The organism is Streptomyces inusitatus (assembly GCF_014651115.1).
Taxonomy (GTDB): Bacteria; Actinomycetota; Actinomycetes; order Streptomycetales; family Streptomycetaceae; genus Streptomyces; species Streptomyces amakusaensis.
Genome location: NZ_BMWG01000004.1, coordinates 57672 through 115342 on the forward strand (window position 1 = coordinate 57672; position 57671 = coordinate 115342).

At 72.1% G+C, this 57671-nt stretch carries 51 protein-coding genes and 1 tRNA gene (2 of these 52 cut by a window edge); 28 read left to right on the forward strand and 24 right to left on the reverse strand.

Annotated features, from left to right (window positions below; genetic code table 11):
• The 13 genes from gntD to IE247_RS09815 all read left to right on the forward strand — a co-directional run.
• Nucleotides 1-820, forward strand: the 3' portion of a protein-coding gene (gntD, locus tag IE247_RS09755) for a guanitoxin biosynthesis L-enduracididine beta-hydroxylase GntD (RefSeq protein WP_190122592.1). The gene continues 206 nt to the left of window position 1, outside the view; 820 of the gene's 1026 nt are visible here — the last part of the coding sequence; its start codon lies off the left edge, out of view; it ends in the stop codon at nucleotides 818-820.
• A 188-nt stretch (nucleotides 821-1008) separates the two neighbouring features.
• Nucleotides 1009-2139 carry an enduracididine biosynthesis enzyme MppP gene (gene mppP / locus IE247_RS09760; RefSeq protein WP_229868970.1) on the forward strand — a complete coding sequence of 377 codons (1131 nt, stop codon included), beginning with the start codon at nucleotides 1009-1011 and terminating at the stop codon, nucleotides 2137-2139.
• On the forward strand, nucleotides 2136-3389 hold the full coding sequence (mppQ, locus tag IE247_RS09765; RefSeq protein ID WP_268247187.1) for an enduracididine biosynthesis enzyme MppQ: 1254 nt from the start codon (nucleotides 2136-2138) through the stop codon (nucleotides 3387-3389). Before mppP ends, mppQ begins: the two co-directional genes overlap by 4 nt.
• Nucleotides 3389-4225, forward strand: coding sequence for an enduracididine biosynthesis enzyme MppR (gene mppR, locus IE247_RS09770; protein WP_190122595.1), 837 nt, complete (start codon nucleotides 3389-3391; stop codon nucleotides 4223-4225). Before mppQ ends, mppR begins: the two co-directional genes overlap by 1 nt.
• 85 nt (nucleotides 4226-4310) lie before the next feature.
• On the forward strand, nucleotides 4311-5288 hold the full coding sequence (locus IE247_RS09775) for an ArsR/SmtB family transcription factor (protein ID WP_190122596.1): 978 nt from the start codon (nucleotides 4311-4313) through the stop codon (nucleotides 5286-5288).
• A gap of 41 nt (nucleotides 5289-5329) precedes the next feature.
• Nucleotides 5330-5545, forward strand: coding sequence for an MbtH family protein (locus IE247_RS09780; protein WP_190122597.1), 216 nt, complete (start codon nucleotides 5330-5332; stop codon nucleotides 5543-5545).
• A gap of 131 nt (nucleotides 5546-5676) precedes the next feature.
• A complete protein-coding gene (locus IE247_RS09785; RefSeq protein WP_190122598.1) occupies nucleotides 5677-6345 on the forward strand; it encodes a response regulator in 669 nt (222 codons plus the stop codon).
• Nucleotides 6346-6487: 142 nt separating this feature from the next.
• Nucleotides 6488-7711: a sensor histidine kinase gene (locus IE247_RS09790; RefSeq protein WP_229868974.1), complete on the forward strand. Its 1224-nt coding sequence runs from the start codon at nucleotides 6488-6490 to the stop codon at nucleotides 7709-7711.
• 88 nt (nucleotides 7712-7799) lie between these two features.
• Complete coding sequence (locus IE247_RS09795) at nucleotides 7800-8195, forward strand: hypothetical protein (RefSeq protein ID WP_190122599.1); 396 nt, start codon at nucleotides 7800-7802, stop codon at nucleotides 8193-8195.
• Nucleotides 8196-8197: 2 nt separating this feature from the next.
• The gene (locus tag IE247_RS09800) at nucleotides 8198-9118 is read left to right on the forward strand and encodes an ABC transporter ATP-binding protein (protein WP_190122600.1); all 921 of its coding nucleotides are present in this window, start codon (nucleotides 8198-8200) and stop codon (nucleotides 9116-9118) included.
• Between the two features lie 7 nt (nucleotides 9119-9125).
• Nucleotides 9126-10730, forward strand: coding sequence for an ABC transporter permease (locus IE247_RS09805; RefSeq protein WP_229868976.1), 1605 nt, complete (start codon nucleotides 9126-9128; stop codon nucleotides 10728-10730).
• 87 nt (nucleotides 10731-10817) lie between these two features.
• Nucleotides 10818-11012 (forward strand): hypothetical protein, encoded by a 195-nt coding sequence (locus IE247_RS09810; RefSeq protein WP_190122602.1) that lies wholly within the window; start codon nucleotides 10818-10820, stop codon nucleotides 11010-11012.
• 138 nt (nucleotides 11013-11150) lie between these two features.
• A complete protein-coding gene (locus tag IE247_RS09815) occupies nucleotides 11151-12419 on the forward strand; it encodes an SGNH/GDSL hydrolase family protein (RefSeq protein ID WP_190122603.1) in 1269 nt (422 codons plus the stop codon).
• A gap of 284 nt (nucleotides 12420-12703) precedes the next feature.
• Here IE247_RS09815 and IE247_RS09820 read toward each other — a convergent pair.
• A tRNA-Arg gene (locus IE247_RS09820) sits at nucleotides 12704-12779 on the reverse strand.
• A gap of 306 nt (nucleotides 12780-13085) precedes the next feature.
• Here IE247_RS09820 and IE247_RS09825 point away from each other — a divergent pair.
• The 9 genes from IE247_RS09825 (at nucleotide 13086) to solA (ending at nucleotide 24018) form a co-directional block, all read left to right on the forward strand.
• Nucleotides 13086-14690, forward strand: coding sequence for a dynamin family protein (locus IE247_RS09825; protein WP_190122849.1), 1605 nt, complete (start codon nucleotides 13086-13088; stop codon nucleotides 14688-14690).
• A gap of 5 nt (nucleotides 14691-14695) precedes the next feature.
• The gene (locus IE247_RS09830) at nucleotides 14696-16600 is read left to right on the forward strand and encodes a GTPase (protein ID WP_190122604.1); all 1905 of its coding nucleotides are present in this window, start codon (nucleotides 14696-14698) and stop codon (nucleotides 16598-16600) included.
• 224 nt (nucleotides 16601-16824) lie between these two features.
• Entirely contained in the window at nucleotides 16825-17388 is a 564-nt protein-coding gene (locus tag IE247_RS09835; RefSeq protein WP_190122605.1) for a single-stranded DNA-binding protein, read from the forward strand.
• A gap of 253 nt (nucleotides 17389-17641) precedes the next feature.
• Entirely contained in the window at nucleotides 17642-19135 is a 1494-nt protein-coding gene (locus tag IE247_RS09840) for a Cys-Gln thioester bond-forming surface protein (RefSeq protein ID WP_190122606.1), read from the forward strand.
• Between the two features lie 49 nt (nucleotides 19136-19184).
• Entirely contained in the window at nucleotides 19185-19856 is a 672-nt protein-coding gene (locus IE247_RS09845) for a histone deacetylase (RefSeq protein ID WP_190122607.1), read from the forward strand.
• A gap of 85 nt (nucleotides 19857-19941) precedes the next feature.
• Nucleotides 19942-21606 carry an energy-dependent translational throttle protein EttA gene (gene ettA / locus IE247_RS09850; protein WP_190122608.1) on the forward strand — a complete coding sequence of 555 codons (1665 nt, stop codon included), beginning with the start codon at nucleotides 19942-19944 and terminating at the stop codon, nucleotides 21604-21606.
• Nucleotides 21607-21622: 16 nt separating this feature from the next.
• The gene (locus IE247_RS09855; protein WP_190122609.1) at nucleotides 21623-22075 is read left to right on the forward strand and encodes an acyl-CoA thioesterase; all 453 of its coding nucleotides are present in this window, start codon (nucleotides 21623-21625) and stop codon (nucleotides 22073-22075) included.
• On the forward strand, nucleotides 22072-22752 hold the full coding sequence (locus IE247_RS09860) for a DUF8010 domain-containing protein (protein WP_190122610.1): 681 nt from the start codon (nucleotides 22072-22074) through the stop codon (nucleotides 22750-22752). Before IE247_RS09855 ends, IE247_RS09860 begins: the two co-directional genes overlap by 4 nt.
• Before the next feature lie 102 nt (nucleotides 22753-22854).
• Nucleotides 22855-24018: an N-methyl-L-tryptophan oxidase gene (solA, locus tag IE247_RS09865; protein WP_190122611.1), complete on the forward strand. Its 1164-nt coding sequence runs from the start codon at nucleotides 22855-22857 to the stop codon at nucleotides 24016-24018.
• Here solA and IE247_RS09870 read toward each other — a convergent pair.
• Nucleotides 24015-24563: a hypothetical protein gene (locus IE247_RS09870; RefSeq protein WP_229868980.1), complete on the reverse strand. Its 549-nt coding sequence runs from the start codon at nucleotides 24561-24563 to the stop codon at nucleotides 24015-24017. The two genes, solA and IE247_RS09870, sit on opposite strands and share 4 nt — an antisense overlap.
• A 74-nt stretch (nucleotides 24564-24637) precedes the next feature.
• Nucleotides 24638-25042 (reverse strand): globin, encoded by a 405-nt coding sequence (locus tag IE247_RS09875; protein ID WP_190122612.1) that lies wholly within the window; start codon nucleotides 25040-25042, stop codon nucleotides 24638-24640.
• A gap of 97 nt (nucleotides 25043-25139) precedes the next feature.
• Between IE247_RS09875 and IE247_RS09880 the strand changes: the two genes are divergently transcribed.
• Nucleotides 25140-26129: a methyltransferase domain-containing protein gene (locus tag IE247_RS09880; protein WP_190122613.1), complete on the forward strand. Its 990-nt coding sequence runs from the start codon at nucleotides 25140-25142 to the stop codon at nucleotides 26127-26129.
• Between the two features lie 15 nt (nucleotides 26130-26144).
• On the opposite strand, the gene IE247_RS09885 is transcribed toward IE247_RS09880, so the two are convergent.
• From IE247_RS09885 to IE247_RS09950, 14 genes are all read right to left on the reverse strand, one after another.
• A complete protein-coding gene (locus tag IE247_RS09885; protein ID WP_190122614.1) occupies nucleotides 26145-27380 on the reverse strand; it encodes an FHA domain-containing protein in 1236 nt (411 codons plus the stop codon).
• A gap of 103 nt (nucleotides 27381-27483) precedes the next feature.
• A complete protein-coding gene (locus IE247_RS09890; RefSeq protein ID WP_190122615.1) occupies nucleotides 27484-28839 on the reverse strand; it encodes a vWA domain-containing protein in 1356 nt (451 codons plus the stop codon).
• A gap of 86 nt (nucleotides 28840-28925) precedes the next feature.
• Nucleotides 28926-30245 carry a PP2C family protein-serine/threonine phosphatase gene (locus tag IE247_RS09895; protein WP_190122616.1) on the reverse strand — a complete coding sequence of 440 codons (1320 nt, stop codon included), beginning with the start codon at nucleotides 30243-30245 and terminating at the stop codon, nucleotides 28926-28928.
• Nucleotides 30246-30248: 3 nt separating this feature from the next.
• The gene (locus IE247_RS09900; RefSeq protein ID WP_190122851.1) at nucleotides 30249-32747 is read right to left on the reverse strand and encodes a serine/threonine-protein kinase; all 2499 of its coding nucleotides are present in this window, start codon (nucleotides 32745-32747) and stop codon (nucleotides 30249-30251) included.
• 50 nt (nucleotides 32748-32797) lie between these two features.
• Nucleotides 32798-34129: a coiled-coil domain-containing protein gene (locus tag IE247_RS09905; RefSeq protein ID WP_190122617.1), complete on the reverse strand. Its 1332-nt coding sequence runs from the start codon at nucleotides 34127-34129 to the stop codon at nucleotides 32798-32800.
• A 19-nt stretch (nucleotides 34130-34148) separates the two neighbouring features.
• A complete protein-coding gene (locus IE247_RS09910; RefSeq protein ID WP_506005036.1) occupies nucleotides 34149-35120 on the reverse strand; it encodes a glutamate ABC transporter substrate-binding protein in 972 nt (323 codons plus the stop codon).
• Between the two features lie 146 nt (nucleotides 35121-35266).
• Nucleotides 35267-36649 (reverse strand): GlnX family signal transduction membrane protein, encoded by a 1383-nt coding sequence (locus tag IE247_RS09915; protein ID WP_190122619.1) that lies wholly within the window; start codon nucleotides 36647-36649, stop codon nucleotides 35267-35269.
• Between the two features lie 283 nt (nucleotides 36650-36932).
• The gene (locus IE247_RS09920) at nucleotides 36933-37922 is read right to left on the reverse strand and encodes an N-acetylglucosamine kinase (protein WP_190122620.1); all 990 of its coding nucleotides are present in this window, start codon (nucleotides 37920-37922) and stop codon (nucleotides 36933-36935) included.
• The gene (locus IE247_RS09925; RefSeq protein ID WP_190122621.1) at nucleotides 37913-39178 is read right to left on the reverse strand and encodes a 6-phospho-beta-glucosidase; all 1266 of its coding nucleotides are present in this window, start codon (nucleotides 39176-39178) and stop codon (nucleotides 37913-37915) included. Before IE247_RS09925 ends, IE247_RS09920 begins: the two co-directional genes overlap by 10 nt.
• 8 nt (nucleotides 39179-39186) lie before the next feature.
• A complete protein-coding gene (locus tag IE247_RS09930) occupies nucleotides 39187-40086 on the reverse strand; it encodes a carbohydrate ABC transporter permease (protein ID WP_190122622.1) in 900 nt (299 codons plus the stop codon).
• 3 nt (nucleotides 40087-40089) lie between these two features.
• Complete coding sequence (locus IE247_RS09935; RefSeq protein WP_190122623.1) at nucleotides 40090-41031, reverse strand: carbohydrate ABC transporter permease; 942 nt, start codon at nucleotides 41029-41031, stop codon at nucleotides 40090-40092.
• A 14-nt stretch (nucleotides 41032-41045) separates the two neighbouring features.
• The gene (locus tag IE247_RS09940) at nucleotides 41046-42383 is read right to left on the reverse strand and encodes an ABC transporter substrate-binding protein (protein ID WP_190122624.1); all 1338 of its coding nucleotides are present in this window, start codon (nucleotides 42381-42383) and stop codon (nucleotides 41046-41048) included.
• A 137-nt stretch (nucleotides 42384-42520) separates the two neighbouring features.
• Nucleotides 42521-43741 (reverse strand): ROK family transcriptional regulator, encoded by a 1221-nt coding sequence (locus tag IE247_RS09945; protein WP_373305536.1) that lies wholly within the window; start codon nucleotides 43739-43741, stop codon nucleotides 42521-42523.
• 248 nt (nucleotides 43742-43989) lie between these two features.
• Nucleotides 43990-45084: a mechanosensitive ion channel family protein gene (locus IE247_RS09950; protein ID WP_190122625.1), complete on the reverse strand. Its 1095-nt coding sequence runs from the start codon at nucleotides 45082-45084 to the stop codon at nucleotides 43990-43992.
• Between the two features lie 268 nt (nucleotides 45085-45352).
• Between IE247_RS09950 and IE247_RS09955 the strand changes: the two genes are divergently transcribed.
• Nucleotides 45353-45889: an HNH endonuclease gene (locus IE247_RS09955; RefSeq protein ID WP_190122626.1), complete on the forward strand. Its 537-nt coding sequence runs from the start codon at nucleotides 45353-45355 to the stop codon at nucleotides 45887-45889.
• A gap of 67 nt (nucleotides 45890-45956) precedes the next feature.
• On the opposite strand, the gene IE247_RS09960 is transcribed toward IE247_RS09955, so the two are convergent.
• Complete coding sequence (locus IE247_RS09960; RefSeq protein ID WP_190122627.1) at nucleotides 45957-48887, reverse strand: glycoside hydrolase family 84 protein; 2931 nt, start codon at nucleotides 48885-48887, stop codon at nucleotides 45957-45959.
• Nucleotides 48888-49221: 334 nt separating this feature from the next.
• Between IE247_RS09960 and IE247_RS09965 the strand changes: the two genes are divergently transcribed.
• The 3 genes from IE247_RS09965 to IE247_RS09975 all read left to right on the forward strand — a co-directional run bounded on the left by IE247_RS09965 (nucleotide 49222) and on the right by IE247_RS09975 (nucleotide 52037).
• Entirely contained in the window at nucleotides 49222-49632 is a 411-nt protein-coding gene (locus tag IE247_RS09965) for a hypothetical protein (protein ID WP_190122877.1), read from the forward strand.
• 11 nt (nucleotides 49633-49643) lie between these two features.
• Nucleotides 49644-51698 (forward strand): 4-alpha-glucanotransferase, encoded by a 2055-nt coding sequence (gene malQ / locus IE247_RS09970; RefSeq protein WP_190122628.1) that lies wholly within the window; start codon nucleotides 49644-49646, stop codon nucleotides 51696-51698.
• Between the two features lie 96 nt (nucleotides 51699-51794).
• Nucleotides 51795-52037, forward strand: coding sequence for a hypothetical protein (locus IE247_RS09975; RefSeq protein ID WP_190122629.1), 243 nt, complete (start codon nucleotides 51795-51797; stop codon nucleotides 52035-52037).
• A gap of 139 nt (nucleotides 52038-52176) precedes the next feature.
• Here IE247_RS09975 and IE247_RS09980 read toward each other — a convergent pair whose 3' ends face one another.
• Complete coding sequence (locus tag IE247_RS09980) at nucleotides 52177-52707, reverse strand: MarR family winged helix-turn-helix transcriptional regulator (protein WP_190122630.1); 531 nt, start codon at nucleotides 52705-52707, stop codon at nucleotides 52177-52179.
• A 112-nt stretch (nucleotides 52708-52819) separates the two neighbouring features.
• Here IE247_RS09980 and IE247_RS09985 point away from each other — a divergent pair, with 112 nt between their 5' ends.
• Nucleotides 52820-53734 carry an EamA family transporter gene (locus IE247_RS09985; RefSeq protein WP_190122631.1) on the forward strand — a complete coding sequence of 305 codons (915 nt, stop codon included), beginning with the start codon at nucleotides 52820-52822 and terminating at the stop codon, nucleotides 53732-53734.
• A gap of 13 nt (nucleotides 53735-53747) precedes the next feature.
• On the opposite strand, the gene IE247_RS09990 is transcribed toward IE247_RS09985, so the two are convergent.
• From IE247_RS09990 to pepN, 5 genes are all read right to left on the reverse strand, one after another.
• Nucleotides 53748-54371, reverse strand: a complete 624-nt coding sequence (locus tag IE247_RS09990; RefSeq protein WP_190122632.1) for a GTP-binding protein — start codon at nucleotides 54369-54371, stop codon at nucleotides 53748-53750.
• Entirely contained in the window at nucleotides 54352-54708 is a 357-nt protein-coding gene (locus tag IE247_RS09995) for a DUF742 domain-containing protein (RefSeq protein ID WP_190122633.1), read from the reverse strand. The genes IE247_RS09990 and IE247_RS09995 overlap by 20 nt, the downstream gene beginning before the upstream one ends.
• Nucleotides 54705-55121, reverse strand: coding sequence for a roadblock/LC7 domain-containing protein (locus IE247_RS10000; protein WP_190122634.1), 417 nt, complete (start codon nucleotides 55119-55121; stop codon nucleotides 54705-54707). The genes IE247_RS09995 and IE247_RS10000 overlap by 4 nt, the downstream gene beginning before the upstream one ends.
• Nucleotides 55118-56557, reverse strand: coding sequence for a sensor histidine kinase (locus IE247_RS10005; protein WP_190122635.1), 1440 nt, complete (start codon nucleotides 56555-56557; stop codon nucleotides 55118-55120). Before IE247_RS10005 ends, IE247_RS10000 begins: the two co-directional genes overlap by 4 nt.
• Nucleotides 56558-56792: 235 nt before the next feature.
• On the reverse strand, nucleotides 56793-57671 hold the end of the coding sequence (gene pepN, locus IE247_RS10010; RefSeq protein ID WP_190122636.1) for an aminopeptidase N. Its footprint extends 1695 nt past the window's final position; 879 of the gene's 2574 nt are visible here — the last part of the coding sequence; its start codon lies off the right edge, out of view — the gene reads right to left on this strand; its stop codon occupies nucleotides 56793-56795.

The following is a 57671-nucleotide window of genomic DNA, read 5'->3' on the forward strand; positions in this document are numbered from 1 at the left end:
GGCCGTGGACGACTCGGCCCTCGGGGCGACCCCGGCGGACCGCGGGCACCAGCCCGTGCCGTCCACCTCGCTGCGCCAGGACATCGCCTTCTACCTCATGGCCAATCTGCTGGGCGACCCGATCGGCTGGGCGACTCAGCAGGACGGCCTCATCATGCACGACGTCTACCCCGTCCAGCGCTTCGAGCACGAACAGATCGGCTGGGGCAGCGCGGAGACGCTCACCTGGCACACGGAGGACGCCTTCCATCCGCTGCGCACCGACTATCTCGGACTGATGTGTCTGCGCAACCCGGACGGCGTCGAGACCACCGCCTGCGACATCGCCGATGTCCAGATCGACGACGCGACACGCGAGATCCTCTCGCAGGAGCGGTTCCGCATCCTGCCGGACGACGCCCACCGCATCCACGCCGAACCCCCGCGGGGCGAGAGCGCCCGCGCCGCCCGGCTGCGCGAGCACAGCCGGCGGCGCGTGGCCTCGGCCCTGGAGTCGCCCGACCCGGTCGCCGTGCTCTTCGGGGACCGCGAGGACCCCTATCTGCGGATCGATCCGCACTACATGCGGGGCGTCCAGGGCGGGGCGGAGCAGCGGGCGCTGGACACCATCGGAGCCGCGATCGACGACGCCATGTCCGGCGTCGTCCTCACCCCCGGTGACCTGCTCTTCATCGACAACTACCGTGTCGTCCACGGACGCAAGCCATTCCGTGCCCGCTTCGACGGGACGGATCGCTGGTTGCGGCGGCTCAACATCGCCCGGGATCTGCGCAAGTCGCGCGAGGCCAGGCTGGCCGCCACCACCCGCGTCATCTACTGACCGGCTGACGCCGTCCCCGTACGCGGGACGCCGGCAGCCCGACCGGTGCCCCGCACCGCTCGTACATCACACGGCACCACGGGGTTTCCCCGCGGTCGGCCGCTCTGTGCCCATGTCCTCCCACATATGGGGAAACCAGACGCATCTGCGAGGTACCTGTGTCCGGAACGCAGCATGTAGAAGCCGCTTTGGGGGAGTCCGAAGGTGACACCGGAAACCTCACCCAACTGGAGTTCCTGGCCCTGAACAGCGAGTTCAATATCGCTGACGGCCACGCCCGGCAGTCGCTGACGCCGGGCCAAAGCAAGATCATCGATGATCTGCCGCTGCTCTTCGCCGAGGGCGAGAAGCGCCTCGTCGAAGAGCTCGAACACGAGGCGCACCACGCCTTCTTCAGCGCGCTCGGCCAGCACAGCTACCCCTCGGCCCCCGGCCGGGTGCTGAGCTGCTACTCCTCCTCCGTCGCCATGGAGATCCTCTCCCGCGCGCTGTCGGAGACGGTCGCATCGGTGGCCCTGGTCCACCCGACCTTCGACAACATCGCCGACCTGCTCCGCGGCAACGGCCTGGAGCTCGTGCCGCTGGCGGAGGGCCCGCTCCACGGCGACGATCTTGACGCGGGCCTGCTGGCATCGGTCGGCTGTGTCTTCGTCACCACCCCCAACAACCCCACCGGCCTGGTCGTCTCCCGGGAGCGGCTGACCCGGCTGGCCGCGCAGTGCGCCGCACACGGCGTCGTCCTCGCGCTGGACACCTCGTTCCGCGGCTTCGACACCCGGGCCCACTACGACCACTACGAGGTGCTCAACGCCAGCGGTGCGCGCTGGGTGGTGATCGAGGACACCGGCAAGCTGTGGCCGACGCTCGACCTGAAGGTCGGCATGCTCGTCCACTCCGAGAACCTCGGGCTGCCGGTGGAGAAGATCTACTCGGACATCCTGCTCGGCGTCTCCCCGCTGATCCTCGCGATGGTCCGCCGCTTCTCCGAGGACGCCGCCGCCGGGGGGCTCGAAGATCTGCACCGCTTCATCGCCGCCAACCGCGCCATGGTCCGGGCGGAACTCACCGGTCTGCCGGGCGTGACCTTTCCCGACCCCGACAGCCGGGCCAGCGTCGAGCGGATCGGCATCGAGGACCTGACCGGCACACAGGTATGGGCACAGCTGCGGAAGCACAACGTCTACGCGCTGCCGTGCCGCCCGTTCCACTGGGCCGACCCCTCCCAGGGCGACCACACCCTGCGTCTGGCGCTGGCCAGGTCCACGGACCCGCTCACCCAGTCCGTGCGCGCCCTGCGCCACGTGCTGAGTCAGCGTTGACGGCGTCCGCCCCAGAGGAGGGGCTTCCGCACGGCTCCGCCCCCGTCCTGCCGCACACCCGGCGGTGGCGGGCCGGAGTCGTGCAGGAAGTCGCCCCGCCCGGTGTCCTCGATCTGGGCCCCGGCTACATCGAGCCCGCTCTCCTGCCCGTACGCCTGATGGCCGGCGCGTACCAGAACGCGCTGGCGGAGTACGGCGCCGCCGCGCTGAGCTACGGTCACGACCCGGGCGCGCTGCCGCTGCGCTCCCGGCTGGCCGCCCGGGCCACCGCGGCGGACGGCCGACTCTGCGAGCCGGAACAGATACTGCTGACCTCCGGCACCTCCCAGGCCCTCTATCTGCTCGCGACGGCGCTCGCTGCCCCCGGGGACACCGTGCTGACCGAGGAGTTCTGCTACGACCTGGGGCAGCGGATATTCCTGGACTGCGCGCTGCGCCTCCGCCAGGTCGCCATGGACGCGTCGGGGATGCTGCCCGAGGCACTGGACCAGGCCCTGACCGAAGGGGCCCAAGCGGGTACGACCACGGCCTTCGTCTACCTCACCCCCACTCACCACAACCCCCTGGGCCACACGATGCCGTCGGTCCGCCGCCGGCAGCTGATCGAAGTGGCGGCCCATCACGGCGTGATGATGGTGGAGGACGACGCCTACGCCGAACTGTCCCTGTCCCCCGAGCCCCCTCCGCCCTCGCTGGCCGCCCTGGCCGGCTACCGGCGTGTGGTGCGGCTGTGCAGCTTCTCCAAGACTCTCGGCCCGGGGCTGCGGCTCGGCTGGCTGCTCGCCGACCGGGAGACGGCCGGCCGGCTGTCCGGACACGGCCTGTTCGCCAGCGGGGGCTCCCTCAACCACACCACTTCGCTCGCCGTCGACAGCCTGCTCGCCGACGGCGCGTACGACCGCCATCTCGGTGTGCTGCGTGAACAGCTTCGTATCCGCCGGGACGCGCTCGAAGGCGCTCTGCGCGCCGCACTGGGCGACCGATGGGCCCTTCGCACCCCCTCCGGCGGGTTCTTTCTGTGGCTGAGGGGCGAGCGGGGGACCGGAGAGGCCGAGCTGCTGGCCGGCGCCGCCGGGGCGGGCGTCAGGATCGCCGCCGGTTCGCGCTTCGGCGTACCGCGGCCCGGGGCCGCCGCCGTACGGCTGGCCTTCAGCTTCAACCCGCCCGAGTCGCTGGAGAGGGCCGCCGTACGGCTGGCCGCCGCATGGTCCGGCAGTGAGCCGGCCCCTGAGATCGGAGTGAGATCGTGATGCCCAGGACCGGTACCGACGGACAGCACACGGTGGTCGGCCCAGGCGGCGCCGGTCCCGTCGGATACAGCTTGCCGCTCTCGCCGACGGGGAGGTCCGCGATGCTCACACCGCCTCCGTGGCACTTCTCCGGAGAGGTCGTCATGGTCGACTACCGCGTCGACCCGGAAGCGGCCCGGCGCTTCCTCCCGCCGGGCCTGGAACCGGGGGCCGACCCGGGTGCGGCGGCGGCGGTCTTCGCCACCTGGCAGTGGTGCTCACAGGACCGGGCGGAGCTGACCGACCCGGGTCACTGCCAGTTCGGGGAGTTCCTGATTCTGCTCAGCTGCGAGTTCGAGGGCCGCCCCATGGCACGCTGCCCCTATGCCTGGGTGGACCAAGCCGTGCCCATGATGCGCGGCTGGGTGCAGGGAATGCCCAAGCAGCTCGGCGTGGTGCATCAGAGCCGGCCCGTCACGGTCGGCAGGGCGGGCTCCCGGCTGGCGCCCGGCGGGCGTTTCGACGGTGCGCTGTCGGTGCGGGGACGGCGTGTGGTGGAGGCCTCGGTCACCGTGGAAAGGTCGACCGACCGGCCGCCCGCGCTGCACGACGTCCCACTGGCGCACACCCTGGTGTTCCCGGAGTGGACGTCCTCCGGCGGCGGTCCGCGTCCGCGGCTGGTCGCCTCCCAGGTCAGCGATGTGGAATTCTCCCGAATCTGGACAGGGTCCGCGGATCTGAAAATATTTCAAGATCTGGAGGAAGATTTCGGGACCCTCGCGCCGTTGGAGATAGGCGAAGGCCACGTATTCTCGTACGGAGAGACCTTGCACGGAGGGCGGCTGCTCAGCGATTAATCAGTATCGAACAGCATGACAAGTGATCACGGGGGATCAAGTGCTGAGGATTCATTTTACAGTTGAGGACATAGCGAATACCCGTATGCTGGCGACGATCGGACCGCTGGCCGAGAGCGCCTTTGCGCTGTACCTGTTCGGCCGTAACGGTGATGTCGCGTTCCACGAGTGGCGCCGCAGCGTCCGGGCCGACCTCGGGAGGGACGCGGCCCGTTTCACCGCCCTGTCACAGCAGTTCCGTACCCTGGAGGAATTACCCGTCGCCTTCGCCGACGCCTTCACCGCGGGTGCGGACCCCGACCAGGCCCCGGCCGCCGAAGACCGCCGCGGGACCAGACTCCTGACCGAGCTGTGCCGGGTGGCCGTGCTTCCGCACTGGAGCCTGATCCGCAGTCACCTCGACGGCGTTCGCGAGGGTTGGGGCCGGGTGGCGATATCCCATGGTGTCGAGCGGCTCATGGGCTCCGTGCACCCCAAGGTCCGCTGGCGGGCACCGGTCCTCGAACTCCAGCAAGGGCCTCACCGCGATCTCCGTCTGGACGGCCGCGGGCTGCTGCTCTGCCCGTCCTTCTTCCTGTCGGAACAGTCGTGCGCGTTCGTTCCGGCGGTCGGCAAGGACGCCATGCCCGCCCTGGTCTTTCCCGTGAAGGTCTTGTCCAGGGCGGGTGTCTGGGGAACCTCGGAACACGATGACCAGGCGCTGGGCGCACTGGTCGGCCACACCAGGGCAGCCGCTCTCGAAGCGCTCGCCGAAGGCTGCTCCACGGGTGAACTCGCCGACCGGCTGGGGATTTCGCTGGCAGGCGCCAGCAAGCATGCCGCGGTGCTGAGGAGATCCGGGCTGGTGACCACGTCCCGCAACCGCAATACCGCGTTGCACGCGCTCACCCCTCTCGGCACCGCCCTCCTCCGGAGCGGCGAATGCTCCGTCCCGGCGCATCCCGGTGCGCTACCGCGCGTGCCGACGCAGCGCACGGGTTCTTCCCGGCTCAACGGCGACGGCCGGGCAGCGGTCCGCCCGCCCCGCGGACGGACGCCGCCACCACCGCTCGCGGCGCTCTGACGTTCTGACGCTCTGACGCTCTGACAGGAGAGGACACGACAGTGGGCACAAACCCTTTCGACGATCCCGACGGCGGCTATCTGGTGCTGATCGACGAAGAGGGCCGGCATTCGCTCTGGCCGGCCTTCGCCGAGGTGCCCCCGGGCTGGACGGTGGCCCTGGCGGAGACCGAGCGCCGGGCGGCGCTCGACTACATCACCGAGCACTGGACCGACATGCGACCGCGCAGCCTGGTCCAGGCGATGGAACGAGCTTAGAAGCAGGTCCCGGCCGCGCCCCGGAGCACCTCGCGGATTTCCCGGGGCCCTGCGGTTCTTTCTCGAAGTTCACCCGGCGGCCCCGGGAAACAAACCCCGCTCACCGCCGCCGTACGGCATAATTCCCGACCGTGACCATTCGCTTGCTGATCGCCGACGACCAGGAGATGGTCCGCCGCGGATTACGCCGCATCGTGGAGAGCCAGCCCGACATGGAAGTGGTCGGTGAGGCGGCGGACGGCGTGAACGCGGTGGAGATGGGGCGCACACTCAAGCCGGACGTGGCCCTGGTGGACATCCGGATGCCGCGGATGGACGGGCTGGAAGTGACTCGGCTGCTGGCCGGACCCAACGCGGTCGATCCGGTCCGGGTCGTCGTGGTGACGACCTTCGACCTCGACGAGTATGTCTATCCCGCCCTGCGCTTCGGGGCCTCGGGGTTCCTGCTGAAGCGCTCGGGGCCGACGCTGCTGGTCGAGGCGGTCCGGGCGGCCATGGCCGGTGACAGCCTGATCAGCCCGTCGATCACCGTACGGCTGCTCCAGCATGTCACCGGCCCCCCGGCCGGCCGCCGGCCCCCGCGCCGTGACTCGGTGCTGACCGGGCGGGAGGTGGAGATCGCCGGGAAGGTCGCCGAGGGCAAGACCAATTCCGATATCGCCCGTGAGCTTTTCATCTCCGCCGGCACGGTCAAAACCCATGTCGCGAGCATTCAGCGGAAACTACAGGTCCGCAATCGGGTCGGTGTCGCCGTGCGGGCATGGGAGCTGGGGTACGCCACCGGGCAGACCCCTGGCTGAAAGCGATACGCGCGAGCGAGTGGAACGCCAACAGCGGAATTCCTGATTCCGCTCCACCGAAATCTGCCGTCCGGCAGATGCGGCGATTTCCGTGCTGTGCTTGTCCCCGCGCACCCCGGGGAATGTGCGTAGCCTCGCCCTCATGGATTACGACGTTCCTCCCCGGCGAAAGCGCCGCTGGTGGTGCGGTGTCGCCGCGGCGATGATGATCGCCCCCGCCGTCGTGGCACCGCCGAGCTCCTACCCGCTGGCGGTCATGGCCGCGCTGACGCTGGCCGTATCGATTCTCGCCCGGCCGTCCGGCCGGGTGACGCTGGACCGGGCGGCCGGTGGTGTCGCGGTGCTCTCCCTCGCCGCGGACATCGGCTACTTCGGGCCGCCCGGCCTGGTGATCCTCTGGTACCCGTTCGAGACGGCCGCGCTGATCGTCCTCCTGGCACGGGCAGTACGCCATGTGCCCGTCCCCCGGGTGGGCGTCATCGGCCCGCTGACCGGCGCCGCCGCCACCCTGTTGCCGCTGCGCTTCACCCTGCACGCCCCCGACACCGGACTCCAGGAGTCGGTCTTCGTGTGCTCGCTCGCGCTGATCCCGGCCGGCTGCGCGGTGGGCGTCGGGCTCTATCTGCGGTCGCTCGACAACCGCCGCGCCCACGCCGTGGCGCTGGCCCGGCGCGAACAGCGACTCGAAGTCGCCCGCGATCTGCACGACTTCGTGGCCCACGAGGTGACCGGAATCGTGCTGGAGGCCCAGGCCGCCCAGCTCAGCGAAGACACCGGCAGCGCGGGCGGCGAGGAACACCGCGCCCTGCTGCAACGCATAGAGAAGGCCGGGCTGCGGGCGCTGGACTCCATGGACCAGACCGTGACGGCGCTGCGCGAGGCGGAGGGCCGCAGATGGGACGAGCCGCCGCCCACCCGGCTCTACGGCCTGGCGGATCTGCCCGAACTCGTCGATCGCTTCTCGTCCATGGGCGCCGCCGAGGTGGCGCTCTCCCTGGAGGCGGAGACGGCCGGCATTCTTTCGCGGGAAGCCGAGGACACCGCGTACCGCGTGGTGCTGGAATCGCTGACCAACATCCGTCGGCACGCGCCGCGGGCCGACCGGGTCCAGGTGCTCGCCGGCCGCACCGCCGACCGGTCCGTGGAAGTCTCGGTCGCCGATCACTCCGATCACTCCGACCACTCCAGCCGGCAGACCCCCGCCGCCCCCCGGCCCCCCGTCGGGACGGGGCGGCGTTCACACGGCGGTACGGGCCTGGCGGGCCTCACCGAACGGGTCAGCGCGCTGGGCGGCACGCTGGAAGCGGGCCCGTCCCAGCACGGGTGGCGGGTCAGATGCCTGCTGCCCGTGCCCGCGATTCGCTGAACGGATATCTGCCGATCGGCAGATGTGCCGATCGGCGGAGCCCGCGATCCTCTGATGAGTGCACCACCCGGTAACTCTGGAGGAACCGATGTTCTCAGGCACCATCTCGAAGCGGCCCATGACCCTCGTGGTGGTGGCGGCCGTCGCCGCCACCCTCGGCCTCAGCGGCTGCTCCGTGGATGCCTCGAAGGCCGAACCCGAGTCGAAGACCTTCGCGTACGACGGCAAGGAGCTGAAGCTCAAGACGAACGAGGTCGCCACCAAGGTGGTCGCCGTCGATCGCGAGGACATCAAAGTCACCCGCTGGTTCGACGCGGCCGTGGGGTCCGAGCGGCTGAAGTGGACTCTTGAGGGTGACACTCTGGACATCGACGCGGGCTGCAGCGGCATCGCCATCTGCGACGCCAAGTTCAAGGTCGAGATTCCCCAGGGCATCGCGTTGATCAAGGACGGCAAGAAGACCGACCTGAGCGGGAAGAACTGACCATGCTCGACCTCGTGAACCTCACCAAGGTCTACAAGGGCGGCAAACAGGCCGTCACCGATCTGACCATGCGTCTGGAGCCGGGCATGATCGGCCTGCTGGGCCCGAACGGAGCCGGCAAATCATCCTTGATGCGCATCGCCTCCACGGTCACCCGGCCCACCAGCGGACAGGTCCTCTTCCACGGCGAGGACGCGGTGGCCAAGCCCAACGCGCTGCGGCGGTCCCTCGGCTACCTCCCGCAGGACTTCGGCGTCTACCCGAATCTGACCTCCCGCGAGTTCCTGCGCTACCTGGCAGCCGCCAAGGGCGTCTCGGCCAAGTCCGCCAAGGCCCGTATCGATGAACTCCTGGAACTCGTCAATCTCACCGAAGCGGTCAAACGCCCCCTGGGCAAGTACTCCGGCGGCATGCTGCGCCGGGTCGGCATCGCCCAGGTGCTGCTCGCCGACCCACAGGTGATCATCGTGGACGAGCCGACCGCGGGCCTGGACCCCGAGGAGCGGGTCAGATTCCGCAATCTGCTGAGCGATCTGGCCGCCGACAAGGTCGTGATGCTCTCCACCCACATCGTCTCCGACGTCGAGTCGGTCGCCTCCGACATCGCGGTGATGGCCGGCGGCCGGCTGCGCCGCCGCGGCACCCCGGAGGACCTGCTGCGCTCGGTGAGCGGCCAGGTGTGGGAGATGCTGGTCGACCCCGCCTCCGTACCGACGGTGCAGGCGCGGTACACCGTCAGCCGTCTGGTCCGCACGACCGAGGGCGTCCGCGTCCGGCTGCTGTCGCCGCAGTCGCCGCACCAGGACGCCGTACAGCTGACGCCGGACCTCGAAGACGCCTATCTGGCCATCATCCGCGGGTCCGCGGAAGGCCCCGACCCCCGGGGCTTCGGCGAGCGGCCGTTCCCGGCACGGGCGGTGTGAGGCGATGATGCGCATGCTCACCGGACTCGCGGTCGCCGACTTCCGCGACCGGGTACGCCGCCCCGCGTATGCCGTCATCCTGGCCTCGGCCGTCGCTCTCGGGTACGTGGCGGTGCCCGACTCGGACGCCAAATGGATGATCATGCAGATCGGCGATCATCGGGGCACCTACAACAGCGCCTATGTCGGCATGGTGACGGCCCTGGCCAGCGGCCTGTGGATCACCCTCGGCGGCTTCTACGTCGTCCGCAACTCCATCGAACGCGACCGCAGCACCCGCGTCGGCCAGCTGCTCGCCGCGACCCCGCTGCGCACCTCCGCGTACATGGTCGGCAAGTTCCTCAGCAACCTCATGCTGCTGTCCTCCATGCTCGCGGTGCTCGCGGTCACCGCCCTGGTCATGCAGCTGGCCCGCGGCGAGTCGCACGACATCGACCTGATCGCGCTCTGGCAGCCGTTCGTCCTGATCGCGCTTCCCCTCGTCGCGCTGACCGCCGCCTTCGCCCTGCTCTTCGAATCGCTGCCGCTGCTGCGCACCGGCCTCGGCAACATCCTGTGGTTCTGCGTCTGGATGGTCGTCTCCACGGCCGGACAGGGCCCCGGGCTGCCGCTCGACGGCATCGGCGTCAACAGCGTCGTACGGTCGATGTACGCGGACATGGTCGCCCAGGGCATTGATGTCGGCGGGTCGTTCAGCCTCGGTCTGACCTACCTCGACAAGCCCCTCGGGCTGTTCACCTGGGACGGCTTCACACCGACCGCCGACTATGCCCTCGGCCGGGCGGCACTGCTGCTGATCGCCGTCGTCATCGCCGTGCTCCCCGCACTCTGGTTCCACCGCTTCGACCCCGCGCGGGGCCGCCCGTCCCTGGCGCGTGTCCCCGCGCAGAGCCAGACCGAAGACCTCGTCCAGCCGGCCTTCATCGACGAGGTGGGCCCCCACCAGGGCTCGCCCAGGCCCACCGTCGCGACCCTGCTGCGCACCCGGCCGGATCCCGGCGCGGTGACCCTGCGGCTCTGGGCCGGCGAGGTCCGCATCCTGCTGCAAGGGGTGCGCTGGTGGTGGTGGACAGGCGCCGCCTTCCTCACTTTCAGCGCGCTCGCCTCGCCGGAAATCCACGGCATCGTCCGCGTCATGCTGCCGCTGTCCTGGATCTGGCCGATTCTGATCTGGTCCCGGCTGGGTACCCAGCGCCACGAGTACCACGTCGACGGCATGCTCGGGGCCTACCCCTCGGTCCGCCGCCGGATTCTCGCCGAATGGGCCGCGGGCCTGACCGTCACCGTCGTGGCCGGCATCGGCCCGTTCATCCGGCTGGTGGCCGCCGCGGACTGGCTCGGCCTGGCGGGCTGGGCGGGCGGCGCGCTGTTCATCCCGTCCCTGGCCCTCGCCCTGGGCACCCTCAGCCGTACCCACCGTCTCTTCCAGGCGGTCTATCTGCCGCTCTGGTACAGCGTCGCCAACGGTCTGCCCATCTTCGACTTCATGGGAGCGCTGCGCGACAGCAGCGAACTGGCCGCGGCACAGCCGTCGGTGACCCTCGCGGTCTCCGCCGCCCTCATGGCCGTCGTCTTCATGACCGGCGCGCTCCGCCGCTTCAGTCGCGACTGACCCACCGACCTGTCGGCACCGCGGTGTCTTGGTCCGGGCGGCCCGGAACCGAACACGAAGCCGGTGCCCACCAGAGAGGAACAGACCATGACCGACGACGACATGCGCCAGTCCCGGCATGCGCCGGCCGAGCACCGGATCGCCGAGTTGGAGGACGAGGTGGACGAGTTGCGCAGCGCCAACGAGATCCTCCTGTCGGTGGCCGCCTATTTCAGCAACACCGGCGTTCCACCCACTCCGCCGGGGACATCCGGAACACTCGCCGCGAGCGCTGACGACTGACAGCGGCGCTTCGGCAACGGGGGTGATCTATATACACGATTCGAGCGGAACCAAGGAATACCTATGCGACTGTGGCCCCGGCGCGAAGCCGGCCGAACCGCCGAGCCGAGCTCGCGCGCGCTTCCCACCACCATCGTCATGACACTGGCCGTGGCATTGGCGGCGGTGCTGATCGGAGCCTTCACCACCGCCGGCCCCGCCCTCAAGAACGAGGAGGCAGCCGCCCCCGCCCCCGTCTGGTCGGCCACCTGGGGGGCCGCCATGCAGCAGGCGACGGACGATCCGACGGACGAGATCCCCAACTGGTCCCGGAACGGCTTCGAGAACGAGACCCTGCGCCAGGTGATCCGGCTCAGCGTCGGAGGCCCCAAGCTCCGCATCCGTCTCTCCAACGCCTACGGCACCACCCCCCTGCGCATCGCCGGCGCGACCGTCGCCAGGTCCGACGGCGGGGCCAAGGCACGCCCGGGCACCGTACGCGCCCTCACCTTCCGGAACTCGCCCACCCTGACGGTCCCCGCCGGCCGTGACACCGTCAGCGACGCGGTGGCCATGCCCACCGCCAACTTCGAGAAACTCGCCGTCACCCTGCGTTTTACCGCCTCCACAGGCCCGGCGACCATGCACCGCTTCACCACGGCCACGTCCTACCGGGCCCCCGGCGACCAGCTCCGCAGCCCCACCGCCAAAGCCTTCGACCACCACACCTCGCAAGCCTGGTACTACCTGAACGCCGTCGAGGTGACCGCGGGGACCCCGGCCTCGGACGGCTCCCTCATGGTCTTCGGCGATTCCCTCATGGACGGCGTCGGCGCCAGCCCCGACACCGACAGCCGCTTCTCCGACAAACTCGCCGAACGTCTCATCGCCTCCGGCCGCCCCCAGGGGATGACCAACGCCGGCCTGGCGGGCGACCATCTGCTGCACGACTCCCCCTGCTTCGGCGAGAAGGGCGTAGCCCGCTTCGCCAAGGAGCTGCGAGACCGTGCCGCCCTGCGCACCGTCTTCATCCACCTCGGCGCCAATGACCTCGCCCTGGCCCAGCCCGGCAACCCCTGCGTCGAGCGCCCCTCCCCGGTGACCGCCCGGGAGCTCATCGACGGCCATCGCGCCCTTGTACGGGAAGCCCACGCCCACGGTGTCAAGGCCATCGGCGTGACGATCCTCCCCCTCAGGAACGCCGTCTTCCCCTTCACCACCCCCGCCGGTGACAAGATCCGCCGGGAGCTCAACCACTGGATCCGCACCAGCGACACCTACGACGCCGTCCTCGACGCCGACCTCGTCCTGACCGACCCCTCCCGCCCCGGCCGCCCCCGCCCCGGCTACGTCTCCCAGGACGGCCTCCACCCCAGCGACGCCGGCTACCTTGCCCTGGCCTCAGCCGTCGACCTGACCGCCCTCTGACCCCGTCCCCGCTCCCCACCCAGCAGACCGCCCCGACCAGGAGCCCCCGTCCCTGGTCGGGGCTCCGCACGTCCGCCACCGGGGGGAGAGAGAAGCGGGCACAGAGGCGGAGGCCCCGGAATCCGCCCCAGACCCGTCCGGGACCCGCCCCGGAGGCTGACCCGGTGACCATCCGGTTGACCGGAGAACGCCCGATCGTGGCGCTGGAGTCCCTCACCCGCGAACCGAACCGCGCACGGCGGGGCCCGACCTGGGGGAACGCGAGATGGCGGCGAGGTGGTCAGTGGTGCCCCCGGCAGGACTCGAACCTGCGGCCAAGCGCTTAGAAGGCGCCTGCTCTATCCACTGAGCTACGGGGGCCGGTGGTGGCCGCGGCTACCGGAGTCCGCGGGTCGGTGACCTGCCGGGACAAGGATAGGGCTCCGATCGCCTTGACCTTGTTGCTTCACCTGCGTGACACGATGTGGAGGTTCGGTGAAGCGAACCGATAATCGCAGGCGAGTGCGATTTATGCATCGCTTTTGGCGTCCCGCGTCGCGGGTGTTGTGCACTCGTTATGCCTGCGCCCCACTCATCCCCTCTGCCCCTTGTGTCCGACCGGCGCGCAGACAAGCTCATACGCTTCAAAAAGCCGCCAAAGTTAGGCATTCTTCGCATGTGGTGACCTTGGATGCACGGCCTCAGCTCATCGACGCACTAACCGCCCTGCGCGACCGTGTCGCCGCCGTGCGTCTCCCACTGCCGCTCCCCGGCGCGCCCCGGGCCCGCCAGACGCGGGTCGAGCTGCTCGCGCAGCTCGACGACTACCTCGTACCCCGGCTCACGGACCCCGCGGCCCCGCTTCTCGCCGTGGTCGGGGGATCGACCGGGGCGGGGAAGTCCACGCTGGTGAATTCGCTGGTGGGGCGGCGGGTGAGCGAGGCGGGGGTGCTGCGGCCGACCACGCGTACCCCGGTGCTCGTCTGTCATCCCGACGATCACCACTGGTTCGCCGAGATGAGGGTGCTGCCCCATCTCACCCGGGTGTGGCTGCCGCGCCAGGACGATACGGAGGACGCGGACGAAGGCGAGGAAAACACCCCCGAAGGAGCGAACCGGCTACGGATCGAAAGGGCGTCATCCCTGCCCCGGGGGCTCGCGCTGCTCGACGCGCCCGACATTGACTCGCTGATCGTGGAGAACCGGCTGCTGGCCGCCGAGTTGATCTGCGCGGCGGATGTGTGGGTGATGGTGACGACGGCCTCGCGGTACGCCGACGCCGTGCCGTGGCATCTGCTGCGCACCGCCAAGCAGTACGACGCGACACTGGTCACCGTCCTCGACCGGGTGCCCCACCAGGTGGTCTCCGATGTGTCGCGGCAGTACGCGGCCCTCCTCACCAAGGCCGGTCTCGGCGAGGTGCCCCGCTTCACCATCCCGGAGCTGCCCGAGTCCGCGGGCGGCGGCAGCGGGCTGCTCCCCACCACCGCGGTCGCCCCCCTCTTCGCCTGGCTCGCCCACCGGGTGCAAGACCCCGCCGCACGGCAGCAGGCGCTGGGGCGCACGGCCACCGGGGTGATCAATTCGCTGAACGCGCGGATGCCGGAGCTGGCCGCCGCCGTCGCCGGGCAGTACGCCGCCGCCGTACGGCTGATGGGGGTGGTGGAAGAGGCGTACGAGGGCGAGCGGGAACGGGTGAACCAGCAGCTCGGGGCCGGTGCGGTGCTGGCCGGGGACGCCCGTACGCGCTGGCGCGGCTTTCCGCGCGACAGTTCGGCGGGTGAGTTGCTGGACTCGCTGGTCGGCAGCCTGTGCGCGCTGGTGCAGTGCGCCGTCGCCGCCGCCGACGAACATGTCCACGACGCATGGCGGCGGGAGCCGGGGGCCGCCGCGATCGTGTTCCGGGGGCGGCTGGACCTGGAGGCCGCCGAACGGATCGGGATCGCGGTCCGCCGCTGGCGGCGTGAGCTGGAGGAACTGGCCGACGACGAGATCCGCGCGCTGGAGCTGCACGCCGCGCCCGACCCCGAGACCGTCGCGGCGCTGGTCGCCGCGGCCCTGCTCGGCGGACGGCGGGCCCGGGGCGCGGGGGAGCAGCTCGCCGAGCGGATCGGGGCGCAGGGGGCGCTGAGGCTGCGCGACCGGGGCGGCGAGGTGCTGACCGCGTACATCGACGGCGTACTGAACAGCGAACGCGACCGCCGCCTCGCCCCCCTCGACGCGCTCGACGTCTCCCCGGAACCCCAGGCCGAGCTGATCGCCGCCCTGTCCGTACTACAGAAGGTGAGGTGACGCCGGTGACCGCCATCACGGGCGACGAGAACCGGCCGGGGGACGGGACCGGACCCGCCCCCGGGACCGACGCCGCCATCGGCGACGGCACCACCGGCACCGGCACCGGCACCGGCACCGGCACCGGCACCGCCACCGGCTCGGAACCCCCCTGCGAGCAGGCGCCGGGCCAGCCCCGGGAGTCCGGCGAGGGCCGCTCCGGCGGCTGCTGGGACGACGGGCTCATCGCCCGCCGCTCGGGCGGCCGCCGACGCGGGGACGGGCCCGCGGAACCCGCCGAGGCCGAGGAGCACGTACCCATCGGCGGCGCGTACGGCGGACCGCTGCGCACCCGGCTCGACGCCCTGAGGGAACTCGTCGGCCTCTCCAGCACCCGGGTCGAGAGCGAGACACTCGCCGAGGCCGGACGGGTGCTCGACGAGGCGTCCGCCCGGCAGCGGCTCTCCGCCCGGCACACCGTCGTCGCCATCGCGGGCGCGACCGGAAGCGGGAAGTCCACCCTCTTCAACGCCCTCGCGCAGGTCCCCCTCTCCGAGACGGGCCTCCGCAGGCCCACCACCTCGGCACCGATCGCGTGCAGCTGGTCGGAGGGGTCCGCCGGGCTGCTCGACCGGCTCGCCATCCCCCCTCGGCTGCGCCGCAGACCCCTCGCGGGCGGGGCCGACGAACTCTCCGGGCTGGTGCTCGTCGATCTGCCCGACCACGACTCCGCGCTGGTCAAACACCGTGAACAGGTGGACCGGGTGCTCGCGCTGGTGGACGCGGTGATCTGGGTGGTCGATCCGGAGAAGTACGCGGACGCCGCCCTGCACGAGCGCTATCTGCGGCCCCTCGCGGGCCACGCCGAGATCACCTTCGTGGTGCTCAACCAGGTCGACCGGCTGCCGGGCGAGGCCGCCGACCAGGTCCTGGACGATCTGCGCAGACTCCTGGACGAGGACGGCATGCCACTCGGCGAGCACGGCGAACCGGGCGCGACCGTGCTGGCGCTCTCCGCGCTCAGCGGGGACGGCGTCGACGAGCTGCGCGATGTCCTCGGCACCTTCGTCCAGGAGCGGACCGCCCCGGCGCGCCGGCTCGCCGCCGATGTCGACGCGGCGGCGGCCGGGCTGCGCGCGGCGTACGTCGCCGAGGGCCTCACCGGCCTCGACGAGCGGGCGCGCGAGGACTTCGCCGACCGGCTGGCGGAGGCCGTCGGGGCGAAGGCGGCGGGCGAGGCCGCCGAGCGCGAGTGGCGCAGACACGCCATCCGGGCGTGCGGTACGCCCTGGCTGCGGCTGTGGCGCTGGTACGAGCGCAAGCGGCTGCCCGGGAACGGGAGCGGTCCGCCGTCGGCCACCGCGCCGGTGGAGGAGGAGCTGACCGCCCGGCAGCGGGTCGAGCAGGCGGTGCGCACGGTCGCGGACGCGGCGGCGGCCGGGCTGCCCGCGCCCTGGGCGCAGGCCGTGCGGGAGGCGGCGGTCAGAGGGGCCGACGGGCTGCCGGAGGCTTTGGACGACCTGGCCGCGCGCGAGGCGGCGGCGACGGGCAAACGGCCGCTGCGGCCCGCCTGGTGGCCCGCCGCCGTGCTCGCGCAGATGTCGATGACACTGCTCCAGGTGTACGGGGGGCTCTGGCTGGTGGGACAGATCGTCGATCTGCTGGAACCCGGTCTGGTGGTGCCTGCGCTGCTGATGGCGGCGGGGATCGTGGGCGGCCCGCTGGTGGAGTGGGCGTGCACGGCGGCGGTACGGGGGCCCGCGCGGCGGTACGGGCAGGACGCCCGGCGGCGGCTTCGGGAGGCGGCGGCGGGGTGCGGCCGGGCGAGGGTGCTCGATCCGATCGCGGGGGAGCTGATGCGGTACCGGGAGGTGCGGGAGCAGTACGCGACGGTGGCGGGGCGGGGTGGGGCACGGGCGGCGGGGCGGTGAGGCGGGTCCGGGTCCGGTCCGGTCCGGGGGCGGACGGCGGGTCCGGTGCGGTCCGGCGGGTTCGCGGGGTCCGGCGGGTTCGCGGGGTGATGGCGCGGGGGTGACGGGGTTTTCCACAGGGGGGTGGCCGTCCACAGGCCCGGGCGGGATCGCGCGGTCCGTTCCAGCATGGAGACCGGCCGGCAGAGCGCCGGCGGGAGCGGAGCGGACGGGAGATGGCCGCCATGAACGACACCCTGGTCACGGTGGTGGGCAATGTCGCCACACAGGTGGAGTACCGGGACACGGCGACCGGCGGGATGGCGCGATTCCGTATCGCGGTGACACCGAGGCGCTGGGACCGGCAGCGGGAGGTCTGGGCGGACGGCCGGACCAGTTTCTACACGGTCCTCGCCTGGCGGACTCTCGCCGCGAATATGGCCGGATCTGTTTCGGTCGGGGATCCGCTCCTCGTTCACGGGCGGTTGAGAGTGCGGGAGGAAGAGCGTGACGCGTCCCGCGACTTCGCGGGGGACCCGTCCGCCGACACGCGCGAAGTCGCTCTTCGGCGAAGGACCTTTGTGGACATCGAGGCCGTGGCGGTGGGCCACGATCTGGCACGGGGGACCTCGGCATTCCGGCGAGTGGTCAGGTCCGCACCGAATGTGACGGAGCGGCAGTCGCAAGAGCCGCCGGGGGCGGGAAATCCTTTGGCGGCGGGGGAGTGGCCGGGTAATCCCGTGATGGATGCCGAGGGCTCTCCCGCACCCTCGGCGGTGGCCGAGCGGATGGCCGTTCCACCCTTCTGAGCAGGCCGTCTTCACTCGCCATGCTGTGGAGATTTGTCGACTCGGGAATGGTGAAACAGGGTTGTCGGCACCGTCGGCGATAACGATTACGAGTCGGAATGGTTGTGCGGAGGTATGACGGGGGACTGGGCCGCGCCGCCTCTCTAGGATTTCCCCTATTCACGGGGCACTTGAGTCTGCTGGCGAGGCACTCCCCCAATGCGTCACACGTGAACGCGCACCGCACATGAGCAGCACGGGCCGCATGGGCCGCATGAGCATCCGCGTACATGAGCACGCGGCTCACGCGAATGAGCCTCGCCCGGAGGGGAATTCTGTGTTTTCCAAGTTCGCCGCGCCGACCGGACGCGGACGGGGGATCGCGCGCCGTATCGCGGCCGCGGCCCTCACATCGGGGCTCGTCGCGACGAGTGCCGCGGCCGGCGCGGGTGCGGCCGCCGCCGACGACGGCGCGCACCGTCAGGTCGGCGCGGTAGCCACCCTCGACGGGCTCAAGACCTTCGACCGCGCGACGCTCCGTGCGAACGGCGAGAGCCACCCCATCCCCGCGGGACTCTTCGAGATGACCGTCGACGGCGGCGGCCGGCTGAAGACCTACTGCGTGGACCTCCACAACCCGACCCAGGTCCAGGCGAAGTATCTGGAGGCCCCCGCCGCGCAGACCTCGCTCGCCGCCAACCGGGACGCGGGCAGGATCCGCTGGATCCTGCGGAACTCCTTCCCCCAGGTCGACGATCTCGCCGCGCTGGCCAAGGCGGCGGGCAGCGGGCCGCTCACCCAGCGGACGGCCGCCGCCGGCACCCAGGTCGCCATCTGGCGCTACTCGGACGGGGCGGACGTCGAAGCGCTCGACCCCGCCGCCGAGAAGCTCGCGGACTGGCTCCACAAGAGGGCCCGCGACATCGCCGAGCCGAGGGCCTCGCTCAGCCTGGAGCCGAGCACGGTCTCCGGCCGCCCCGGCGGCCGGCTCGGCCCGGTGACCGTGCGGACGGACGCGGACCGTGTCTCCCTCGCCCCGCCGGCCGACGCGGCGGCCAGCGGCGTCAGGGTCACCGACGCTGCGGGCAAGCCCGTCACCTCGGCGGTGAACGGCACCAAGGTGTACCTCGACGTCCCGGCCGACGCCCCGGACGGCTCGGCGACGCTCACCGCCCAGGCGATGACCTCCGTACCGGTGGGCCGGGCGTTCATCTCCACGACCCGGAGCCAGGCCCAGATACTCGCGGGCTCCAGCGAGTCCACGGTCTCCGCGACCGCCGGGGCCACCTGGGCCGCCAAGGGCGCGATACCCGCCTTCTCCGCGAAGCGGAACTGCGCCGAGGGCGGTCTCGACGTCACGGCGGCCAACACCGGCGACGCGCCGTTCACCTTCGAGCTGGGGGGCGTCGAGCACACGATCGCCGCCGGCCGGTCGCGGACGGTGACCGTCCCGGTCGCCGAGGACCAGTCGTACGACGTCACCGTCTCCGCGCCGGGAGGCTTCAGCGAGAGCTTCAAGGGCGTCCTGGACTGCGCCACCACCGGTCTCGCGGCCCCCGCCTCCGCCGCCTCGCCCGCCGCGGAGACCCCCGTCTCCCAGCTCGCCCCCGCCTCGGCGGGCGGCTCGTCCGCCGGACTGGAGGGAGACCTCGCGGCCACCGGCGGCTCCGACGCCACACCGATGATCACGGGAATCGCGATCACCCTCGTCGTCATCGGCGGCGGCGCGATCTTCTTCCTGCGTGAGAAGCCCGCCCCCGAGGAGTGACCCGGCCGGGGCCCCGGCCCCACGACGCCACCCTGGAGTGATCTTGAGGATGGTCCACCGCCTCACAGCCGCGCCCCCCGGGCCGCCGCACCGCCCCGAGCGGGTCTGGTACGCCTCCTACGGGTCCAACACGGACCGGAGCAGGCTCCGCAGCTACCTCGCCGGGGGCACGGCCCCGGGCGGGCGCGGGGTCCACCCCGGCTGCCGGGACCAGAGCGACCCGGTCCGCTCGGTCCCGGTCGAGCTGCCCGGGATCCTCTACTTCGCCACCGAGTCGCCCGTCTGGACCGGCGGCCGGGCCTTCTACGACCCCGCCGCCGACGGCCGGGTACGGGCCCGCGCCCACCTCGTCACCGCACAGCAGTTCTCCGACATCGCCGCCCAGGAGATGCACCGCCCCCCGGGCCACGACCTCGACCTGACCAGGGCCATCGCCGAAGGCAGGGACACCCTGGGACCGGGCCACTACGAAACCCTCGTCCGCCCGGGCTTCCTGGACGGCCTGCCCGTCCTGACCTTCACCGCCCCCTGGCGGGCCGACGAGGTGGCGTGCACCACCCCGTCCGGCCCCTATCTGCGGTGCATCGCCTCCGGCCTGCTCGCCACCGGAGCCTGGGACGCCCCCACCGTCGCCCGCTACCTCTCCGCGGCCCCGGGCGCGTCCGGCGCCTGGACCCCGGACGAGATCATCCGGCTCACCGAGCCCGCCCCGGAGCCCTGAGCGGGCTACTCGTTTCCGTCCAGGGGTGGCGGTACGGCAAGATGGGGTGTATCTGCCCACTCACTCATCTGCCGGACGGTTTCTCTTGGCTGAGTACATCTACACGATGCGCAAGACGCGCAAGGCGCACGGCGACAAGGTCATCCTCGATGACGTGACGCTGAGCTTCCTGCCCGGTGCGAAGATCGGTGTGGTCGGCCCCAACGGCGCCGGTAAGTCCACCGTGCTGAAGATCATGGCCGGACTGGAGCAGCCCTCCAACGGCGACGCGTTCCTGTCCCCCGGCTACACGGTCGGCATCCTGCTCCAGGAGCCGCCGCTGGACGAGGCCAAGACCGTTCTCCAGAACGTCGAGGACGGCGTCGCCGAGATCAAGGGCAAGCTCAACCGGTTCAACGAGATCGCCGAGCAGATGGCGACCGAGTACACCGACGAGCTGATGACGGAGATGGGCAAGCTCCAGGAAGACCTCGACCACGCCAACGCCTGGGACCTCGACGCCCAGCTGGAGCAGGCGATGGACGCGCTCGGCTGCCCCCCCGGGGACTGGCCGGTCACCAATCTCTCCGGTGGTGAGAAGCGCCGCGTCGCCCTGTGCAAGCTGCTGCTCGAAGCCCCCGACCTGCTCCTCCTCGACGAGCCCACCAACCACCTGGACGCCGAGTCCGTGCAGTGGCTGGAGGCGCACCTCGCCAAGTACGCCGGCACCGTCGTCGCCATCACCCACGACCGGTACTTCCTCGACAATGTCGCGGGCTGGATCCTGGAGCTCGACCGCGGCCGAGCCATCGGCTACGAGGGCAACTACTCCACCTACCTGGAGTCCAAGCAGGCCCGTCTCAAGGTCGAGGGCCAGAAGGACGTCAAGCGCGCCAAGCGGCTCAAGGAAGAGCTGGAGTGGGTCCGCTCCAACGCGAAGGGACGCCAGGCCAAGTCCAAGGCCCGTCTCGCGCGTTACGAGGAGATGGCCGCCGAGGCCGACAAGATGCGGAAGCTGGACTTCGAGGAGATCCAGATTCCCCCGGGCCCGCGCCTGGGCAGCATCGTGGTCGACGTGGAGAACCTCTCCAAGGGCTTCGGCGAGAAGCTGCTGATCGACAACCTCAGCTTCACCCTGCCGCGCAACGGCATCGTGGGCGTCATCGGCCCCAACGGCGCCGGCAAGACCACGCTGTTCAAGATGATCCAGGGCCTGGAGGAGCCGGACTCCGGCTCGATCAAGGTCGGCGAGACCGTCAAGATCTCCTACGTCGACCAGAGCCGCGCCAACATCGACCCCAAGAAGTCCCTGTGGGCCGTGGTCTCCGACGAGCTGGACTACATCAACGTCGGCCAGGTCGAGATGCCGTCCCGCGCCTATGTCTCGGCGTTCGGCTTCAAGGGCCCGGACCAGCAGAAGCCCGCGGGCGTGCTCTCCGGCGGCGAGCGCAACCGGCTGAACCTGGCGCTCACCCTCAAGCAGGGCGGAAACCTCCTGCTCCTCGACGAGCCCACCAACGACCTCGACGTCGAGACGCTCTCCTCCCTGGAGAACGCCCTGCTCGAATTCCCCGGCGCCGCGGTGGTCGTCTCCCACGACCGCTGGTTCCTGGACCGGGTCGCCACCCACATCCTCGCCTACGAGGGCGACTCCAAGTGGTTCTGGTTCGAGGGCAACTTCGAGTCGTACGAGAAGAACAAGATCGAGCGCCTCGGAGCGGACGCGGCCCGTCCGCACCGCGCCACCTACAAGAAGCTCACCCGAGGCTGAGGGGCTGACGAGACCCATGGCCCGGCACATCTACCGCTGCCCCCTCCGCTGGTCCGACATGGACGCCTTCGGCCATGTCAACAACGTGGTCTTCCTGCGTTACCTGGAAGAGGCGCGGATCGACTTCATGTTCCGGCTCCAGCCGGGGGACGGCTCACCGTCGTTCTCCGGCGGGTCCGTCGTCGCCCGGCACGAGATCGACTACATCCGCCCGCTGGTCCACCGCCATGAGCCGGTGACCGTCGAGTCATGGGTGACCAGGATCGGCGCCGCCTCCCTGACCATCGCCTACGAGATCAAGGACGCCCCCGACGACACCGGCGACTCCGCGCAGATCTATGTGCGGGCCTCGACCGTCGTGGTCCCCTACGACCTGGAGGCGGGCCGCCCGCGCCGGATCAGCGCCGAGGAGAAGTCCTACCTCCAGCGCTATCTGCCCGCGCTGGAAGAGGACGCCCTCGTCGCATGAGCGTGCCCGTGCGAAGCCTGTACTTCGCCGACGCGAGGGAGGCGGAGGATCTCACCGCCTTCCTCGCCCGGCTGCTCCACTACGACCGCGCCGCCGCCGTACGCCTCCAGGCGGGCTCCCCGGACGGCGCGCAGGCCGGCCTCGCCGTCTTCGGCCGCCCGCCCTCCTTCGAGGTGCTCGCGATCCGCACGGCGCGCCTCGGCGCGCCCGCCCGGCTCGACATCACCGTCTCCGCCGGTGAGCTGCTCGAAAACCTCGCCGGTGAGGAGTTCCTCCTGCCCGGCCCCGTCACCGGACCGCCCTGGACCGGGGTGCTGCCGCCCCGCGGCGGCTGGCGCGAGCTGCCCGGACTGCCGGGCGTCGACGAGATGCGCGAGGCCGTCGCCGCCGCCGTCGCCGAGTTCCGCGGCCGCGACGAACAGCTCCCCGCCGAACGCAGCACCCGCGCCGAGCGGGACGCCATCGGCCGCGAGATCTGGTCCCGCACCCTCGCCGCCACCCCACTGCCGCTGCGCGCCGTGCACGCCGCCCACTCCCTCGGCTTCCTGCGTCCCGAAGTCCCCGTCGCGCTGCTCTCCACCGGCTCCTGGCTCAGACTGCGCACCCCCTTCGGCTCCACAGCCGTCCGCGGCAACGGACTGGGCGGGCTCAACGTCATCCCCACCCGGACCCGCTGACAGCGTCCACCGAGCCCCCCGGACGCCTCCGCCACACCCCTCGATGAGAAGGTGGCGCCACCGCTCGGCACGCCACCGCTCGGCACGGCGAAGGGAAACCCCATGGCACCCGCGTACGACGTGATCGTCCTCGGACTCGGAGGCATGGGCAGCGCCGCGGCCGCCCATCTCGCCGCCCGAGGCGTCAAGGTCCTCGGCCTGGAGAAGTTCGGCCCGGTGCACAACAGGGGCTCCAGCCACGGCGGCTCCCGCATCACCCGGCAGTCCTACTTCGAGGACCCCGCCTACGTCCCCCTCCTGCTCCGCGCCTACGAGCTGTACGAGGAGCTGGAGCGCGAGACCGGGCGCGACATAGCCACCCTCTGCGGCGGACTGATGATCGGCCGCCCCGACAGCCGCACGGTCGCGGGCGCACGGCGCTCCGCCGAACAGTGGGACCTCCCCCACGAGATGCTCGACGCGGAGCAACTGCGCCGCCGCTTCCCGACGCTGACCCCCGCCGACGACGAAGTCGCCCTCTACGAGGCGCGGGCCGGACTGCTGCGCCCCGAGAACACCGTCGCCGCCCACCTCCAGCTCGCCGTCCGCCACGGCGCGAGCCTCCACTACGAGGAGCCGGTCACCCGCTGGGAGCCGTACCGCGACGGGGTACGCGTCCACACCCGCGAGGACGTCTACACCGCGAGCCGTCTGATCATCTGCCCGGGAGCCTGGGCCCCCGAGCTGCTCGCCGACGTGGGGGTGCCGATCACCGTCGAGCGGAAGATCATGTACTGGTTCCAGCCCCGGGGCGGCACCGGCCCGTACCGCCCCGAGCGGCACCCCGTCTATGTGTGGGAGGACCGGGAGGGAATCCAGGTCTACGGCTTCCCCGCGATCGACGGGCCGGACCGGGGCGCGAAGGTCGCCTTCTTCCGCGACGGCGGGGTCTGCACCCCGGAGACCATCGACCGGACCGTCCACGACCACGAGATACGGGCGATCGCCGACTATCTCGGCCCCCGGCTGCCCACCCTGCCCGGCACCTTCATCAAGGGGGTGACCTGCATGTACTCCACCACCCCCGACGAACACTTCGTGATCGCCCGGCACCCGGAGCACCCCGAAGCCGTCACCGTGGCCTGCGGATTCTCCGGGCACGGCTTCAAATTCGTCCCCGTGGTCGGCGAGATCCTGGCCGATCTCGCGCTGGAGGGCGGCACCCCCCACCCCATCTCGCTCTTCGACCCGGCCCGCTTCGCCGGGAAGCTCAACGGCGGGTCCTAGGGAGTGTTTTCAAAGACGTGAGCCTCGGCGTCGCGGAGCAGTCCCGGGGTCAGCCGCCGGTGGACGGCGGACAGCGGGGTCCATATCGTGCGGCCGAAGCCGCTGCGGTAGTGCAGAAAGGTGCTCAGCGACACCTGGCCCCGGGGCGACCGCACAATCAGCTCGCCGGCCAGCAGCGGGGAGACGGCCGCGAGCCGGATCCAGTCCTCGCCGCGCGCGGCGATACGCCAGCCCGCGACGGTGTCCGGCGACCGGCCCCGGCTGAGCCGGAGACCCAGCAGACCGCGCCAGATGAACCGCTCGGCAGGGCTGGGGAGGTCGCCGAACATGGCCCGGGCCCATCGCTCCGGCGTGGCGGCGGTCTCCGTGTTCAGTGTGAAGTGATCGGCGTAGTGGAGTGCGGGCAGTGCGCTGAGGGCCCGGAAGGGCTCAGGAATCCGGTGCGCACCCACCACGGCTTCCACGCCGCCGCCCGCCCGCGAACCGTCGCGTCCGGGCACCCGGCGCGCGGTTTCCGGCTTCCGGTGGAAAAGAGGCATGGACATCCCCCCGGTCGTTCCTACGGTGAAGTGCGGAACGACATCAGCCTAGCCACCGCGCCCGCCGGGGCCGACAGGCCCTAGCCCGCCGTGTTCACCATGGACGCGGCGGCGTAGACCAGGTAGTCCCACAGCTGCCGCTCGTGCTCCGGAGCCAGCTCCAGTTCGTCCACGGCGTCCCGCATGTGCTTCAGCCAGGCGTCGTGCGCCGCCCGGTCGACCGCGAACGGCGCGTGCCGCATCCGCAGCCGGGGGTGGCCCCGGGCCTCGCTGTAGATGCGCGGGCCGCCCCAGTACTGCATCAGGAAGGTGGCGAATCGGTCCTCGGCGGGGCCGAGATCCTCCTCCGGGTACATCGGCCGCAGCAGCGGGTCCCCGGCGACGCCCTGGTAGAAGCGGTGAACCAGACGGCGGAAGGTCTCCTCGCCGCCGACCTGCTCGTAGAAGGTCTGCTCCTGGACGGTGCCGCGCGGAATCTCAGTCACCCCTCCATCGTCTCAGACGCCCCGGCGGAGGACCGATGGCCTAGGACCACCGGCCCCCACCCCCTCATGGGCCCCGGCGGGGTGCCACAGTGGAGGCATGGGCACGTACCTGGAGCGGTACGCCGAGCCCGCGGCCGAGGCGCGCCGGGCGATGGTGCGCCTGATCGCGGCCGAGGGCGCGCTGACCGATCCGGCCTGGCGGGCGGCGTTCGAGGAGGTGCCCCGGCATCTGTTCGTCCCGTACTACTTCACCGGGGGGCCCGGCGGACATGAGCGGCTCTGGTGCGAGGACCCCGACCCGGTGCGGCGGGAGCGCTGGCTGCGCGGGGCCTACTACGACGGGCCGCTGGCGACCAGGATCCGCGACGGGGAGCTGATCTCCTCCAGCAGCCAGCCCTCGCTGATGGCCCGGATGCTTCAGGCGCTCCAGGTGCGGTACGGGGACGCCGTGCTGGAGATCGGCGCGGGCACCGGGTACAACGCGGCGCTGCTCTGCCACCGGCTCGGCGAGGAGCGGATCACCACCGTCGACATGGAGCCGGAGATCACCGAGTCGGCGCGGGCGCATCTGGCCGCCGCCGGCTACCGCCCGGCCGTGGTCACCGGCGACGGGGCGCGCGGCTGTCCGGAGCGGGCCCCCTTCGACCGGATCATCGCGACCTGCGCGCTGCCGTTCGTCCCGTACGACTGGGCGGCGCAGTGCCGCCCGGACGCCCGGATCCTCGCTCCGCTGTCGACCGGGCTGATCGCGCTCCGGGTCCGGGACGACGCCCGCCACGGGCGGATCGCGGAGGGGCGCTTCCTGCGGACCTCGGCGTACTTCGTGCCGCTGCGGGGCAGCGGCCCCGCAGCGGAGCGGCGGCCGGGCGCGCTGCCTCGCCGAGTACTGGAGAACGATCTCTTCCGGTTCATGCTGTCGCTGACCGGCCGGAGCCTCGATCCGCGTGAGGCGCTCTCGCTGTGGGAGCGCGAGCGCCGTCCGCTCCGGGACCGCTTCGGGGTGACCGTCGTCGGCGGACGCCAGTGGGCCTGGCTGGACGATCCCGAGGGGCCGTACGTCTGGCCCCTCGGCCGGCGGGACGGGTGAGCCCGCCCCGCGCGGTCAGCCCCGGCGTACGGTGATGGTCGTCCAGGCTCCGACATGGACCCGGTCGCCGTCGCTCAGCGGCACCGGGACATAGGGCTGTATCGGCTCCTCCGCGCCGTTGAGCGTGGTGCCGTTGGTGGAGTTCTGGTCGACGACCGCCCAGGATCCGTCGGGCTGCCGCACCAGCACGGCGTGCTTGTGCGAGACGCCCGGGTCCTCCGGGGGCACGGACAGATCGATGTCGGGGGACTCGCCGGTCGACTGGCGGCGGCGGCCGATGGTGATCTGGGTGCCGTCGAGCTGGAGATGCTGCTCGGGGGAGTACGCGGGCAGGTTGAGGCCGCTGGCGTCGGGGCCGCTGCGCTGCATCATCGCCAGGAAGTACTCGCGGTCGGGCGCGATGACGGCCGACCAGCCCTCGGGCGACTGGTAGGACGGCGGCGACTGGTGCTGTCCGGGCGCGGAGACGGACTGCTGCTGTCCGGGTCCCTGGGGGAAGGGGGAGTCCTGCCCGCCGGCCTGCGGGAAGGAGGGCCGGTCCTGGGACGGCGGGGAGAGCATCCAGTCGTCCGCCGCGGCCGGCTGCTGCGGCTGGTGCTGCGGTGGTGGCGGTGCGGGGTGCTGGTGGAAGCCCTGCGGGGGACCCGGCGGCCTGCCGGGACCGGGACCGGGACCTGGGCCAGGGCCGGGGCCGCCCGGCTGCCCGGGGCCCTGCGGGAACGGCGAGGCCGGGCCCTGCGGGAACGGCCGTCGCTGCCCCGGACCGTCGCCGAGCGACTCGGCGGGCCGGTTCAGCTGCGAGGGCCGGGAGCCCTGGTAGTCGAACGGATCGTGCCCCTGCTGCCGGCCGGGATGCCCCTGCGGCCCCTGCTGGCCGGGGTGTCCCGGGTGCCCGTGCGGGCCGGGCGGCGGCGGGGGCGGCTGGTTGGTGAAGCCCGACGGCAGATTCAGCCCGGGGGACGGGGCCTGCGGCGCGGGGGCGATCGGGGTGTACGAGGTCGCCGTGTGCGTCAGGAAGTTGTACCGGCACTCCTCGCAGAACGGGGCCATGGCCTCGCGCGGGGTGCGGCACTGCGGGCAGAGCTCCGCGTGCGCGGTGGCGTGCGGATCGCCCGCCGGGCCCGGGTAGCCGTACGAGGGCGCGGGCGGCGGGGCGGCTCCGGTGGGAGCGCCGGGACCGGCCATACGGTGGCCACAGACCTCGCACCAGTCGTCGGAACCCGACTGGTGTCCGTTGGGGCAGGTCGGCATGTCGGCGCTTCCCCCTCTCCTCGTCCGGCCCGGGGGCCGTCACCTCTGTCGTACGTCTCTCGTACGACGATGCTCGAACGGCCTCGGTCGCGGCGGAGAACGACTATTTCTTCACCCGGACCGTTCTGACGGACCGGGTTTCGAGCGTCATCTCATCGGCCTCCGCGACCTTGGCCTTCAGTCGCACAGTACCTGTCGCCGCGTCGACCACGTCCACCACCTTCGAAAGCAGTTTCGCGGTGCCCTCGTTACCGGAGACCTGCGCCAGCTGCACCGCGCGGCCCAGTTTCGCCGTCGCTCCATCGTAATCACCCATTTTGCGGGCATCCAGCCCCTGTTGGATGACTTGTGCGAGTTCTGCCTGGCCCGTGTAGTGCGCCACCTGTGGGTTGATCGAGGTGGAGGCGGCCATGTCATCCGTCCACACGGCCCGGATCAGCCCCTGGGAGAGCACCTCGGGAGCCCCGCCGTCGGGGGCCGGAATGATCAGCGAGGCGCGGGCCGCCAGCATCTCCTGCCCGATGTTCGCCTGGGGCACCCGCACACAGACGTGATAGTCGCGGGACTCGTCGCCCCAGGAGCCGGTCGGATAGTCCCCGGCCCGGGGACCCGCCTCGGTCCGCCGCCCGGTCAGCTCCGCGACGGTGGGGGCCACCTGCTTGACGAACATGATCTCGACCCCGACGGGCGTCCACAGCCGCAGCGCGACATCGGCGACCTCCTTGCCCATCGCGTTCTCCATCATGGCTGTGAAGTCGGCGGCCAGATGCGCGGGATCGGCGACGATGTCCGCGGTCCCCAGCAGCGCGGCGGCGATCCCGGTGACCTCCTTCACCTCCCAGTCGGTGCCCACGCCCCGGGCGTCACAGGTGAACCGGCCCGCCACGGCGGTCAGCGCGAAGCGCAGCGCCTCGGGGGACTCGTGCTCATTGCGCCCGTCGGTCAGCAGGATGCCGTGCCGGATGTCCCCGGCCGAGGAGGCGAGCAGCCGGTCCGCGAGCCCGAGCCAGGTGCCGATCGCGGTGCCGCCGCCCGCGGTGAGCCGCCGCAGGGCCTCCTTGGCCTGGGCGCGGGTGTGCGGGTCGGCGATCGCCAGCCGCTCGCCACCGGGATAGATGTCGGAGGCCTTGTGCGTACCGGCGACCACGGCGAACTCCACACCGTCGCGCAGGGTGTCGATCGCAGCCGCCGTGGCGTCCCGGGCGTTGCGCATCTTGGTCGGCGGATAGTCCATGGAACCGGAGCAGTCCACCATGATCACCACGGCCGCGCCGGGGGAGGACGGGATCCCGGCGGGAGACGCCGTCACCCCCCGCAGCGGAGCACCGCCGGTGGTGCCGCCGCCCGTGGAGGTCACGGTCACGATCGCGTTCACCTCGCGACCGCCCTCGGGCAGATACTCGTTCTGATACACGTCGACCGAGAACGCGGGCACCTGGGACTTGGAGAAATTGGCCATCTGCTGGACTCCTTGAGGGCTCCACCCGGGAGATCTCACGACTCGTCGCGGACGCCTCCCCCGTCACGGGCGCCCGGTCGCTTACATCAGACCCGGCGGTCGTAGCCCGATCCTGCCCCCGGCCGCGCCACCGCGAACGGCAGCACCGCCACTGTTACGTTGTCGTGGCCCCCGCCGTCGAGTGCGTGGCCGACCAGCACCTGGGCGCTGTGCAGGGGCCGTTCGGCGGCGTCCGCCGGGATCGCGCGGGCCATCTCGTCGGGGCCCTCCGCGTAGTTCCACAGACCGTCGGTGCAGACCACCACCACACCGGAGCGGTCCGGTTTGAAGGCGGCGGTGTGCGGCTCCAGTTCGTACGCGTCGGCGCCCAGCCAGCCGGTGATGGCGTGGGCGCGCTCGTCCGCGTACGCCTCGCGTTCGTTCATCAGACCGGCGGCCACCATCTGCGCGGCCCAGGAGTCGTCCTCGGTGAGCCGGGCGGCGGGGCCCTCGCGGTCGTCGGGCACCCAGTAGACGCGGCTGTCGCCGACCCAGCCGACGATGAGCAGACCGCCGGCGGAGATCGCCGCGACGATCGTGCAGGCGGGCGCGTTCAGCTGGTGGTGCGAGCCGTGGCCGTGCTCCGCGAGATCGCCGGCGGGCGCCTGCCCGGCCAGGGAGTTGACGGCGGTCGCGGCGGCCACGATCGCCTCCCGCATGGCCTGCTCCGGGTGGATCCCCCGCGGCAGCGCCGTCAGCAGCAGCTCATTGGCGGCCCCCGCGGCGGCGAGTGACGCCTCGTCGGGCCGGGTGGCCGAGGAGACCCCGTCGCAGACGACCGCGACCACGGCCGGGGAGCCGTCGGGCAGCGCGGTGGTGGAGATCGCGAACGCGTCCTCGTTGCGATGGTGGCGCAGGCCCCGGTCGCTGACGGCGGCGACCGGGCCCAGCTCCCGCTCCATGTGGTCGCGCTCCCGGGGCTGGGCGTGGCCGCAGTTCTCGCAGTAGCCGTCGGGGTCGACATGGCCCGAGCGGCAGGCCACGCACACCTTGGCGACGGCCTGCGGTACGGATGCCTGCGGTACGGCCTGCGGTACGGCTGCCGGGGGCGCGGCGGGCGGCGCGATACGCGGGTCGGCGACGGGCGGCGGCGGTGTCTGCGGCGTCTGTGGCGGGGGCAGCTCGAAGTCCCCTGAAGACGAAGGCGAAGACGAAGGCTCGGCCGGTACGGAGGCCTCCGCACCCGGTCCGGTCCGCCACTCGGGCGGCACGGAGACGGCCAGCGTCGGGCGGTCACCGCCGGGCGGCGGCGAGAGCGCCGACAACTCCTGTCCGCACGCGCCGCAGAAGCGGTCGTCCTCCTCCAGCGGCTCCGCGCAAGCGGGGCACAACGAGCCGGCGGCCGGCCGGTGCATCTGCGGCGACATCAATCACACCCACGTCCGGGGGCGGTAGCGGTTGGCACGCTCCACCAGTTCCATCCGCTCCTCGCCCCGCTGGGCGAGCCGGGCGAGCACCCGGTAGGAGCGTTCCAGTCCGAAGCGCAGACCGCGTTCGTCCAACTCACTGCCGAGCAGCGCGGCGGGGGCGGCGGCGACGGTGCCGCCGGGCCGGGGCGCGCCCGACGGAGCCGGTGCGGACGGCTGAACTCCGGGACTACCGGAGAGTACCCAGTCCAGGGCCGTGCCGAGTACCTCGGTGGACAGCCTCTCCCGGCGCACCGCGTCCAGACCGAACCCCTCCAGCGCCTCCACCTGCGCCGCCGCGGCGAGCAGATCGTCCAACAGCGGTTCCTGGGCGGCCCGTCGGCGCAGCCGGGCCCGCACGGCGGCGACCCGCGCGGCCGTGTAGTGGATCGAGGCCTCCGGCACCGACTCCAGGGTGCGTACGGCTCCGGCCCGGTCCCCGGCCGCGAGCTGCACCCGGGCCAGTCCGAACGCGGCGCTGACATAGCTGGGGTCGGTCGTCCACACCAGCCGGTAGTACTCCGCCGCGTTGTCCAGCTGGCCGAGCACCTCGGCGCACACCCCCAGCGCCAGCTTGGGCGCGGGCTCGCCGGGGAACGCGTCGTAGATCGCGTCGAAGGAGAGCGCCGCCACCTCGTCGTCCCCGGTGACCAGGGCCGCGAGGCCCCGGTACCAGACCACCCGCCAGTCGTCCGAGCGCCCGTTCTCCAGCGTCTCCAGCACGGCGGTGGCGGCGGCGCTCTCGCCCAGCTCCAGCCGGGCGCGCAGCTCACGCAGCCGGGTCTCGGTGGACGGCGGGGGCCCGGCGGCGAGGGCCGCGATCAGCTCGGCGGGGGCGGGGGCGGGCAGACCGGCGAGGAAACCGGCGTTGGCGTCCCCCGGGTCGACCCGGGGGACGGGCAGGGCGAGCGCGACGGCGCGGCTGTCGAGGGCGGCGAGATGCGGGGCGAGCCGGGCCGCCCCCACGCCGCCGGGGGCCCCGGCGACGGCGGGCGCTCCGGGGCCGAGGGCCTTCCGGCCGCCCCGCCGCCCGCCGGCCGGACGAGCGCCGAGCGCCGAGGCCTCGGCGGCCAACTCGGCGAACAGCTCCGCGTCGGTGACCCGCAGCTCGGGGCCGAAGAGCGTGGACAGCGAGGCGCGGGGGCGGCCCGTCTGGAGCGAGACCACCTCCCTGAGCACCCCCGTCAGCTGCTCCGCCATCTCCTGCGCGGAGGAGAACCGCCGGGCCGGGTCGGGGTCCGTGGCGCGCACCAGCAGCCGGTAGAAGGACTCGTAGGTGCGGAAGACCGGCACATGCTCCGGGTCGGGCAGCGAGTCGACGAAGACATTGGTGTAGCCCTGGAAGTCGAAGGTCAGCACGGCCAGTGTGCGCGCCACGGTGTAGAGGTCGGAGGCGACCGAGGGGCCGGTGTCGGCGACCTCCGGGGCCTGGTAGCCGACCGTCCCGTAGATCGCGGACTCCTCGTCGTCCATCCGCCGGACCGCGCCCATGTCTATCAGCTTGAGCTGGTCCTGCTGCTGGATGGCGTTGTCGACCTTGAAGTCGCAGTAGAGCAGATTGCGGCTGTGCAGATGCCCCAGCGCCTCCAGCGCCTCGATGCCGTACGCGCAGGCCTGCTCCACCGGCAGCGGATCCCGCCGCCCGGAGGCGTCCCGGCGGTCGTTCGCCAGCTCCTTGAGCGATTTGCCGCCCACGTACTCCATGACGATGTAGCCGTCGAGCGAGCCGGTGCGCTGGTCGAGGTGTTCGACGAAGTTGTAGATGCGCACGATGTTGGAGTGCTCGATCTCGGCGAGGAACCGGCGCTCGGATATCGCCGCCGCCATCGCGTCCTGGTCGCCCGTGTCCAGCAGGCCCTTGAGCACCACCCAGCGGTCGGAGACGGCGCGGTCCACCGCCAGATAGACCCAGCCCAGACCGCCGTGGGCCAGACAGCCCGCGACCTCGTACTGGCCGTGGACGATGTCGCCGCCGGTGAGCTTGGGCACGAAGGAGTACGGATGGCCGCACGAGGTGCAGAAGCCCTCCGTGCGCCCGGTGCTCTCGCCGCGCGAACGCCCCACCGGAGCGCCGCACTCGGAGCGGGAGCAGAACCGCTTCCGCTCGGGCACCTCCGGGTTCTCCATCACCGCCGAGCGCGGGTCGGGGCGCGGCACCTCGGGCACGGTGACCAGGCCCGCGCCCAGCCGGTTGCGGCCCGATACGCCGGTGGACGAGCCGGAGCTGCGCACCGAGACCGACCGGCCGGAGGATGCCGATCCGGCGGTGGCGCGCGACAGCCGCCCCGACACCGACCGGCGCGAGGTGGAGGAGCGCGAGGAGGCCCGGGAGGAGGCCAGCGAGGTGCGGGCGCTGCCCAGCGCGCCGGATCCGCCGCCGCCGATCCGGCCGGAGCCGGCCGGTCCGTTCGCGACGACCGGGGCGAGGCCGCAGGTGTCGCAGTACAGCTCGCCGCCGCCCATGTCCTCGTAGCCGCCCTCGCAGCCGGGCCGCTGACAGCTCTGGTCCTCGCTCACGCGTCCCCCCTGCGGTCTTCGGTCCGGGTCTGCCCCGGCTCCCTCGGGGCCAGCGCCTCGGCGGCGGCCCGCTGATAGCGCAGCACCGCCTGCTCGGCCACCCGCAGATCGCACGGGGCGCTCCACAGGGTGCGGCGGGCCACGTCGTAACGCTCGATCAGCAGCGGGTCCTCCGCGTGGCCGAGCCGGGCCATCTTCGCCTTGTACGCGTCGAGTCTGCCGCGCAGCTCGGCCCGTACGGCGAGCGGGGCGGTCACCGCGGTCAGCGACTCCCTGGCCCGCAGCAGCTCGTCCTCGGCCTCCCGCTCCAGGGACTCCAGCAGCGGGGAGAGCCGGTGCCACCGCGAGTGTCTGCGGTACTCGGCGGCGATGGAGAGCCGCTCCTGAAGGGCGGTGGGCGGGCCGCTGACGGCGGGCACCTCGGTGGCGGCGATCTTCGCCAGCACCTCGCCGCGCGCCGCCCGGGCCTCGGCCAGGGTGCGGTCGGCGCGGGAGAGGACGTCGCGCAGCCGCATCAGCCGCTCCTCGGAGTCCTGGCGGACCCCGAGGACGGCCTCGATCTCCCGGCGTACGTCCTCCAGGGCCCGGGCGGCCCGGTCGTAGCGGTCGGTGTCGGGCCGTCCGCCGCCGGGGGCCGAGCTGCCCGGCGCGGGACGCCAGAAGGCGAGCGGGTCGGAGATCACCTGGGCGCGCAGCGCGGACAGCTCGTGGGTGATCTCCTCCAGCTCGTCCCCGGAGGGGTGTTCGCCCGGGCGCACGCCCACCGAGTGGGCGAGCGAGCGGGTGCGCTGGAGTTCGGCGGAGAGCAGATCGATCCGGGCGGGCAGCGCGGACCACACCGCGTCCGCCGTGACCACCATGTCGAGGGAGCTCGCGTACAGCTCGTTCATCCGCTCGACCAGGCCCTCCAGGGTGAACCGCTCGGCGAGCCGGGCGGGCGCGCCGGGCTGGGGCGCGGCGGGGTTCGCCAGGGTCACCCCGGGGCCGCGGAGCCGCTCGGTCAGCTCGGCGAGATCCTCGCGGCTCGGCCAGCGGCGGCGCGATCGCAGCTCACGGATGCCGGTGAGGGCGGCGGTGTAGGCGTCGAAGCAGCTCCAGAGCAGGGTTATCGCCTGCTCGGCGGTGGCCCAGCGGTCCTTGGTGACACCGGTCAGCCCGGCTCCTTCGAGGAGCCTTCGGCCGGCGTGGTCCTGGAGGGCGAGCAGCGAGGACTCGATGGCCTCGTGCTCGGCTTCGAGGCGCGTCAGCGCCCGGTCCACCTCGTCCCGGTCCATGGTCGGCCCGGGGGTCTGCCCGCCGGAGCCGGAGACCGCTCCCGCGACGCCCATCGATCACCTCTTTCGTTGGTCAGGGCTGGCGGTACTTGGGGGCCGGCGGCCCGGATATGCCCGGCAGATCGTCGGCGAGCCAGTGCCGGTACGCCTTCTTCCAGGCGGCCTCGCGGTACTCCTCCAGCACATGGTTGACCCGGCGCACCAGGTCGTCCTTGCCGAGTTTGGCGGCGACGCCGTAGTACTCGCTGGTGAAGCGCCTGCCCTTGAGCTCGACCGCCGGGTCCTGGGCGGCCTGGCCCGCGGCGAGCGCGTTGTCCGTGACGACCGCGTCGGCGAGGCCCTCCTGGAGCCGCACCAGGCAGTCGAGCTGGTTGGGCACGGTGAGGATGTCCTCGTCGGCGGGGCCGCCGTCGTGCGCGTCCCTGAAGACCGCGCCGAACGCGTTCTTCTCCAGGGCCTCGTAGGCGGTGGAGCCCTCGGCCGAGCAGACCCGCTTGCCCTTCAGCGAGGCGTCGTACCCGGTGATGTCCGAGCCCTTGGAGGCGAGCACCTGCTGTCCGACCTCGAAGTACGCGGTGGAGAAGGCGACCTGCTCGGCCCGGGCGCAGTTGATCGTCATGGTGCGGACGACCAGGTCCACGGTGTCGCTGTTGAGCGCGGGGATGCGCTGGTTGGTGGGGATCGCGCGGAAGATGACGGCGTCCCGGCTGCCGAGGATGTTCTCGGCGATGGCGCGGGCGAGGTCGATGTCGAAGCCCTTGAGGTCGTCGGAGACCGGATCGCGGTAGCCCCAGCGGTAGCTGTTCTGGTCGACGCCGACGATGAGCTTGCCGCGCTTCTCGATCTCCGCGATGTTCGGTCCTCCGGCGGTGGAGGGCGGCAGCGAGGTCTCCGGCGCGGTGCAGGACTCCCCGGCCGCCGCGGGGGAGGCGAGCGCGGCGCTCCGGGCGGAGCCGGAACCGGGGCCGGGGCCGGTGACGGCGTTGCCCGCGCCCCGGGAGAGCGGCAGCAGGGTGACGGCGGTCAGCGCGCAGACGGCGGCCATGCCCCCGACCCCGCCCCAGCCCCGGAGGCTGATCCGGTCCCGGAAACGGTCCCGGAAACGGCCTCGGGAACGCTCCCGCGCGCCGGGCCCGGCCGCGGAGCCGGAGCCCGCGGCGGCGGTGGTGGTGTCCGTCATCTCTCCCCCTCTCACCGGTACTCCGACAGTCTGCGGTTGATCCCGAGGATCGCTCCCACCGCGCCGAGCAGCCCGAGCACCGCCGCCCCGGCGGGCAGACCGCCCAGCGCGTCGCGCCCGTCCCGGGCGGCCCGGGTGAATTCGCTCTGCTCATGGGCGAGGGCCTTCTCCAGCGCCTTGTCCACGGTGTCGAACGACTCCCCGGTGGAGCCCTCCGCGCCGATGACCTTCCGCACCGCGCCCTCGTAATTCCCGGCCCGGTCGGTGGAGCTGACCTCTTGGTGGCGGTCCCGCCACTCGCGCACGCCCGCCCCGGCGGCGGCCACGAGCGCGCGGGCCCCGTCGTCGTCGGCGAGCTTCCCGGCCCGGTCGAGCCCCTTGCCCAGCTCGGCCATGCCCGCGCCGTACTCCGTCTCGTACTTGTCGCTCTTGCCGTCGTCGGTGAGGACCGCGCCCCGCGCGACGAGGACGAGGTTCTCATTGGCGCGGGCCTTGAGCGAGCTGATCCGGGAGTCGTTGAGGACCTCCAGGGAGCGCTGTCCGTGCTCCCTGGCCTCGGTGAGACCGTCCCTGGCCAGGGTGTGTCCGACCGTCAGCCAGAGCAGCGCGGCGGTGGTGGCGGCGGTGGTGGCGAGCAGTCCGTGGTTGAACACCCGGTTGGTCCGCAGATAGGTGCGGCGCTGGGCCCAGAGCAGCGCGCCGAGCGCCGCCAGGCCCACGGCGACCGAGAGGACGGGCCAGCGGCTCGCCTCCTCGTCGTCCTGGTGGAGCCGGGCGGTCTCGGCGTCGTAGAGCTTCTGCGCGGCGGGCAGCAGCACCTTGGTCATCTGCTCGTTGGCGAAGCGCAGATACGCGCCGCCGAGAGGCAGCCCCTGGCGGTTGTGGGCGCGGGCCGCCTCGATCCGGCCGGTGTAGACCGGCAACTCCTTGTTGAGCGTGGCGATCTGACGCCCGGACTCGCTGGAGCCCTCCGTGTTCGTCGCGGCCTTGATCAGCAGCTCGGAGGCGAGGGCGATGTCCTTCTCGTACCGCTCGCGGACGCTGGCGGGCTCCTTGACGGCCCCGGCGAGGAAGCCGCTGGAGGCGGCGGTGTCCGCGTCGGCCAGCGAGCGGTAGACCGACGCGGCGTCGGCGCTCAGCGGCTGGCTGCCGCTCACCACGTCCTCGGCGGCGGCGGCCCGGTCGGAGACCTCCAGCGCGGTCACCGCGCCGAACGCGACCACCAGCGCCGCCAGCACCGCGCCGATGAGCCGGAGCCTGCCGGGCTCGGTCGTCACGGCCGCGCGCAGCCGGGAGCCGGCCTCGGCGACGGGGCCGCCGGGAGGCCGTGCGGGCGCGGGGGCGGGCCCCGGGGCCGGATGCGGTGCGGAGCGCACCTGCGGCGGGTGTGTCATATGACCTCCCCCTCGGTCGCTGACGGCGGCCCGCCGCCCGGCGGGTCAGAGGGAAGCCCCCTTGGCCAGTCAGTATGGCCGCGATGACTGACAAGCACAGCGGGATTGACTGGATCTTGTGGCTGGAGCGGTCAAGTCGGCTGTCGTGTCCCCCTGCTGAATACGCTTCGGACGCCTGATCGGTTCCCTCCGCCGCCCGGCCGTACGCCGGGTGCGGGAGGGAGGAAAGGGAACTGTCCCGTCCGGGGCGGAGGGGGAAGGGCACCCGGACGGGACAGTGGCATCAGCCCGCGTAGTGGGCCCGCAGCCGGGCGCGGGCCCCGGGCGGGGCATCGGTGTGGTCGAGGCCGAGGAGGGCGGCTCCCAGCACGGGCGGGGCCGTCACCACGGAGAGCGCGGCCTTGGGCGCCTTCTCCGCCATCATCGCGGCCATGTGGGCGTCCAGTTCGGGATGGCGGGCCGCCAGGACCCCCCCGCCCAGCACGACCGAGGCCTCCTGGCCGATGAGACCGAGCCGCTCCAGCACCACGGTGGACATCACGACCACCTCCCGCGCGAGCCGGCGCACCAGATGACGGGCCACCGGGTCGCCCGCCGTGCTGGTCGTGAAGAGGACCGGGGTCAGCTCATGGGTGCGCCCGTACGGAATGGTCCCCCGGTGCAGCGCCTCGATCAGCGCGTACATGGAGTCCAGACCGAAGTGCTCGGGGAGCGTACGGGCCAGGGCCGTCGGCTCGCCCCGGCCGTCCTCGGCGCGCGCCGCGTACCAGAGGGCCTCCTCGGCGAGACCCTGTCCGCCGCCCCAGTCCCCGGAGATCTTGCCGATCGCCGGATAGCGCGCGGTCCGGCCGTCCGGCAGCATCCCCACGCAGTTGATGCCCGCGCCGCACACCACCGCCACCCCCCGGGGCTCGTCGACCCCGGCCCGCAGGATGGCGAAGGTGTCGTTGCGCACCTGGGTCGTACGCCCCCAGCCCCGCGCGTGCAGGGCGGCGCTCAGCTCGACCTCCTCCACCGGCAGATCGGCGTTGGCGAGACAGGCCGACACCTGCTCGATCGCGTCGGTGGACGCGCCCCGGGCACGGGCCCGCTCCAGCGCCTCGCCGACGGTGCCGGCGAGCAGGTCGACGGCCCGCTCGATGCCGACCTTCGGCGGCGAGAAGCCGTGGTGCCCCCGCGCGGACGCGAGGACCGAGCCGTCGGGGCCGACGACGGCCACGTCGGTCTTGCTGTTGCCCGCGTCGATGGCGAGAACGGAAGCGGTCACGCCCACGCGAGGTGCTCCCGGTTGTGAGCGACGAGCTGGTCGGTGAGCGCCTCGGCGTACTCGTACTGACCGATCAGCGGGTGCGAGAGCAGCGCCCGGAAGACCCGGTCGCGGCCGCCCCGCAGCGCCGCGTCCAGAGCCAGGTCCTCGTACGCCGTGACATTGGCGATCAGCCCCGCGTACAGCGGATCGACCGGGGCCACGGCCAGCGGCGAGGCGCCCCGGGCGTCCACCGAGGCCTGGGTCTCGATGACGGCGTCGTCGGGGAGGAAGGGGAGCGTGCCGTTGTTGAGGGTGTTGACGACCTGGTACGGGCTGCCCCCGCCGCCCAGCAGCGAGGCGGCGAGATCCACCGCGGCCTCCGAGTAGAAGGCCCCGCCCCGCTTCGCCAGCAGCTCCGGCTTGGAGTCCAGGGCGGGGTCCCCGTACATCTCCAGGAGCTGCCGCTCCATCGCCGCCACCTCGGAGGCCCGGGAGGGCTTGGTGCGCAGCTCGCGCACGACCTCGTCGTGCGCGTAGAAGTAGCGCAGATAGTACGAGGGGACCACGCCGAGCCGCTCGATCAGCGGGTGCGGCAGGGAGAGGCTCTCCGCGATCGACGCGCCGTGCTCGGCGAGCAGGGCGGGCAGCCGGTCCTCGCCCTCGGGGCCGCCGACGCGTACCCCGGTCTCCCAGGTCAGATGGTTGAGCCCGACATGGTCGAGATGGACCTCGGAGGGGGCCACATCGAGGAGCGCGGCGAATCTGCGCTGGAAGCCGATGGCCACATTGCACAGCCCGACGGCCTTGTGGCCCGCCTGGAGCAGCGCCCGGGTCACGATGCCCACCGGGTTGGTGAAGTCGATGATCCAGGCGTTGGGGTTGGTGCGCCGGACGCGTTCGGCGATGTCGAGGACGACCGGCACGGTGCGCAGGGCCTTGGCGAGGCCGCCCGCGCCCGTCGTCTCCTGGCCGACGCAGCCGCACTCCAGCGGCCAGGTCTCGTCCTGGAGCCTGGCGGCCTGGCCGCCGACGCGCAGCTGGAGCAGTACGGCGTCGGCGTCGGCGACGCCCGCGTCCACGTCGGAGGTGGTGGTGATGGTTCCGCCGTGGCCCTGCTTGGCGAAGATCCGCCGGGCCAGGCCGCCGATCAGCTCCAGCCGGTCGGCGGCCGGGTCGATGAGCACCAGCTCGCTGATCGGGAGCGTGTCCCTCAGCCTGGCGAAGCCGTCGATCAGCTCAGGGGTATAGGTGGACCCGCCACCCACGACTGCGAGCTTCATTTCGTTTATCAGCCCTTCACTCCGGTCAGTGTGATTCCCTCGACGAACGCCTTCTGGGCGAAGAAGAAGACGAGGATCACGGGGGCCATGACCAGAACGGTCGCGGCCATGGTCAGATTCCAGTCGGTGTGGTGCGCGCCCTTGAAGGACTCCAGGCCGTAACTGAGCGTCCACGCCGCCGGGTTCTCGGAGGCGTAGATCTGTGGGCCGAAGTAGTCGTTCCAGGCGTAGAAGAACTGGAACAGCGCCACGGCCGCGATGCCCGGTTTGGCCATCGGGAGGACGACCTTGAGCAGGGTGCGCACTTCGCCGCAGCCGTCCACCTTCGCCGCGTCGATGTATTCGTTGGGGATGGTGAGCAGGAACTGCCGCAGCAGGAAGATGGCGAAGGCGTCGCCGAACGCCATCGGAATGATCAGGGGCCAGAGCGTGCCGGTGAGATCGAGCTGCTTCGCCCAGAAAAGATACATCGGGACGATGATCACCTGGGGAGGCAGCATCATCATCGAGATCACCAGCATCATCGTCATCCGTTGGCCGCGGAATCGGAATTTGGCGAGCGCGTAGGCCACCGGGATCGAGGAGAGGACGGTCAGCGTGGTGCCCAGGACCGCGTAGAGCAGGGTGTTGCGCCACCAGGTGAGAAAGCCGGGGGTGTCGAGCACCCTGCCGTAGTTGCCCCACTCCCAGGTCGTCGGGATGAGATCGCGGGTGAGCGTCTGCTGATTGCTCATCAGCGAGGTCAGCACCACGAAGACGAAGGGCAGGACGAAGAAGAGCGCGACGGCCACTCCCAGCGAGTGCACCGCTATCCAGTGCAGCACCGCCTTGCGGCGGGCGGTGCGCGCGGCCGGGGTGCGGGGCGCGGATTCCTGGACGGCGGGCGTCCGGTCGAGGATCTGGGTCATGGCTCAGTCACCCATCTGAATGAGGCCGCCGCGCCGCCGCATCAGAAGTGCGGTGAAGGCCATGGCGAGCGCGAACAGAACCAGGGCGACGACGGCCGCCGTGCCGTAGTCGAAACGCTGGAAACCGGCGCTGTAGACGATCTGCGGAAGGGTCAGCGTGGACCTCTCCGGATAGCCCGGCTCGAACAGCTGCCCGCTGCCGCCCATATTGCCGGACGCGACCTTCGCCGCGACCAGGGGCTGGGTGTAGTACTGCATGGTCGCGATCACTCCGGTGACCACGGCGAAGAGCACGATGGGGGAGATGTTCGGCAGGGTGACGAAACGGAATTTCTGCCAGGCGGAGGCCCCGTCGAGTTCGGCGGCCTCGTACTGCTCCTTCGGGACGTCGAGCAGCGCCGCCATGAAGATCACCATCAGATCGCCGACGCCCCAGAGCGCCAGCAGGGTGAGGGCGGGCTTGGACCAGTCGGGGTCGGTGAACCAGCTGGGCGGTGCGAGGCCGAGCGCCTCCAGGCCCGAGTTCACCGGTCCGGTACCGGGGTTGAGGAGGAAGACGAAGGCCAGTGTCGCGGCCACCGGCGGGGCGAGATAGGGCAGGTAGAAGAGGGTGCGGAAGACTCCGGCACCCGTCTTGATCTTGGTGATCAGCAGTCCGACGCCGAGGCCGAAGACCACCCGGAGGGTGACCATGACCAGCACCAGCCACAGCGTGTTGCGCAGCGCGGGCCAGAACATCGGATAGTCGCTGAAGACATAGGTCCAGTTGTCCAGACCGTTGAAGACCGGCGGACGGAATCCGTCGTACTTCATGAAGGAGAAGTAGACGGTCGACAGCAGCGGATAGGCGAAGAAGAAACCGAAGCCGATCAGCCAGGGCGAGAGGAAGGCCGCGGTCCGAAGCGCCGACCGGCGGCGCTTCGAACGCAGGGTGTTGGCGGTCATCGAGTTCGGTTTCGCTACTTCAGCTTGGCGATGTCGGTGTCGATCTGCCGCGCGGCCTTGTCCAGGCCGGCCTGCAGATCCTTCAGCTGCCCCGACTCGTAGCGCAGACCCACGTCCTGAAGGGTCAGATGGTAGGCGCCGCCGTCGACATTGGCCGGGCTGGTGTTGGACTTGGGGTGCTGCGCGATGTCGATGAAGGTCTTGAATTCCGGCGCGTGCTTGAGGTCGGGCGACTTCAGCGCCTCGATGGTGGAGGGCACATTGCGGATTCCGTTGGAGAAGGCCACCACCGCGTCGGTGTCGGTGGTCATGTACTTCACCAGCTCCCACGCGGCGTTCTGCTTCTTGCTGGTGGAGGCGATACCCATGATCGTGCCGGAGAGATAGCCCTTGCCGTAGTCGGCGACCTGGTCGTCGGGCACGGGCAGCGGAGCGGTGCCGATCTCGAACTTCACCCCGGAGTCCTTCGCCATGCCGAGCCGCCATTCGCCGTCGAGCTGCATGGCGACCTGGCCGGTGTGGAAGGGGTGCTTCGCGCCCCACTCGTCGCCGAAGGTGTTCCGGTACTTCTTCAGCTTGGCGAATCCGCCCAGCTTGTCGGCGAGCTTCTTCTGATAGGTGATCATGTCGCGGAACGCGGGGTCCTTGGCGACATTGGACTTGCCCTCGGCGTCGAAATAGGTCGGGGACCACTGCGGGACATAGTGCGAGATGGTTGTCTCGTAGCCGTGGTAGTTCGGCATGAAGCCGAGCTGCTCATAGCTGTCGCCCTTGGTCTTCGTCAGCTTCTCGGCGACCTTGTCGAACTCGCTCCAGGTCTTCGGCGGGGCGTCGATCCCGGCCTTCTTGAACGCGTCCTTGTTGTAGTAGAGGCCGTAGGCGTCGCTCAGCAGCGGCAGCGCGCACTGGTTGCCATCGAACTGCGTGTAGTCGAGCAGCGGCTTGTGGAAGATCGCCTTCGGGTCGAGATTCGACTTCTTCAGAAACGGGTTGAGATCGGTGAACGCGCCCGTGGCGCAGAATTTGCCGACACTGGTGGTGGAGAAGGAGGAGACGACGTCCGGGGCCTTGGACCCGCCGGCCCGCAGCGCCTGGTTGATCTTGTCGTCGGTCATATTGCCGACGATCTGCACCTTGATGTTCTGGTGGCGGGCCATGAAGCGGTCGACGTTGTCCTTCATGGCCTTCACCTCGCTCGGGGCGGACCAGCCGTGCCAGAGGGTGAGCGTGGTCTTCGCCTTGGGGTCGTCCGTGGCCGCGCTCTCCGTCGACCCGGTACAGGCCGAGGCGAAGAGGGAGACGGCGGCGGTGGCGGCGAGTGCTGCGGCGGATTTCCTGGTGCGTATGGACATGGCGGTGTCTCCCTGTGGCGGGGTCGAGAGGACGGGAAGGAAGTGCCTGTCGTGCTTGAGGAAAAAAGCTCTGGGGGAGGGTGGGGGAGGGGACGGGGGCTGAGGGGGAGGAGGAAGAGGAGGGGGAGGGGGAGTGGTCAGCGGTAGGTGTCGAAGACTTCGTTCCGGGTGGCGGCGAGAGCGCTCTCCAGCGCCCCCCGCAGCACCGGGCGTTCGAGTACGGAGCCGAGCACCAGCCTCGGCCGGGGGGCGGCCAGCTCGGCCAGCTCGGCCTGGACCCGGGCGCGCAGCGGCTCGCCGCCCGCGACGACGGCCTCCCCGGAGAGGACCACCAGCTCCGGGTCGAGCATGGCGACCATGGAGGCCAGACCGGTCGCCAGGACGGTGGCGTACCGGTCGAGGAATTCCCGGTACGGCCCCGAGTCCGCCTCGGCGGCGGTGGCCACCAGCGCGGGCGCGACCTCCGTGTAGCGGCCCTCGCCGATGTCCGTCACCCCCAGCTCACGGGCGAGCCTGGGCAGCACCTGAGCACCGGCCAGCTCCTGGAAGCCGCCGCTGTTGGCCTGGGTGACCTGCCGTACGAGAGGGGTGCCGGGGACCGGCAGGAAGCCGACCTCGCCCGCGCCGCCGGTGAAGCCGCGGTGGAGCCGGCCCCCTATCACCAGGGCCGCGCCGAGACCCTCCTCGTTCCACAGCAGGACGAAGTTCTCCAGGCCGCGCGCCGAGCCCAGGCGCTGTTCGGCGACGGCCACGAGGTTGACGTCGTTCTCGTACTCCACGGGCATCGGCAGCGCCGCGGCCAGCTCGTCCAGCAGGGTGGCGGAGTGCCAGCCGGGCAGGTGCGAGGCGTACCGCAGCCGTCCGGTGGAGGGGTCGAACGCGCCGGGGGTGCCGATGACCAGCCGGTTGATCTCGTCCCGGGTGATTCCGGCGGCCTCGACCGCTCCGTCGAGGGCCTCGGTGACCTGCCGTACGGCGCTCTCGGCGCGCGGGCCGGAGGTCGGCAGCTCGAACTCCCCGATGGTGGCCCCGGTGAGGTCGGCGACGGCGGCGCGGACGGAGAGGGTGGTGACATCGAGGCCCGCGGCGAAGCCCGCGCGCTCGTTCACCGCGTACAGCTGGGCGCTGGGGCCCGGCCGTCCCTCGGTGGTCCCGGTGGCGACGACCAGCCCGGCGGATTCCAGCCGGGTCAGCAGCTGGGAGGCGGTGGGCTTGGAGAGACCGGTCAGTTTCCCCAGCGTGGTGCGGGACAGCGGTCCGTGCGCCAGCAGCAGATCGAGCGCGGTGCGGTCGTTCATGGCGCGCAGCACCCTGGGGGTGCCGGGAGTGGTACCCGGGGTGGGGGTGGTTCCGGCCACGATGGATGCACCTGCCTTCCGGCTGTGACGTTCCTACCTGCACTGTTAGGAAAGTTTCCTGTCCCGTCCAGAGGAAACTAAGCCGCCTGCCGGGTGGGCGTCAATGGTCCATGCCTACGGGGCTATCAATCCGTTATCTGCCACGGTTCGGCGTGGCGTACTCCCGCGCGGGCTCGGGTACGACGACGGCGGACGCCCCGGGCCGGGTGGGCCGGGGCGTCCGCCGTCGTTCCGGGCGATCCGTCCGTTTACTTCGTCAGATTCACCGGGGGCGGTATCGGGGACGCCGCGAGCGACTGCGGGGAGGTCGGGCTCGCCAGCGCCGACGGGGGCGCGACCGAGGCCGACGGGTCGGCGGCGGGGGTCTCGTCGAAGACGAGCGGCAGCCCGCCGACGATACGGATGCCCGCCGCGTCGAAGGCGTGCTTGATCCGCCAGCGCAGCTCCCGCTCGACGCCCAGGGCCTTGCCCGGCATCGTCTTGGCCGAGATCCGGACGGTCATCGAGTCGAGCAGCACCTCGGTCAGACCCAGGATCTCCACCGGGCCCCACAGCTGCTCGTTCCACGGCTCCGCCTTGGCCAGATCGTCCGCGACCCCGGCGATCACCTCGCGCACCCGCTCCAGATCCTCCGACGGCCGGACCGTCACATCGACGGCGGCGGTCGCCCACCCCTGGCTGAGGTTGCCGATCCGCTTGATCTCGCCGTTCCGCACGTACCAGATCTCGCCGGAGTCGCCGCGCAGCTTGGTCACCCGCAGCCCGACCTCGACGACCTCGCCGGAGGCGACGCCCGCGTCGACCGAGTCGCCCACCCCGTACTGGTCCTCCATGATCATGAAGACGCCGGAGAGGAAGTCGGTCACCAGATTCCGCGCGCCGAAGCCGATCGCGACGCCCGCCACACCGGCCGATGCCAGCAGCGGGGCCAGATCGATGTTGAACGCGCCGAGGATCATCAGCCCCGCGGTGCCGAGGATCAGGAAGGACGCCACCGACCGCAGCACCGAGCCGATGGCCTCCGAGCGCTGCCGCCGCCGCTCGGCGTTGACCAGCAGACCGCCGAGGGCCGTGCCCTCCACCGCCTGGGCGGAACGGTTCATCCGCTCTATCAACTTGGTCAGCGCCCGGCGCACCAGCATGCGCAGCACCAGCGCGACCACCAGGATCAGCACGATCCGCAGGCTGGTGTTCAGCCAGGTGGACCAGTTCTGCTCCACCCAGCCGGCGGCGTCCTCCGCGTGCTGGGCCGCCTCGTCGAAGGAGACGGTTCCCGGCTCGGGGGAGGCGGGGGCCGAGGGCTCGTCGGCGGCGAGCAGGACGGACAGGGGACTCGCGGTCACGAGGGATGACCTCCAGGCAGGGCTTGGGGGGCTGGCCAACCACACTAACGGGGCATCCCGGCCCACCCCGTTGCCGTGTTCGGGGGAGAGAGAAGTGTCACCCGGGGATGAATTCACCCGGTCGCGCGTTGTCACAGTCGATGTGGTTGAAAACACTTCGAGCCCGTTACGGCTACGTGGTGGCGCTCGGAGCGGGCCTGAGGAGAGACTGAGAGCAGATCGTCCCGGCGCGAGCCACGCGCCGCCGGCGTACAAGGAGGCATCCACCGTGCCGCACGTCCTGGTCCTCAACGCGTCGTACGAGCCCCTCGGCGTCGTACCGCTCCGCCGCGCGCTCGTCCTCGTCCTGGAGAACAAGGCCCTCTGCCTTGAGGAGTCCGGCGCCTTTATGCACAGTGCCACCCGGATCGTCGCCGCGCCCAGCGTCGTCCGGCTGAAGCGGTTCGTCCGAGTGCCCTACCGGGGGCCCGTGCCGCTGACGCGCAAAGCGCTCTTCGCCCGGGACGGCGGGCGCTGTATGTACTGCGGGGGCGTCGCGACCAGCGTCGACCATGTGGTGCCGCGCAGCCGGGGCGGACAGCACGCCTGGGACAACGTGGTGGCGGCCTGCCGCCGCTGCAATCACGTCAAGGCGGACCGGCATCTGCTGGAGCTGGGCTGGCGGCTGCGCCATCAGCCCGCGCCGCCCAGCGGTCTGGCCTGGCGGATCATCGGGACCGGGCACCGCGATCCGCGCTGGATGCCCTATCTCCAGCCGTACGGCGCGGAGGACGCGATGGCCCGGATCGACGGCGTCTCGGCCTGAGGCCTCCGCCCGGGGACGCTGCCCGGGGTCCCCGCCCGGGCCGGGCCGCCGGGCCCGGCCCCGGCGGCTACCTGCCCGCCACCGCGTACGCCTCCACCGACCACAGCGAGTAGCTGAAGCGGGTCGCCCGGCGGTCGCCCTGGACGCGGATGAAGCGGACGTCGCGGCTGTCCATCCGGACCGCCTCCCGGCCGCCCCCGCCGCCGGTCACCGTCGCCGCCGTGCGCCAGACGCGGCCGTCCGCCGAGACCTGGACGCGGTAGTCCGCCGCGTACGCCTCCTGCCAGTGCAGCACCACCTGCCCCAGCCGGACCGGCTCGGGCAGCTCCGCCTGCCACCAGGCGGTGTCCTCGACGGGGGAGGACCAGCGGGTGGCCGGGTCGCTGTCGAGGACGGCGGACGCGGGGAAGTCGGGCGTCTCGTCGCCGGAGGAGGACGCCCCGACCCCCGGCCCGCGCAGCAGGTCGGGGCCCTCGGTGCGCGGATACGCGTGCACCGTCAGGGTCCGCTCCTGGCCGGCGAAGGAGAGCGGGACCCGGTACTCCCCGGCGGGGGTGTCCTTCGGGACGGAGACCTCCACCGGCACGGTCGTCCGCACCCCGCGCGGCACCGTCGTCTTCCTGGGGGTCTTGACCTTGATCCCGGCGGGGGCCTTCGCGGTGAGCGCGCCGCGCACCTCGCCGGGGCGCTGCGGCGTCAGCCGCACCTCCGTGCGCTGCGGGCCGCCGCCGATCGCCGCGTCCGCCCGCTCCCGCGCCAGGGAGAGCCGGGCGGCGGGCTCGTCGGCGAACCACGGCACCACCGACCGCACGCCGACCGCCGTGCCGTCCTCGGCCGTGACCCGGATCGCGTCCGCGCGCACCCCGCGCGCGTCGGCCTGGGTCCAGCCGCTGGGCGAGAGCGGACCGAGCCGCCGCCAGCCCTCGCCCGGCACATGGGCCTCCAGCCGGGCGGCCGTGCCGGGCTCGGTCATCGCGACCACCGTGCCCAGCGGCCGGGCCCGGTCCAGCCGTACGGTCGGCTCACCCGCGCTCTTCTCGAACCGGTCGGCGCCCGTCCAGGCGGCCGACTCCTTCACCGCGCGCTCCAGGAACGGATCCAGTACGCCCTTGCCGACGGTGGCCCGGCTCGACGCCAGCTCCCCGCGCACCCGCTCCAGCTCCAGGGCGGCCGACCAGGCCCGCTCCCCGTCGCCGTCGAGCTGGGCCGCCAGCATGTCCACGGCGATCTCACCGGCCCGTCCGTACCGGGAGAGCTGGTCCAGCCAGGGGCGCACCTCGTCGTCCAGCCGGCCGCCGGCGGGCCGGGTCAGCCGGTCCGGGGCCTCGCGCATCACGGTGAACTCGGCGCGCAGGGCCTTCGCCGCCCGCTCGCCGGCCGCCGTGTCCGAGGCGCCGCGCAGCCGCCAGAAATCGTCGAGGAGGGGCAGGAGATAGGCGGACTCGGCGGTGGGGTCGAGGATGGAGGAGGCGTGGTTGCCCGCGAGCGCGCCCAGCGCCCGGCGGGCGGCGGCGTCACCGTCCGAGAGATCGGATATGGCGGCCTCCCAGGACTCCCGGGGGCGGTAGCCGCGCGGATTCCAGGCGAAGTCGGCGGCGGTGAACAGCGGGATGCGGGAGGCCGAGGCCTGCTCCATCGCGTTCGCCAGCAGGGCGGCCGAGCCGGTGGCGACCGCCGGCTCCCGTCCGGTGTAGGGGCCGAGGAAGATCCGGTCCTGCGCGTAGTCGTTGACCGGGTAGTTGTCCATGGTGACCAGCGGATGCCGGAACGCGTCGCGGACGCCCGCCAGTTCCCGGCCGGTGATGGTGCGCGGCACCACCCCGATCCCGGTCCAGGCCACCTGCACCCGGGGGTCGAGCGTCTCGGCGAGCGCCCGCCGGTACTCGGTCGCGCCCTCCTGGTAGAACTCCGTCGGCATCAGCGACAGCGGCTCCGCCTCCGGGTGGCGCTCGGCCAGATGCCGGGCCACCGCGTCCGCCACCCGGGCCTGGGCGCGCGCCGCCGCCTGCGGGCCCGAGCCGTGGGCGCGGGCGTCGGCGCGGCAGTGCCACTCGCTGTAGCTGACGTCCTGGAACTGGAGCTGGAAGGCGCGCACGCCCAGCGCCCACATGGCGTCGATCTTGCGGGTCAGCGCCCGCACCTCGCCGTCGTCGGAGAGGCACATCTCCTGCGCGGGCGCGACCGCCCAGCCGAGGGTGACATGGTTGCGCCGCGCGTGCTCGGCGAGTTCGCGGAACTCCGCGCGCTGGGCGGCGGGGTAGGGATCGCGCCAGCGCGCCTGCCGGTAGGGGTCGTCGCCGGGGGCGTACAGATAGCGGTTCTGCTTGGTCCGGCCCATGAAGTCGATCTGCGCGAGCCGCTCCTGATGGCTCCAGGGCTCTCCGTAGAAGCCCTCGGTGACGCCCCGGACGGCGGTGCCCGGCCAGTCCCGCACGACGGCCCCGGCGACGGTCCTCTTCCCGCCGGGCGCTCCGGTGATCAGCTGTCGCAGCGTCTGGACGCCGTGGAACAGGCCGCTCTCGCCGACGCCGTCGACCGCGACCGCGCCCCGGCCCTCGATCTCGCCGGCCGCGATCCGGTAGCCGCCCGACGGCAGATCGGCGCGGTGCGGCGCGCGCAGGGCGTTCAGGGCGTCCCGCGCGCCCTCGCCGCCGATGTGGAAGACCGGGCCGCGCCCGGGCAGCGCGGTGTGGACCGTCTCCACGCCCGCCGCGCGCAGCTGCCGCTCCGTCAGTTCCACGGCGCGCGGATCGGCTCCGGACCCGGCGATCAGAGTGGCCTCCGCGCCCAGGGGCACGGCCTTCCCCGCCGCCCTGATGGACTGCGGCCGGGGCCAGACCGGGGGCAGGGGGCCGTCCTTGGCGGGGTCGGCGGCGGCGCGGGCGGGGGAGGCGGGGTCCGTGGGGGAGGCGGCCGCGCCCGGGGTACCGGAGAGGAGGCCGCCGATCACCGCGACGGTGACGGCGGTGGCCGTGCGCCTCCTGTGCGTAAGTCGCACGCATGTCCCCTTTCGGTCACCTGAATGTCTCGCCCATGTCTCTGTTTGATTGCGAGCCCACCACCCTTGCCCGGAAAGTGTCAACGTGCGTGGCCGTTGTGTTCCTTTTGCCTGCCGAGGTGAGTGCCGAAGCGTCCGGCCGGGGGCGCACGGAAGCCCGGAAGGGGTGTGTCCGCTCTCCGGGCAACCGGCATCCGGGGGGTGCTCGGCACGTCGGGAACGAAATGTGACGCGGGCCACGTTCACTGATCAAAGATGTCTGCGGCGGGGCCCGCCGGGTAGGGGCCGAAGGGACCGTCCGTACCGCCCGTACCGTCCGTTGGGAGCGTCCGCCATGACCGCATCCGCCCATCTGCTGTGCTCCGCCCTCGCCGCCCAGGCCCAGGCCGAGGCCCGGCAGGCACAGGCGCAGGCACAGGCACAGGCGCAGGCACAGGCGCAGGCACAGGCCCGGCAGACCCAGACCCAGGCGCAGGCACAGTCTCGGAACCAGGCCCGCGCCTGCTCGGGGAAACCCGGCGCGCGGGGCGGCGAACGCGCCCCGCGCGCCGGCAGGCCCGCCCTCCCCGGCCCGTCCGGCCCCTTCATAGCCGAGCCCTCCGCGACCGGGCCCCTGACCAGCGAGCCCCCGCTGCCCGACGCCGCCCCCCTGACCAGCGAGCCCCCGCTCGCCGACGCGGCCCCGCTCACCAGCGAGCCCACCGCCGCCGGAACCGCCGGCGCCCCCCGATCCCCAGGAGTCTGAGGAGGACCCCCATGGGCCTGGCCCGGCTCGCCGCGCTGCACGGAGTCGACGCCGCCCACACCCCGCCGGAAGGCGGACCCGTCCCCGTCCCCGAGGCGACCCTCGTCGCGGTCCTCGGCGCGCTCGGGGTGGACGCGAGCACTCCGGCGGCCGTTCAGGAGGCCCTGGGCCGGGCCGAGTCCGCCGCCCGGGGGCCGCTGCCCCCGACCGTGGTCGTCTGGAGCGGGGAGCCCGATCCCCCCGCCCTCGCCGCGCTCCCCGCCGGGACGGCCCTGAGCATCGCCCTGGAGGACGGCGGCGGAAGCGAGGACTGGCGGACCGCGCCGCACGGGGTGCACCGGCTGACGGCCCGAACGGCCGACGGCCGGAGCGCGACCGCCCTGCTCGTCGTCGCCCCCGGCCGCGCCCCCGGCCCGCCCGCCCGCTCGCACGGCCTGCTCGTCCAGCTCTACTCCCTGCTCTCCAGCCGCTCCTGGGGCATGGGCGACCTCGGCGACCTCGCCGAGCTGGCCGCCTGGTCCGGCCGCTCGCTCGGCTCCGGCTTCGTCCAGGTCAACCCGCTGCACTCGGCCGTGCCCGCCGGGCCGGGCGGCATCAGCGACCCGTCCCCCTACCGCCCCTCCTCCCGGCGCTTCCCCGACCCCGTGCATCTGCGGATCGAGTCCGTCCCCGAATACGCCTACGCCGAGGGGCCCGACCGCGAGCGGCTCGAAGAGATCCGCGCCAGGGCCGCACGGCTGCGCGCCTCGGTCCTCGACAAGGGCGCGCTCATCGACCGGGACGCCGTCCGGGCGCTGAAGCACGAGGCGCTGGAGGTGCTGCACCGCCTCCCCCTCGGCCCCGGACGGCGCGCCGCCCACCACGACTACCTCGCCACGGCGGGCCGGGCGCTGGAGGACCACGCCACCTGGTGCGCCCTCGCCGAGGTGCACGGCCCCCACTGGCGGAGCTGGCCGCCGGGGCTCAGGGACCCGCGCTCGCCCGACACCGCCCGCGCCCGGCACGAGCTGATGGACCGGATCGACTTCCACTGCCGGGCGATCTGGCTCACCGACTGCCAGCTCGCCGAGGCCGCCGGAGCGGCCCGGGACGCGGGCATGGGCGTCGGCATCGTCCACGACCTCGCCGTCGGCGTGCACCCCGAGGGCGCCGACACCTGGGCACTCGGCGAGGTCTTCGCCCCCGGGATGTCCGTCGGAGCGCCCCCCGACGCCTTCAACGCCCACGGCCAGGACTGGGGGCTGCCGCCCTGGCGTCCCGACGCCCTCGCCGCCTCGGGGTACGCGCCCTTCCGCGAGCTGCTGCGCGGGGCGCTCCGCCACGCGGGCGCGCTGCGGATCGACCATGTCATGGGCCTCTTCCGGCTCTGGTGGGTCCCCGAGGGCGGCCCGCCGAGCGCCGGGACCTATGTCCGCCACGACGCCGAGGCGATGCTCGCCGTCCTCGTCCTGGAGGCCCACCGGGCCGGCGCGCTCGTCCTCGGCGAGGATCTCGGCACGGTCGAACCGGGCGTACGGGAGAGCCTGGCGCGGCGCGGGGTGCTGGGCACCTCCGTCCTCTGGTTCGAGCGCGACTGGGCGGGCGGCGGCGGCCCGCTGCCCGCCCGGGCCTGGCGCGAGGGCTGCGTGGCCACCGCGACCACCCACGATCTGCCCCCGACCGCCGCCCGGCTGGCCGGGGACCAGGTGGAGCTGCGCGAGCGCCTCGGCCTGCTCACCCGGCCCGCCCGGCAGGAGCGGCTGAGCGAGCGGGCCGATGTCGAGGAGTGGTTGCGGCTGCTCCGGAGCCTCGGTCTGCTGCCGGAGGACGAGCCCGGCGAGGAGGGCCTGATCCGCGCCGTCCACCGCTTTCTGCTGAGCACCCCCGCCCGGCTGGTCGGCGTCTGGCTGCCGGACACGGTGGGCGACCGCCGCCCGCAGAATCTGCCCGGCACCTGGGACCAGTACCCCAATTGGCGGCTGCCGCTCGCCGACGCCGACGCCCGGCCGCTCACCCTGGAGGAGCTGGCGGACTCCCCCCGGCTGCGCGGCCTCATGGAGGTCTTCGCCGCACCCGCCGCCCGCTGAGCCCCGCACCCGCCCGCTGAGCCCCACGCCCGCCCGCCCCCGCCCGTACGGCACCCCGGGCGCGCGGTCCGATCAGCCGTTCGCTACGTTGGCACCGTGGACAAGAAGAACGCTTTGCGCGCCGGTGCCGTCACGGCCGGTACGACGCTGATGATGATGCTCATGTCGTCCCCCGCGCTCGCTCTGACGCCTGACGACGGCGACGACCCGGGCCCGGGTCTGACCGTGGTCGAGACGCTCGGCCTCTTCGTGGCCGCGCCGCTGGCGATCTTCCTGGTCATCGCGGGCCTGGTGATGGTCCTCGACAAGTCCAGGAAGCAGGAGCCGGAGCAGAGCTGACCGGCCGGGCCGACGCGCCCACCGGTCCGCCGCGACCTTCGGCGAGGGCGCTCAGGGGTGTGCGCACCGCACCCCTGAGCGCCTTTGCCATGCCCTTTTCACGGCGGCGCCCGCCGCCGCCCTGCCTGCCGGCCGCCTCCTATGACGGCCGCGCGGCCATCAGCAGCCGCAGCAGATCCCCGAGCCGCTCCCCCTGCTCCTCGGTGAGCGCCGAGTCGAACAGCCGGTGCTGGAGCGCCAGTCCGGCCCCCACCGCCTCCTCGATCACCTCAAGGCCGCGTGCGGTGAGGGTGACCCGCAGCCCCCGCCGGTCGCTCGGGTCGGGGCTGCGGGCGAGCAGCCCCGCCTTCTCCAGTTTGTCCAGCCGCCCGGTCATCCCCCCGGTGGTCAGCATCAGCGTCGCCGACAGCTCCCGGGGCGAGAGCGTGTAGGGCTCCCCGGACCGCCGCAGCGCCGAGAGCACGTCGAACTCGCCGCGTGTCACGCCGTACCGCCGGTACTCCCGCTCCACCAGATCGCCCACCTCGCGGGCGATCCGGTAGACACGGCCGTAGACCGCCATCGGGCCGGTGTCGAGATCGGGCCGCACCGCCGCCCACTGGTCCACGATCGCGTCGACGGCGTCCCGGGCGGGCCCGGATCCGGGCCCGGGGATGGCTGTTGAGTTCATGGGGCAAGTATCCAAAGGCCATGACTTGAACGCAAGTAAGCTGCTTGACGGCAAGTAGCTTAGAGCTAAGCTACTTGCCATCAAGCTTTTTCGTCCGCTTCGGAGGATCGCCATGAACCGCGCTGCCGTCGTCGCCCTCACCGCGCTCGCCCCGATCTCCTGGGGCTCCACCTACGCGGTCACCACGGAGTTCCTGCCACCCGACCGCCCTCTGTTCACCGGTCTGATGCGGGCCCTGCCCGCCGGGCTGCTGATACTGGCGGCCACCCGGGTGCTGCCGCGCGGCGCGTGGTGGTGGAAGACGGGTGTGCTGGGCGTGCTGAACATAGGCGCGTTCTTCCCGCTGCTCTTCCTCGCCGCCTATCGGCTGCCCGGCGGGGTCGCCGCCGTCGTCGGCTCGGTGGGGCCGCTGTTCGTCGTCGGCCTCTCCGTGCTGCTGCTGAGCGAACGGGCGACGGCCCGCACCCTGCTCGCCGCGATCGCGGCGGCCTTCGGGGTGAGCCTGGTGGTGCTGCGCGCCGGGGCCGGGTTCGATCTCGTCGGACTGCTGGCCGGGCTCGCCTCCTCCGCCTCGATGTCCGCCGGAACCGTCCTCACCAAGCGCTGGGGCCGCCCCGAGGGCGTGGGGCCGCTGGTGATGACCGGCTGGCAGCTCACCGCCGGCGGACTGCTCATCGCCCCGGTCGCCCTGCTGGCCGAGGGCGCGCCGCCCGCGCTGAGCGGTACCAACATCGCCGGGTATCTCTATCTCGCGCTCGCCAACACGGCCGTCGCCTACTGGCTGTGGTTCCGCGGCATCGAGCGGCTGACGGCCACCTCGGCCACCCTGCTGGGCCCGCTCACCCCCATCACCGCCGCCGTCATCGGCTGGGCGGCGCTGGGGCAGGCGCTCACCCCCGTACAACTGCTGGGAATGACCATCGCGTTCGGCGCGACCCTGACCGGGCAGCTGCGACCGCGCGGGCGGGCGGCGGACGCTCCGGCGGTACCGGAGCCCGGCCCGGCCCGGCCGACACTCCTCAAATAGTGGACGGCACTCCTCAGGTGACGGCGTCCGCCGTCACCGCCAGGGACTGGAGATACCGCATCAGCGTCATCAGCACATCCCGGCTGGAGCCCCTCAGCCGGGCGTCGCAGTCCACGATCGGCACCGACAGCGGCAGATCGAGCGCCGTCCGGATCTCCTCGATGGGATACATCGGGGCCTCCGGGAAGGTGTTGATCGCGACGACGAACGGCACCCGCCGCTCCTCCAGCCGCCCGATGACATCGAAGCTGACCTCCAGCCGCCGGGTGTCCACCAGGACGACCGCGCCCAGCGCGCCCTCGAACAGCCCGCGCCACAGGAACCAGAAGCGCTGCTGCCCCGGGGTGCCGAACAGATACAGCACCAGCTCCTCATTGATGCTGATGCGGCCGAAGTCCATGGCCACGGTGGTGGAGGTCTTGCGCTCCACCCCCTGAAGGTCGTCGACGCCGACTCCGGCCTGGGTCATCGTCTCCTCGGTGGTGAGCGGCTTGATCTCGCTCACCGAGCCGACGAGGGTCGTCTTGCCCACTCCGAAACCGCCCACGATGACCACCTTGACGGCGGCGGTGGCCGTCTCCGGCAGCACATCCTCGCTGCGCGGGCCCACGGCCTGCTCAGAGCTTCTGAAGTCCATCGATCACTGCCTCAATCAAAGCGCGGTCGGGGAGTAGCGCGGGCTGGACCGGAGCGCGGGCCATCACCTGGCTGTCGAGCAGCAGATCGCTCAGCAGGACGGTGACGACGCTCACCGGAAGACTCAGGTACGCCGATATCTCGGCCACCGAGAGCGGGGACTGGCACAGACGGATGATCGCGTTGTGCTCGGGCTGCATGCCGTGCCGGGGGCCCGACTTGGCCACGATCAGTGTGACCAGGTCGAGCGTGGCCGGCCCGGATGCTCCGCTGCGGCCGCCCGTGATGACGTACAACCGCTCGGGACTGCTCTCCTCCCAGTCCCCAGCGTTGCTCACGCGGTCTGCCTGTCCTGCCGCGGCGGGCTGGACAGGTGCTCTCCGATCCGGAGTACGAGGTCACGCATCCGCTGGCCCATGAGGCCCGCGTCGACTCCCTCATCGGCGAGCACGGCGAGGAAGGCGCCCGAGCCCGCCGCCATCAGATAGAAGAAGCCGCCGGTCATCTCGATGACCACGAGATGCATCCGGCCGTCGCTGCCCGGGAGTTCGGAGGCGACCGCGCCGGCCAGGGACTGGAGTCCGGCGCAGGCCGCGGCCAGCCGGTCCGCCGTGTCGTGGTCCGCGCCGTACTGCGCCATCCGCAGTCCGTCCGCCGACAGCACGATCACGTGTCTGGTCTGCGGTACGCCTTCCGCCAAGTCCTTGAGCATCCAGTCCATGTTGGTCTGGTTGGACTGCCGCTGAATCATGGCTGCGTACTCCCCTTGTTCGTCTGGGTTGTCTCACCGGCCAGGCCGTTCTGGAACGCCGCGAGCCACATACCGGGCTGCACCGCGGGCGCGGCCTCCGGCTGGGGCTGGGCGACGGCCGCGGGCGCTGCGGTGACGGGGCTCTTACGGCGCCGCTGAGGCAGTCCGGTCGCCGTCCGTTCGGTGATGACCGGGAGCTCGTCGTCCGTCATGAGATCCGCGATCGCGGGGCCGGCGGCCTGTCGGGCCGGCTCCTCGTGGGTGACCGGCACACCGCTGGAGCGCGGCCCGGAGGCCGCTCCGATGCCGTGTGCGAGCCCTGTCGCCGAGGCGACGGTGGTGATCAGTTCCTTCGGTACGACGAGGATGGCGCGCACCCCGCCGTACGCCGAGGAGCGGAGCGAGACCCGGAAGCCGTAGGCCTGGGCCAGGCGGCCCACCACCGCGAGGCCGAGGCGGGGCGTCTCGCCCAGATCGTTGACGTCGATGCCCTGCTGGGCCTGGCGGAGCATGCGCTCGGCCCGCAGCCGGGCCTCCTCGCTCATGCTCACGCCGCCGTCCTCGATCTCCACGGCGATGCCGGAGTTCACATCGACGGCCGTGAGATGGACCTTGGTCTGCGGCGGCGAGTAGCGGGTGGCGTTGTCGAGCAGCTCGGCGAGCGCGTGGATCAGCGGCTCGACGGCGGTGCCGACGACGGCGACCTCGGAGACCGAGTGCAGCTCGACCCGCTGGTAGTCGATGATCCGGGACATCGCGCCGCGCATCACGCTGTAGAGGGGGACGGCCCGGCTCCACTGGCGGCCGGGGCGCGCCCCGCCGAGCACCGCGATGGAGTCGGCGAGCCGGCCGATCAGCGCGGTGCCGTGGTCGATGCGGAGCAGATCGCCGAAGACCTCGTTGTTCTTGCCGTGCCGGTCCTCCATCTCCCGCAGCTGCTGGGCCTGCTGGTGCACGATGGCCTGGACGCGGCGGGCGATGTTCACGAAGGCGCGCTGCGCGGACTCGCGGAGGTCCTCCTCGCGGGAGACCGCGTCGAGCACGGAGCTGAGCACGACCTGGTGCTCGGTGGAGGTCCGGAGGGAGTCGAGGATGTCCTCGGGGAACTCGCCCTCGCGCAGCCGCCGCACCACCTCGGGGAGCAGCTCGCGCACCAGCCGGGTGGTCTCGGCCTGCTCCTGGGCGAGGGTCGCCTCGCGCTCGGCGAGACGGGCGCTGAGCAGGGTCGCCCGGCGGCCTCTGCGCACGGTCTCGGCGCAGGAGATGGCGATGGCGGTGACGGCGATGACATCGACCCAGATGACCGCGGTGCGCGCGGATCCGGACACCACGGCCGCCGCGATGGCGGCGGCGACGGCGGTCACGACGACGGGCACGAGCCACACAAGGGAAGCCGCGGGCCGCGGAGACTCGGTCGACGCTTGCTGTCGGACCATCAGCACCCTCAAACCATCGGAACGGGAATGATCATATGACGTCAGTCGGGGAGCATATCCGGGTCTGGTAACGGCAGATGACGAACCGCTCTATTTTTGGCCTGATATTGACGCTTGGGGCAGCGCAAAGACGCCCAGCTCTGATGAACTGGGCGTCACATGCGCTATTTTCGGCCAAGCTGGAAACGATGTCAGCGATGGCCCGGAGGACCCCGGGCCGAGGCCCGGGAACCGGCTAGGAGGCCGAAGTCTCGTCCGCCGCCCGCGCCTTCAGCGCGCGCTCGACACCCGACCGCGACTCCGAGATCAGCCGCCGCAGCGCCGCGCTCGGCTGCTCCGACTCCAGCCAGGCGTCCGTCGCCTCCAGCGTCTCCCGCGACACCTGGAGCGCCGGGTACAGACCGACCGCGATCTGCTGCGCCATCTCCGTGCTGCGGCTCTCCCACACGCCCTTGACGGCCGCGAAGTACCGCTCGGAGTACGGCGCGAGCAGCTCACGCTGGTCGCTCTGCACAAAGCCCGAGATCACGGCCTCCTGCTTGGAGTTGGTCAGGCTGTCGCCCTCCACCACCAGCGCCCAGGCCTCCGCCTTGGCCTCGTCGGTCGGCCGCGCGGCGCGCGCGGTGGCCGCGTGCTGCTCGCCCGCCGCCGTCCGGTCCCGCTCGTACTCCGCAGCGATGTCGTCCTCGTCCAGCACCCCGGTCGCCGCCAGCCGCTCCACGAACGCCCAGCGCAGCTCGGTGTCGACGGCCAGGCCCTCGATCGACTGGGTCCCGTCCAGCAGCGCCTGGAGCAGATCGAGCTGCTGCGGGGTGCGCGCGGTCGCCGCGAAGGCGCGCGCCCACGCAAGCTGGTGGTCGCTGCCCGGCTCGGCGCTCCGCAGATGCGCCAGTGTGGCGTCCGTCCAGCGGGTCAGCCCCGCCTCGCGCCACTGCGGGGCCGCGTACAGGTCGATTGCCGACTTCACCTGGCGGTGCAGCGACTGCACGACCCCGATGTCCGACTCCTTGCCGATGCCCGACAGCACCAGCGCCAGATAGTCCCGCGCCGCCAGCTCGCCGTCGCGTGTCATGTCCCACGCGGCGGACCAGCACAGCGCGCGCGGCAGGGACTC

Coding starts and splice junctions, on each gene's coding strand:
- mppR (WP_190122595.1), top strand. CDS start 3,389: ATGCCCAGGACCGGTACCGACGGACAGCACACGGTGGTCGGCCCAGGC.
- IE247_RS09775 (WP_190122596.1), top strand. CDS start 4,311: ATGCTGGCGACGATCGGACCGCTGGCCGAGAGCGCCTTTGCGCTGTAC.
- IE247_RS09790 (WP_229868974.1), top strand. CDS start 6,488: ATGGATTACGACGTTCCTCCCCGGCGAAAGCGCCGCTGGTGGTGCGGT.
- IE247_RS09795 (WP_190122599.1), top strand. CDS start 7,800: ATGTTCTCAGGCACCATCTCGAAGCGGCCCATGACCCTCGTGGTGGTG.
- IE247_RS09800 (WP_190122600.1), top strand. CDS start 8,198: ATGCTCGACCTCGTGAACCTCACCAAGGTCTACAAGGGCGGCAAACAG.
- IE247_RS09805 (WP_229868976.1), top strand. CDS start 9,126: ATGCGCATGCTCACCGGACTCGCGGTCGCCGACTTCCGCGACCGGGTA.
- IE247_RS09810 (WP_190122602.1), top strand. CDS start 10,818: ATGACCGACGACGACATGCGCCAGTCCCGGCATGCGCCGGCCGAGCAC.
- IE247_RS09815 (WP_190122603.1), top strand. CDS start 11,151: ATGACACTGGCCGTGGCATTGGCGGCGGTGCTGATCGGAGCCTTCACC.
- IE247_RS09835 (WP_190122605.1), top strand. CDS start 16,825: ATGAACGACACCCTGGTCACGGTGGTGGGCAATGTCGCCACACAGGTG.
- IE247_RS09840 (WP_190122606.1), top strand. CDS start 17,642: ATGAGCATCCGCGTACATGAGCACGCGGCTCACGCGAATGAGCCTCGC.
- IE247_RS09845 (WP_190122607.1), top strand. CDS start 19,185: ATGGTCCACCGCCTCACAGCCGCGCCCCCCGGGCCGCCGCACCGCCCC.
- IE247_RS09855 (WP_190122609.1), top strand. CDS start 21,623: ATGGCCCGGCACATCTACCGCTGCCCCCTCCGCTGGTCCGACATGGAC.
- IE247_RS09860 (WP_190122610.1), top strand. CDS start 22,072: ATGAGCGTGCCCGTGCGAAGCCTGTACTTCGCCGACGCGAGGGAGGCG.
- solA (WP_190122611.1), top strand. CDS start 22,855: ATGGCACCCGCGTACGACGTGATCGTCCTCGGACTCGGAGGCATGGGC.
- IE247_RS09870 (WP_229868980.1), bottom strand. CDS start 24,563: ATGTCCATGCCTCTTTTCCACCGGAAGCCGGAAACCGCGCGCCGGGTG.
- IE247_RS09880 (WP_190122613.1), top strand. CDS start 25,140: ATGGGCACGTACCTGGAGCGGTACGCCGAGCCCGCGGCCGAGGCGCGC.
- IE247_RS09885 (WP_190122614.1), bottom strand. CDS start 27,380: ATGCCGACCTGCCCCAACGGACACCAGTCGGGTTCCGACGACTGGTGC.
- IE247_RS09890 (WP_190122615.1), bottom strand. CDS start 28,839: ATGGCCAATTTCTCCAAGTCCCAGGTGCCCGCGTTCTCGGTCGACGTG.
- IE247_RS09895 (WP_190122616.1), bottom strand. CDS start 30,245: ATGTCGCCGCAGATGCACCGGCCGGCCGCCGGCTCGTTGTGCCCCGCT.
- IE247_RS09900 (WP_190122851.1), bottom strand. CDS start 32,747: ATGGGCGGCGGCGAGCTGTACTGCGACACCTGCGGCCTCGCCCCGGTC.
- IE247_RS09905 (WP_190122617.1), bottom strand. CDS start 34,129: ATGGGCGTCGCGGGAGCGGTCTCCGGCTCCGGCGGGCAGACCCCCGGG.
- IE247_RS09910 (WP_506005036.1), bottom strand. CDS start 35,120: ATGGCCGCCGTCTGCGCGCTGACCGCCGTCACCCTGCTGCCGCTCTCC.
- IE247_RS09915 (WP_190122619.1), bottom strand. CDS start 36,649: ATGACACACCCGCCGCAGGTGCGCTCCGCACCGCATCCGGCCCCGGGG.
- IE247_RS09925 (WP_190122621.1), bottom strand. CDS start 39,178: ATGAAGCTCGCAGTCGTGGGTGGCGGGTCCACCTATACCCCTGAGCTG.
- IE247_RS09930 (WP_190122622.1), bottom strand. CDS start 40,086: ATGACCCAGATCCTCGACCGGACGCCCGCCGTCCAGGAATCCGCGCCC.
- IE247_RS09935 (WP_190122623.1), bottom strand. CDS start 41,031: ATGACCGCCAACACCCTGCGTTCGAAGCGCCGCCGGTCGGCGCTTCGG.
- IE247_RS09940 (WP_190122624.1), bottom strand. CDS start 42,383: ATGTCCATACGCACCAGGAAATCCGCCGCAGCACTCGCCGCCACCGCC.
- IE247_RS09965 (WP_190122877.1), top strand. CDS start 49,222: ATGACCGCATCCGCCCATCTGCTGTGCTCCGCCCTCGCCGCCCAGGCC.
- malQ (WP_190122628.1), top strand. CDS start 49,644: ATGGGCCTGGCCCGGCTCGCCGCGCTGCACGGAGTCGACGCCGCCCAC.
- IE247_RS09980 (WP_190122630.1), bottom strand. CDS start 52,707: ATGAACTCAACAGCCATCCCCGGGCCCGGATCCGGGCCCGCCCGGGAC.
- IE247_RS09985 (WP_190122631.1), top strand. CDS start 52,820: ATGAACCGCGCTGCCGTCGTCGCCCTCACCGCGCTCGCCCCGATCTCC.
- IE247_RS09990 (WP_190122632.1), bottom strand. CDS start 54,371: ATGGACTTCAGAAGCTCTGAGCAGGCCGTGGGCCCGCGCAGCGAGGAT.
- IE247_RS10000 (WP_190122634.1), bottom strand. CDS start 55,121: ATGATTCAGCGGCAGTCCAACCAGACCAACATGGACTGGATGCTCAAG.
- IE247_RS10005 (WP_190122635.1), bottom strand. CDS start 56,557: ATGGTCCGACAGCAAGCGTCGACCGAGTCTCCGCGGCCCGCGGCTTCC.